Here is a 57,671-nt window from a genome sequence, read left to right as displayed (position 1 = left end):
CTGAACCGCTCCGACTTCGGAGAACTCGACGGCCGTGAAGTCTACATCTGCGGTTCCATGCGCTTCATGGATACGATGATCGAAGAACTGGCTGCTTTGGATATCGACGATTCCCGCATCCACTTCGAACCATTCGGTCCGAAAATGAGTCTCCAGACCGTCTAGAATTTCAATCTGGATCCTCCAACACATTCCATATAGACCTGTACACCCATCCGCCCCCAATCGGATGGGTGTATTTTTGTATGTGTGTTTGTTTATATTATGTTTATATCGTTGTGATAAAATATTTACGGAAGGAGTGGGGAGACGTGCAGAAAGTGATGGTAGTGGAAGACGATCCGCATATCAGGCAACTTGTGTCCATATATCTTAAACAGGATGGCTATGAGGCCATATTGGCAGAATCGGCGGACGACGCACTCGGCCAACTCGAGGATGATGAAGTGGATCTCGCTGTCGTGGATGTCATGATGCCGGGTATGGATGGCTTCAAGCTTACTGAAATACTGAGTGGTGATCTGGATATTCCGGTCATTCTGCTCACGGCCAAGGGCCAGTTGGAAGATAAAGGGCGCGGGTTTACAGCAGGAGCTGAGGACTATATCGTCAAACCATTTGAACCGGAAGAGCTTATCTACAGGGTGCGTGCCGTGCTCAAGCGCACGCAGCCGGACAGCCGTTCAGTGTTGACCTATAACGGTGTTGTGCTTGATCGCATCCACTATGAAATCAGAATCCACGATAAGACGTTCATGCTGCCGGTCAAGGAACTTGAGCTGTTTGCCTGCCTGATGGAGACACCGGAGCGGGTGGTGACCCGTGATTATCTCGCAGAAGCGGTGTGGGGCGACATTGAATCGGGCGCCTACACGATCAATACACATATCAACCGGCTCAGGCATAAGTTTGAGAAGCACGAGGTGCCCTTGGAAATCGTCACCATACGCGGCATCGGCTATAAGCTGGAGGAAGCGTCATGAAACAGTCCCTGAACAGGAAATTCATAATCGGGCTGGTCATCGTCATCGCTTTAAGTGCATTGACTGCATTGCTTGTAGCAAACATCCTCTATATGCTCCATTCGAAACCGAAGATGGACCAGGCACTTGTCGATACCGCTGAAACTTTCGTCGCAGGTCTGGAGAAGGCCGATATGACTGGGGCGGCAATCGACGAGCATCTGGAACTTTTTACAGCCCTCGGTTACCAGGGGGCCCTAATAAAGCGGGAAGATGTAGAGGCGAAAGACTCTGAGGTGGTCGATTTTGACACTGCTGCCGTCACTTCAGCAGGTGATCCATTCGACCGGACGGAACTCTCCTTGGCAATCGTCCGGGATGTCATGGATGGTGGGGTGTACCAAGGTGAAGCGGCGACGCTCGCCAATTGGTTCATGATGGGCCACTTCATGAACGATGTAAGGAATACGGTTGGCGTCCCGCTCGAGATTGAAGGTGATCAGTATGCCCTTTTCATCAAGCAGGACAGCGCCTTGATGTTCAGCGAATTCCATATCATAGGATTGGTTTTCTTCCTGACGGTCTTTATAGTCGGACTCATATCGATCATCATCATGTCCCGGCGTATGACAACGGTGCTCGGGAGGTTGTCTACGGCGGCGGATGAGATCAGAAGAGAGAATTTCGACTACGCCATCGAGCCGGAACACTATGCACCGGATGAAATCGGACAACTGGCCGTCAGTCTCGACGCCATGCAGGGACAGCTGAGTGAGAATCGTTACATGCGCCAGAAGTTCATCAGTGATGTCACCCATGATCTGCAGTCACCGCTGCTCAATATCCAAGGCTATTCCAAGCTGATGATGGACCAGGACTTGCCCGAAGGACTCCGTCAACCGGCAGAAGTGGTCCATCAGGAGGCGAGGCGCCTGTCTGCGCTGGCCAAACAATTGACGGTGCTCAATCACTTTGATGATCAGACATATCAGGTGAAGCATGAAGCCATCAGGCTTGACCGTCAGGTCCAGGAAGTCATCCGGGCATTTTCGTGGCGTCTCGATCAGGAACAGATAGACTTGTCCTATACTCTTGATGAGGTAACGGTCAAATCCGATCCGCATCTGCTCTACAACGTCTGGGATAATCTTGTATCGAATGCCATCAAGTATTCAGAACCCGGTGGTGAAATATTCATCAGGCTCATTGATGCAGGAGACCGGGTGAAAGTGATCTTCAGCGATACCGGTACCGGTATCAGGGCAGAGGATATGGACCAGCTGTTCGAACGCTTCTACCGCGTGGACCAGTCGCGTTCGACGAATGGTTCAGGCCTTGGACTGGCGATCGTCAAGGAGACCCTTGACATGCTTGGCGGCAAGGTGGAAGTCGAGAGTGAGTTTGGTTCAGGCACGACATTCACGATTACATTAAGGAAATAACAGGAGGATTCATAATGGAAAGAAAATGGGGCATTAATTTCATCAGGGTGGCAGCGGCATTCGGGCTGCTCGGCGTATTCATCGGTTCACAGATGGCAGGGGAGATGGATTACGCCATCCGGCCGATTCACACACACGTGCTTCTGGTGGGGTGGCTCTCCATGTTTGCATGGGGCATCTTCTACAGCATCTACACGGTACGGCATAAAGTGCTTGTGCACATCCACGGTGTAACGGGAATTTTAGGGGCGGTGCTGCTGACTGTCGGCATGTATTTCTATATGCTTGATCCATTCAATATGAATGATACGTTTACAACAGTTCTGTTCATCGTCGGCGGCAGTGTGCTGCTGCTTGCATTCCTGATGTTCCTGGCCATCACCTTCTTCGTCGAACCACGTACGGAAAAATAAAATAATTGCTCCCCTTTTTAAGGCAGAGGGGAGTTTTTTATGTTTTAATGCATATTAAGAACATATCTGATCCATGACATGGAAATGAGGTGGCCCACTTGGCCTATATACTACTTATCATCGGGTTCGTCCTTCTGATCAGGGGCGCGGATTACTTTGTGCAGGGCGCTTCTAATATTGCGGTCAAACTCAATGTTTCCCCCCTTCTTGTCGGTTTGACGATCGTCGCGCTTGGGACGAGTTCCCCGGAGGCGACTGTAGCCATCCTCGCGGCATTGGATGGCAGTGCAGGCGTCGTCCTCGGTAACGTCATCGGCAGCAACATCGTAAATATGACTGTTGTGGTCGGCTTGACGGCAGTAATCGCCCCGCTTACGGTACAGAGTGAAACAGTGCGCAAAGAGATTCCTTTCGCTTTGCTCGGGGCGGTCGTGATGTTGGTGCTTATGATGGACACATTCCTCCAAGATAGCCCGAGCAATGCGATTACGCGTGGGGACGGCATCATCATCCTGCTGTTTTTCCTGATATTTCTCTACTATGTATTTGAAATGGCCCGCAAAAACCGGTCCGGTACAGTGGCTGAAGCTCCAACCGACTACGGTGAGCCCTGGTGGAAGAATATCCTATCCACTTTAGGCGGGTTGGCCGCCATCATCATCGGGGGCGAGATGGTCGTGTCGAGCGCGACTGAAATCGCCTTGGCACTCGGCATGAGCGAGGCGCTGGTCGGTCTGACGATTGTGGCGGTCGGCACGTCTCTGCCGGAGATCATGACTTCTGTAACCGCTGCATTGAAGGGTAAGGGGGATATGGCAATCGGCAACGTGGTCGGCAGCAATATCTTCAATATATTCTTCGTCACCGGTACTGCCGCAACCGTCAGCCCGATAGCTGTGGAATCCAAGCTGTTCCTGGATGGCTTCGTCATGGTTGGTTTGACTGTGCTGCTTCTGATATTTTCGCGGACGCACTTCTCCATCGGCAGAAGGGAAGGGGCATTTATGCTTGTGGCATATGCGGCCTATCTGATCTATATCATCATCCGGAATTGAATAATGGACAGTGACGGACTAAACCCCGGCTGGATCTGATTGTCATCAGGTTCAGCCGGGGTTTTTTAAATCATTTGGATTGGTTCTGCCTTTTGGCGGCGATCAGTGTGTTGTTGAGCACCATGGTGATGGTGAGCGGGCCGACGCCGCCCGGCACAGGGGTGATGCAGCTTGCCTTGCCACTGGCCGAATCGAAGTCGACGTCCCCGACGAGTTTGCCATCTACGACGCTGTTGCCGACATCTATGACGACGGCGCCTTCCTTCAGATGCTCGCCCGTAATGAGGCCTGGCTGTCCGACGGCGCTGACTATGACATCGTAATCCTTCAGCTTAGCGGTCATATTACGGGTGCGGGAGTGCATGAGTGTGACCGTGGCATTCTGGTCGGTCAGCAGTTTTGCGACCGGCTGTCCGACGATGTGGGAGCGTCCGATGACGGCGACATCCTTGCCTTCTAGTGGACCGGTATGCTTCAGGAGCTCCATTATGCCGAGCGGTGTACATGGCACGAATGTCTCTTGTCCGGTGTAGAGGCGTCCGATGTTGACCGGATGGAAACCATCAACATCTTTATCCGGTGCAATCGCCTCCAACACCTTTTCTTCGCTGACCTGGCTAGGAAGCGGCACCTGGACAAGGATGCCGTTGACTGTATCATCGTCATTCAGCCGCGTGATGATGTCGAGCACTTCCTGCTCAGTCACCGCTCCGTCGAGCTGCACGATTTCTGAAGTCATGCCGATCTTCTCGGCTGCCTTGTTCTTTGACCGTACATAGCTGAGAGATGCGCCATCGTCGCCTGCAATGACGACGGTCAAGTTTGGCGTCGTACCTGCTTCCTTCAACTTTTCGACTTCGGCGGCAAGGTCAGCGCGGTAGTCCTTCGCTATCTCCCTGCCGTTCAATAGTTCTGCTGTCATGTGAAAGCCCTCCTGGATTCTGTCTATTTCTCCTTCATTATCCAACAACTGAGCATAAATTTCCAGATTGAAGACCATAAAATTCTGAAATCAGAAGAGATTGAACGAGTGAATTGACGTATAATAAATTATAAAAATAAAAATTATTTACTTCATACACAAACTATAACTATTAAAATTAATTTATTGTTCGTTTTTTGAGTTGATTATATAAGCCTCTATTGTTAAACTGAATCTGAGAAATAAACATCCGCATAAAAGAGAGGGTTACGTTCATGACAGTAGGAGTGATTATGGGAAGTGCTTCAGACTGGTCGACGATGAAACATGCGTGCGACATGCTGGATCAGCTATCCGTCCCTTATGAAAAGAAAGTGGTCAGCGCCCACAGGACGCCTGAAATGATGATGGACTATGCCAAAGGTGCTAAGGGCCGGGGCATCAAAGTGATCATCGCAGGTGCGGGAGGTGCTGCCCATCTGCCCGGCATGGTGGCGTCGATGACCCACATACCGGTCATAGGTGTGCCGATCGAGTCGAAGGCGTTGAATGGCCTCGACTCGCTGTTGTCCATCGTCCAGATGCCAGGCGGCATCCCTGTCGCGACGACGGCGATAGGTAAGGCGGGGAGCACGAATGCAGGCATACTTGCGGCAAAGATGTTGGCGATTGGTGATGATGCCCTCTACAGCCGACTGGAAGCCTATACGGAGACTTTGGAAGAGAAAGTGGAGGGAATGCAGAATGAGCTCGATTGAAATGGGCGGTACGATAGGCATAATAGGTGGCGGACAACTCGGGAAGATGCTCGCACAGAGCGCTTTGAGGATGGGGTATAAAGTCGCGGTGCTCGATCCTTCAGAAGATGCGCCGGCGCGAAGTACGTGCCATACGTTCATCCATGCGGAATTCAGCGACTTTGCCTCACTCAAGGAACTATGCGGATTGTCGGACATCGTCACATATGAATTCGAGAATATCGACGCGCATATACTGCGCACATTAGTGGATGACTACCATATCCCCCAGGGCGCTGAGACGGTTCTGACGCTGCAGAACAGGGATTACGAGAAGACGGCGATCGAAGAGGCGGGTGCCGCCATCGTCCCTTATGAGAAAGTAGCGACACGGGACGCGCTCGCGTCATTCGCCGCCACCAATGGCTATCCTGTCATCGTCAAGACCGCAACGGGCGGCTATGACGGCAAGGGTCAGATGGTGATCGAATCACAGGCGCATATGGAAAACATTGACATTCCATTTGACCAGGCAGAGTGGGTCGCCGAAAAGTACCTGCAGTTGGAACGCGAAGTATCGTTGACTGTCGCCAGAAGTACGACAGGCCAGGTTGAATATTTCCCGCTTCAGGAAAATCTGCACAAGGACCAGGTCCTCTACCGCACGATCGCGCCAGCGGGTATCGATGCGCAGTATACCGCCAAAGCGCAGAAAGCGGCACGTAAAATCATGGATAAGCTCCATTTCACCGGCGTGTTCACGATAGAATTCTTCATCGATCAGGACGGTTCGCTGTATGTGAACGAAATCGCCCCAAGGCCCCACAATTCGGCCCACCATACGATCGAATCATGCAACATCAGCCAGTTTGATGCACATATACTGGCGATCCTCGGCCATCCGATGCCTGCCGTCCATCAGCACCAAGATGCAGTCATGATGAATCTGCTCGGTGCCGATCTGGACCGCCTTGAACAGACGCTTTTCACAAATCCGGAGTGGCACGTCCACGTATACGGCAAGACAGCGCGCAAACCGGCAAGGAAGATGGGGCACGTGACGGTGCTTACTGACGATGTCGCAGAAACACTCGATCGGCTGGAAGAGAATTTCATCAAGGGGGAATCATGATGCTCGTCTACGAAGGTAAGGCAAAACGCGTCTACAGGACAGAAGATGCGGCATACCGCATCGAATATAAGGATGAAGTGACGGCCGGTAATGGGGAGAAGCACGACTACATGACAGGCAAAGGGCGGCTCAACAACCTGATCTCCTCAGGCATATTCGAATATATGAAGAAGCACGGCATCGACTCCCATTATATAGAACGCATCAGCGAGACCGAGCAGCTGGTCAAGCCCCTTGACATCATCCCGCTTGAAGTGGTCGTACGGAACTATGCCGCCGGCAGCATCGTCAAACGCCTCGGCCTAAAGACACATCAGGTGATGAGCCCACCTTTGGTCGAGTTCTTCTATAAAGAAGACGCGCTCGGCGATCCGCTACTCACGGATGACCATATCGCCATGCTCAACCTCGCAAGTGTGGCGGAAGTCGCCCACCTTAAAGAGCAGGCCCTTAAGATCAATGAAGTGTTGAAGGAAATGATGGAAGAGATGGGGCTGTCGCTGATCGATTTCAAGATCGAGTTCGGCAAAGATCGTGACGGTGTTATTATGCTCGCAGATGAAATCTCGCCGGATACATGCCGCATCGTGGATATGGAGAGCAAAGAGAATTTCGACAAAGACGTCTACCGCAACAGTACGGGATCACTGATCGATACCTACAGCGCATTTTATAAAAAGATGGAGGCACTCATATAATGAAGAAGATTGAACTGATCGTCACACTGCAGCCGCAAGTATTGGATACACAAGGTGAGGCCCTGAACCGGGCGGTCCATGAACTGGGCCATGAGGAAATCAACGACATCCGTGTCGGCAAGGTGCTCTACTTCGACATCGATGAAACAGACGAGACGAAAATCGATGAAAGCGTCCGCCGGCTATCCGAGAAGCTATTCGCCAATACGGTCATCGAAACATACTCCTACACTATCCTCGACGAGGTGGCTGAATGATGAAATTCGCTGTGATACGCTTTCCAGGATCAAACTGTGACAGGGATATGCTGAACGCCATCCTGAAGTCCGGCGGGGAAGCGGACTATGTCGACTACCGGGAAACGTCGCTTGAAGGTTATGATGGCGTCCTGATTCCAGGCGGCTTCAGTTTCGGGGACTATTTGAGGAGTGGCGCGATGGCTGCTGTGGCGCCGGTGACGAAAGCAATCGTCGAAGCAGCAGAAGCAGGCAAGCCGGTAGCTGGCATATGCAACGGCTTCCAGATACTCACTGAAATCGGCCTGTTGCCGGGTGCACTCATATTCAATGACACCCACACCTTCATCTCAAGGGATGAAACGCTGAAGGTGACGAACAGCCGCACTGCATTCACAACGGGTTATCAGCCTGATGAAACGGTCACTTTCCCAATCGCGCATGGAGAAGGGCACTACTATTGTGATGATGAGACATATGACACACTCAGGCAGAACAATCAGATTGTCTTGGAATACACGGATAACCCGAACGGCTCGCGCGGCGACATTGCGGGCATCATCAATGAAGCGGGCAATGTCCTCGGCATGATGCCGCACCCGGAACGCGCACTCGAAGCGTTGCTCGGCAGTGATGACGGCAAAAAAATCTTTGAAAATATGGCAAACTGGGAGGCCGCTCATAATGAAATTCAATGAACCGACAGAACAGATGATCAAAGACGACAAGCTCTATACAGAGATGGGCTTGACGGATGCGGAATACAAGCATGTAGTGGAGATACTCGGCAGGGAACCGAACTATACGGAAACCGGCATATTCTCGGTCATGTGGAGTGAACATTGCTCGTATAAACATTCGAAGCCTTTCCTGGGCCAATTCCCGACATCAGGGGAACGCGTACTGATGGGACCGGGTGAAGGCGCAGGCGTGGTCGACATCGGCGACAACCAGGCCATCGTCTTCAAAGTCGAATCCCATAACCACCCTTCTGCAGTCGAACCCTACCAAGGGGCAGCAACGGGTGTCGGCGGGATCATCCGCGATATCGTCTCAATGGGCGCGCGTCCAATCGGATTATTGAATTCCCTCCGCTTCGGTGAGCTATCTGAAGCGAACAACCGCTGGCTGCTGAGAGGCGTCGTATCTGGCATCGGCGGCTACGGCAACTGCATCGGCATACCGACCGTCTCCGGAGAAGTCGAATTCGATTCTTCATATGACGGCAACCCGCTCGTCAATGCCATGTGTGTCGGGGTCATCGACCACGACCAGATACAGAAAGGAACCGCAAAAGGTGTCGGCAACAAAGTCATCTATGTCGGTCTGAAGACAGGACGGGACGGCATCCACGGTGCAACCTTCGCGTCTGAAGAGTTGTCTGAGGAATCAGAGTCGAAGCGTCCATCGGTGCAGATTGGAGATCCATTCACCGGCAAAAAGCTGATGGAAGCGACTCTTGACGCCATCAACCAGCCTGAACTCGTCGGCATCCAGGATATGGGGGCGGCAGGTTTGACATCATCCAGTGCCGAAATGGCGGCAAAAGGTGAATCGGGCATCGCGCTCCACCTCGACCAGGTGCCTGTCAGGGAAGACGGCATCTCCCCATATGAAATGATGTTGTCGGAAACACAGGAACGCATGCTGCTTGTCGTAAAGGACGGCACAGAGGATAAATTCCTCAAGATGTTCGACGGATATGAACTCGATTCCGCGGTCATCGGTGAAGTGACGGATTCCGACCGTCTCGAACTCTTCTATGAAGGCGAGAAGTACGCGGATATTCCCGTACAGCCGCTGTCCGATGAGGCACCTGTCTATGTGCTGGAAGGCAAAGATCCAGGGGTCGACGATAAGACATATGACTACAGCAAAGAAGACCTGAACGCGGCATTCGATGCCCTGCTCGGCCATCCGAACCATGGTTCAAAGCGCTATATCTATGAGCAGTACGATAACCAGGTCGGTTCGAACACCGTCCAGAAGTCAGGTTTCGGCTCAGGCATCGTCAGAGTGGAAGGTACGGATAAGGCAATTGCGATGACGGTCGACGGCAAGAGCCGCTATGTCTATGCCGACCCGTTCAATGGCGGTAAAGAAGTCGTCGCGCAGGCGTTCAGGGACATCATATCGACTAGTGCACTCCCGCTTGCCATGACTGACTGCCTGAATTACGGCAGTCCTGAAAACCCTGAAATCTACCATCAGCTCGATGCTTCGACGCGCGGCATGGCAGAAGCGTGCCGGACGCTGTCGACACCGGTCGTATCCGGCAACGTCAGCCTATACAACGAATCCAAAGGCACAATACTGCCAACGCCGGTCATCGGCATGGTCGGTCTGATAGAAGATGTGCGCTTCATGGAAGACCGCCATGTACAGGCGGGGGATTCAATCTATCTGGTGGGTGAGACGCACAAAAGCTTTGCCGGCAGTCAGCTTGAAAAGCTGATTGATGGAGATATTTCGAAGCAGGAACGCCACATCGACCTGGAACTCGAATACAGCCGCGGCATGGATCTCAGGGAGCGTCTGAAGAACGGCAGCATCAAGAAGATCGCGCCAATCGGACGCGGCGGCATCGCCATCAAACTAGCGCAGCTTTCAGCCTTCCATCATCTTGGAGTGGATGCATCACTCGATATGGACGGGGAAGATCTCTTTGCAGAAAATGCCTCCCGTTACATCGTCATCGGAGCAGGTGGACAAGATATTGAAGACGCTGTCGAAATCGGGGTCCTGACAGAAGATGCATTCAAAGTAGCCACTCGTGATATGACGATAGAACGTAGCCTGGACGCCATCTCAAACACATGGGAAGGGGCAATCCCGAAATGTATGACATCCGTGGACTAAATGAAGAGTGTGGCATATTCGGTGTGTACGGCCATCCGAATGCCGCTGAACTGACTTATATCGCACTGCACAGCCTCCAGCACAGGGGACAGGAAGGGGGCGGCATCGTCTGCTCGAATGAAGAGTACCTTTTCGGCGCACGCGGCATGGGGCTTTTGACCGAAGCGCTCTCCAGGGAACAGCTGACATCGCTGCATGGCTTTCCGCACGCCATCGGCCATGTAAGATATGCAACAAGCGGCGGCAGCGAGCTGTCGAACGTCCAGCCATTCCTATTCAAAAGCCATAAGGGGGACCTTGGCCTTGCGCATAACGGCAATCTTGTCAATGCCATGAGCGTCCGTGAGGCTTTAGAAGATGACGGGGCGATTTTCCAGACCTCATCGGACACCGAAACATTGGCGCATCTGATCCGTAAAAATAAAAGCCCAGACAGGAAGACGCGCATCAAGACGGCGCTCAGGCAGATCAAGGGTGCTTTCGCCTTCGTTATATTGGACGAAGAGGCGTTGACCATCGCCCTGGATGATCATGGCGTGCGCCCGCTCATGCTCGGCATGATAGACGGTGCCTATTGCGTCGCCAGCGAAACATGTGCCTTCACCGCAATCGGTGCAGAGTACATACGTGATATTGAACCCGGGGAACTGATTACATTGAGTGAAGCGGGCATCGACTTCGACCGCTATACGGAAGCCTCACACCCGAATATGTGCTCGATGGAGTACATCTACTTCGCGCGGGCCGACTCCGAATTCCGCAATACATCAACATACACCATCAGAAAATCGCTTGGGCAGCAGTTGGCCAGGGAAATGGATGTGGATGCGGATATAGTGATCGGCGTGCCGGACTCGAGCCTTGCCGCTGCAAAAGGATTTTCTGAAGAATCTGGAATCCCACAGGAACAGGGGCTGTTGAAAAACCGCTATGTGGGGCGGACGTTCCTCTCGAAAGGGCAGGAAGCACGCGAGCGGGCAGTGCGCATGAAGCTCTCCCCGGTGCGTGATGTCGTCGAGGGCAAACGCATCATCGTCATCGACGATTCGATCGTGCGTGGGACGACCAGCCGTTATATCGTCAAGGCGTTGAAGAAGGCTGGCGCCAAGGAAGTCCATATGGGCGTCTCATCCCCGCCGCTTAAAAATCCATGCTTCTATGGCATCGATGTTTCAACACATGCTGAAATCATCGCTTCATCGAAATCAACGGAGGAGATCCGCCGTGAGATCGGTGCGGACTCCTTGAGCTATCTGTCGGTGGACGCGATGCATGATGTGTACCATTCATATGGTTCAAAAGGGCAATGCGATGCCTGCTTTACAGGCAACTATCCAATAGAGATTATCGACCGGCTCCTGCCGCAGGAGAAGGATCAGAAGACGAAAGGGGTATGAGCATGTCAGAACAGTATAAGGATGCCGGTGTCGACATCACAGCCGGATATCAGGCAGTCGATAAGATCCAGGCACACGTAAAACGGACGATGCGTCCGGAAGTCATCGGGGGGATCGGAGGATTCGGTGCCGCTTTCGACCTGTCCCAGCTGAATATGAAGGCCCCTGTCCTCGTTTCCGGCACTGATGGCGTCGGCACGAAATTGAAGTTGGCGATCGATTCAAACCGCCACCGTACAATCGGTGTGGACGCCGTGGCAATGTGCGTCAACGACATCATCACAACCGGTGCAGAGCCGCTGTACTTCCTTGATTACATTGCCGTCGATAAAGTCATTCCTGAGCACATCTCAGATATCGTCGAAGGCATTTCAAATGGCTGTACGGACGCAGAATGCGCCCTGATCGGCGGTGAGACTGCCGAGATGGGGGATATGTACGGTGCAGGCGAATATGACATCGCCGGTTTTGCTGTAGGCGCCGTCGAAAAAGATGCCTATATAGATGGGACAGCCGCAAAGCCTGGCGACACCATCATCGGACTGGCTTCAAGCGGCATCCATTCGAACGGCTACAGCCTGGTCAGGAAATGGCTTGCCGACTATTCGGTCGACGTCGAAGGGATGTTGGACGGCAAGCCGATCATCGATCATCTGCTTGAGCCGACGCGCATCTATGTCAAGGCAATCAAAAAGGTCAGGGAAGAGGTCGACATCAAGGCGATGAGCCACATCACAGGCGGTGGCTTCATCGAAAACATACCGCGGGCGTTCCCGGGGCATCTGGGTGCAGATATCGATGTGGCGAATGTCGAAGTGCCGAAAATCATAGAATGGCTGATTGAACTCGGCGGCATGGATATGCGGGAGGCATACAACGTGTTCAATATGGGCATCGGTTTCATGATTGCAGTGAACGACAAAGATGAAGCGCGCACCATGGAGATACTTGAGGACGCAGGGGAGCGGCCGACAGTGCTTGGCCGCGTGACTGCGGACGGCGGGTTGCGTGTCCATGGCTACTAGAGTTGCAGTATTCGCCTCCGGTGGCGGCACGAATTTCAGCAATCTGGCCCGTCACGCACAAGAGATCGGCATCGAGATCGTCCTTTTGATCAGCGACAATCGTGAAGCCTACGCCTTACGGCGTGCAGAGGCCCTCGGCATAGAAAGCCTCGTGTGCACCATCTCCGACTACGGATCGAAGGCGGCGCAGGAAGCGGCGATGATAAGGGCGCTTAAGCGCCTCGATGTAGAATATATACTGCTTGCAGGCTACATGCGCATACTTGGTGCGGCGTTCATCAGCACATATGAAGATAGAATCATCAATCTGCATCCTTCACTGCTGCCAGCCTTCAAAGGCCGCAATGGCATCCGGGACGCCTATGACTACGGGGTTAAAGTGACAGGAGTGACGATCCATCTTGTGGATGCCGGCATCGATACGGGCCGGATCATCGCCCAGGAGCCTGTACGCATCAATCCTGAAGATTCACTTGAAGATCTGGAGAGGAAGATTCATCAGCTCGAGTATAAGCTGTACCCACAGGCACTCAAAAAATTTTTGGAAGGGGAGAGAGGATGAAGAAAGCACTGATCAGCGTATCCGATAAGAGAGGGCTCGAGCCGTTTGTCCGGGGCCTCTCCCGCAATGGCTATGAAATCTATTCAACAGGCGGCACATTGAAGGCGATAGAATCCTTCGGGGTCCCTGTTGAGAATGTCAGCGTTCTGACAGGATTTGTAGAAATATTGGATGGGCGCGTCAAAACGCTGCACCCGGCAGTCCACGCCGGCATACTCGCCAATCGGGATAATGCTGCCCATATGGCGGAACTCGATGAAAAGAATATCGCCCCGATCGATCTGGTGGCGGTCAACCTCTATCCGTTCAAGGAGACGGTCGCAACTGAAGGTGTCACAGAAGCCGAGGCGGTTGAGAACATCGATATCGGCGGACCGACGATGCTGCGGGCGGCAGCCAAGAACTTCAGGCATGTGACGACCATCGTCTCCCCAGAAGACTACGGAGAGGTCATCAGCCGTATCGAATCGGAGACGCTTGACGATACCTACCGGCGTGCGCTCATGATAAAAGTGTTCCGCCATACCAATGATTATGACCAGGCGATCGTCAACCACTTCAGCCAGGCTGAGGAATCCCTGCGATACGGCGAAAACCCGCATCAGACGGCGCGTCTGGTCCGGACGACTGAAGCACGCAACACGATATTGAACGCCGATGTCCTAAACGGCAAGGCGCTGTCCTACAATAACTACCGCGATGCGGATGCAGCATTCCAGCTGGCCAAAAAGTTCTTTATGCCGGCAGCAGTCGCCGTAAAGCATATGAATCCATGCGGTGTGGGCACGGGAGAAACGATTGCGGAAGCGTTCAGAAATGCCTATGAAGCAGACAGCCAGTCGATTTTCGGCGGCATCGTGGCGCTCAACAAGACGGTGGACCGGGAGACGGCCGAACAGCTGCACACCATTTTCCTGGAAGTCGTCATCGCACCGTCCTTCGACGAGGCGGCGCTTGAGGTGCTGACCCAGAAGAAGAACCTCAGATTGCTCGAAGTGGATTTCCATGAGGATGCGCACGCTGAAGAGATGGTCAGTGTCTCGGGTGGATACCTCATCCAGAGCCAGGACACCGGCGCTCTCGACGAGAGGGATATCAAAGTCGTCACAGAGAAGCAGCCGACGAAGGAACAGTTGACGGCGATGGCGCTGGCATGGGAAGTATCGAAACATGTCAAAAGCAACGCGATTGTCCTGTCCAATGAACGCCGGACGGTAGGTATCGGTGCCGGACAGATGAACCGGGTCGGGGCGCTTAAGATCGCCATCGACCGCGCTGTGGGGCTCGGGGACGATGTGGTCATGGCGAGCGATGGGTTCTTCCCGATGCCGGACTCCGTTGAACTGGCCCATGAAAACGGCATACGTGCAGTCATCCAGCCAGGCGGTTCGAAAAGGGATCAGGAATCCATCGACTACTGCAATGCACATGGTATGACGATGGTATTTACAGGCATGCGGCATTTCAAGCATTAGGGCCGGAGTGAGACCGGCTTTTGATTACATGAACAGAGAGGGGCATTTCCATGAATGTAGCAGTGATCGGCGGAGGCGGACGTGAATATGCACTGGCAAAAAAATTGGCCCAATCGACACGGAGCGATATCGTCTACGCCATTCCCGGCAATGATGGCATGAAAGAATTTGCAGTTACGGTGCCGGAATTGAGCGAGACGGATTGCCGGGGCATCGGGGATTTCTGTCTTGACAATGATATCCAGTGGGTGGTCATCGGACCGGAAGCATCTCTTGAAGCGGGGCTAGCGGATCATCTGGAAGAGTTGGGCGTGGATGTATTCGGTCCAAAGAAGCATGAGGCCAAAATCGAATGCTCCAAGGCTTTCGCCAAAGACATCATGAAGCGGTACGGTATTCCGACCGCTTCCCATCGCATGTTCACAGACCAGGACTCGGCACGGGACTATATAAATGAAACAGGTGCACCGGTCGTCCTGAAGAAAGATGGGCTGGCGGCAGGCAAAGGCGTGATTGTGGCCATGGACATGGCAGAAGCATTAGCAGGTATAGAGATATTGAAGCCGGAGCAGGACGCCCCTGTCGTTATCGAGGAATTCCTAGAAGGCGAGGAGTTCTCCCTGATGGTGCTGGTCAATGGCCCCTATACCCACTCCTTTGAAATCATGGCCCAGGACCACAAACGGGCGTATGATGGGGACACGGGACCCAATACAGGCGGGATGGGAGTCTATGCACCCGTCCATCATATTGATGAATCGCTGAGGCAGGAAGCTGTGGATAAAATTGTAGAGCCCATGGCGCAGGCGATGGTCGATGAGGGACTCGATTATTTCGGGGTACTTTATCTGGGGGCGATCGTCACCCGTGATGGCGTCAAAGTCATTGAGTTCAATGCCCGTTTTGGGGATCCTGAAGCCCAAGTCCTTTTGGATCTCATGGAAGATGATTTCATCGATGTGCTGGAGAAGGTGAAGGCCAAGGAGCCGTTCAGCCTGAACTTCAGAGACGGCTATAAGGCAGGTGTCATGCTGGCCTCCGGCGGTTATCCGGCTGCCTATGAAAAGGGCTGCGAAGTGGATTTCAGCACCGTCAGGGCAGACTGCGCTGTGAGCGGCCTCAAACAATCCGGGGATGCCTGGCGGACGGATGGCGGCCGGGTATTGCTCGTAACCGGTGAAGGGCGCACTATTGAAGAGGCGGTCGATGCTGCATATTCAAACGTTGCCCAAATCACGTTCACTGAAGGCGACCTGTTCTACAGACAGGATATCGGTGGCCGGGCACTCAAGGGCTGAGCAGGATCTTTAAAGGTTATGTACATGCAAAAAGAGATTGCCGGCATTGTGCCGGCAATCTCTTTTATTCGAAAGCATCTTGAATATCGTCTTTAGTCTTTTCAGTGTTGGAATCGTCCTTGGTACTTTTATCTTCTCCGCTTTTATCATCTTCATTTTTTTCGCGGTGTTCGTTGGCGTCTTCTCCCCTATAAGCTTCTTCAGCATCCTTCTTTGTTTCTTCCTGTCTATCCTTGTCGCTGAAATCCATTATTATCACTCCTGCTTTATAAGTATTGATATCATATATCATTATTTCTTATCTGCTGTTAGTTGATTTGTACCCATGCATTTCACAGGCTAAACACGACACTCCACAATTTATTGTGATTTATTTCATCCTGTCATATGCCATTCGATGCATTTGATGCTCTTTTCCTCTATAATGGAAAGGGATATAGAGGTGAAACTAAAATGAAATGGTTGAAGCAGCAGGGAGAAGTGATCATCAGCATCCTTCTCGGTACTTTTTTTGTAATTACAGGATTATTCATTCTTTTTAATGTTGGCAGGATAAGAGGCGAGGGTGATGCCGAGACGCCTCAGATAGATACAATATTCGATCTGATGAATGCATTTTTCGTTGAAGTGGTCAACGTACTGGCCATGGTGATCGGGGACTTTCCGATTATAGCCGGCATTCTGATCATCCTGTTTGGTGGCGTGATGTTTTTGGTGGCGAAACTCATCCGCAGGACTACGGAGTTTGACACAGAGTTGTCGTTTTTCTTTCTGGCACTCGCTTTTGTGCTCTTTCTGATGACCACCCTTCTGATGTTCCAGGTCTATGGCTGGCTGTCGCTTTTGTTCATGCTGGCCTTTACCGTCCATATGCTCTACAGCATATTCAACGAGCATCTGGATCCGGAACACCGCAAGGAGCATTATATGGTCATCCTCTTCTTCTATGGATTGGCCTATTTCTTCACCCAAAACGCAGTCTATTCGGATATCGAGCGGACAAAGGCGCCTGAGGATGTTTTGTCGATCAATATGTTTTTTGCCATCATATGGGTACTGTCCCTGATGGCACTATGGGTTGGCGTGTTCCTCTCCAAATCCAAAAACCTGCTGAAGAAGCCGAAAAAAGGGGATGCAGCGACCCTTTCCCGCAGCACCGGGCGCAGGCTCAATCCGAATGATTATTTGAGGTTCTCACAGAAACTCTATAATTTACGCAACGGCATGCTGAACCGGGTGAAAAATTTTATGGAATTCGACTTTCCGAAGTGGCTGCGTCCGAATTACATCGAATTGTTGCTGGGCGCACTTGTCCTGATTTTTGTACTGATTGAATTCAACAACAGGAACGGCGTCTTTACAGAAGGCCATTTCAGAGTATCGGATATGCAGTACATCTATGAGTGGGTCAATTTGTTCCTGGCGCTGTCGCTAGTTGTCATCTACTTGTTTACGACATTCTTCAACATGACCCAGAACAAGTATTACCATACGCAGATGATCGTCATAATCGCTTTATGGCTCAAGGTCACGGTGAGTTTGTATATTACGGTATTCCGCGATGTGGAGTTGTCGCTGTTCATACTGCCGTTCAATGTGCTGCTCGTACTGCTGACTACGCCACTTGCCCTGATCAGCATATTCAAAGAATTCGACAAGGGGAGATAAGTATGAAGGAAATCGAAACACACCAATACACCGGACGTGTAGATGACCCGGATATGAAAGAACGCATCCATCAGCATATGAGCGGATGGACGGAGACCGTCAGAGGCGACGCCCCGGTTTTCATCGGATTTCGTTCCGACGAAGGCGTCAGGCGTAACAAGGGGCGGCCTGGTGCACATCTGGGGCCGGTCAAAGTGCGGGAGAAGTTGGCTTCACTGCCATGGACGGCCCCCATCTACGACTATGGCAGCATCGTCGGGGACACGGACCTTGAAGGTTCCCAAGCCGCATTGGGGCGCGCCGTGTATAGGGTGCTCCATAATAAGCAGTTCCCACTGATAATCGGTGGCGGGCACGAAACGCTCTACGGACACTACTTGGGTGTGCGGGCAGCCTACCCCGACAAAAGAATTGCAGTGCTTAATTTCGATGCCCACTTCGACCTCAGGGATGAGCGGCCGTCTTCCGGTACAATGTTCCATCAGATATTATCTGCCGATCAGGCGATCGACTACTATGTGGTCGGCATCCAACCACCCGGCAATACAAAAAGCCTGTTTGATGCCGCCGATCGTTTTGGAGTGAAATATGCTGAGATGGAAACAGTCAGGAAAACAACCATTTTTGAGGAGATGCTGGCTGAACTTGCAGAATATGATGCTGTCTTTGCAACTTTATGCATGGACTCCGTGCAGCAGGGAGTGGCGCCAGGCACGAGTGCGCCTTCTGCTGACGGATATACGGCTGCAGAAATCCATGATATGGTTGGGAAAATGGCTGAGCTTACGAATCTGGTGAGTTTTGATATAAGTGAAGTATCGCCACCGCTCGATGTCGACGACCGCACAAGCAGTCTCGCTGCAAGCCTGTTCCATAGCTTCATGACCAAGAAGGAGTCGTTCCAATGAATACAGTGCAATTGAAAAAAGGACATGAAAAACCGTATCTGAAAGGGCAGTTGAATCTTGACGGGGAAGATTTGAGTGATGACACTTTTCTTGGTGATGGTGAAATCGTCCGTGTCGAAGATACATACGGCCGACTAATCGGCATCGCCATGCTCAGCTTCGAGCAAAAGACAAAGGGTTGGATATTGACAAACGGTGAAGAAACGATTGATGATGCATTCATCGAATCGCGCATCCTGAGTGCAATCGATAGAAGGGAACCACTCTACAACGAACCGGACACAACAGCCTTCAGGCTGTTCAACGAAATCGGTGATGGCATCGGTGGTTTGGCAATCGATAACTATGATGGCCACCTGCTTGTGACCTTCTATTCGCGCGGCATCCATAAAATAAGGGATCTGATCATCAGGACGCTGATGGTCAGGCTGAAGCCGGCCTCCATCACAGAACAGACCCGCTTCAGCGAACGGGGGCGCATGAACATCGCCAACCGCAGGGTGACGGGTAATGTCGAATTCCCGATTACAGTCAAGGAAGCCGGTTTGTCCTACAGCATCCATCTTGAAGATGGACCCATGACCCGCCTGTTCCTCGATCAGAGGGAGACGCGCAAGGCCCTTGTCCGGAATGAAGCGGATGCGAAAACGTTCCTGAATTTGTTTGCGTACAGCGGCACCTTCTCCATTGCAGCGGCAGAAGGCGGGATGGCGACGACAAGCGTCGACTTGGCGAAGCGGACCAACGAACTGATCACGGATAACTTCAATGCCAATAACCTTTCCACCGATGGGCATACAATCCATATCATGGAAACGTTCGAATACTTGAATTATGCGGCCCGCAACAACAAACGTTTCGACCAGATCCTGATAGATCCACCGAGCTTTTCCCGCTATAAGAAAAAGGTGTTCAAAGTCGAACGCGACTATCCAAAACTCATCGAACAGGCACTTATGGTGCTGAAGCCCAAAGGCCGTCTGGTGTTGAGCCAGAACCTTGAAACCTTCACATTGAACCAGTTCAAGCAACAGATAGGCCGCACAATCGAAAAGGCGGGGCGATCCTACTCACTGACTGACGTCAAAGGGTTACCGAAGGATTTCCCGACGTCCAAAGGATATAAACGGGGCAAGTACCTTAAAGTCGTCACCGTAGATCTGAACGATTAGTCTTGTTTTCATCATCATTAAAGAGGGTATATTCCAATGTGACTTGAAGATGAATAAAAGGAGTTTTGGATATGTCTGAGATGATGACGAACGAAGTGGAAGAAAAGCGCAGGAAAGCACGTAAAATGGTGGATAGAAAAGCGATGTATTCTTCCGTGGCAGCCATTCTGCCCATCCCTTTCCTTGATATCGGTACAGATGTCAAATTGATGCGGGACATCCGCAGTGGGGTCGAGGAAATTTTCGAGCTCGACCACAGACAGGTCAATGAGATGTCGGATGACCTCATGAACCGCGCCGCAGTAATGGCGACCAGCATGGGAAGCGAATTCCTTGGAAGTAAGGCGAGAGGGATCCTATTTAAGACGTTCGGCAAGAAATCCGGGAAAGTCCGCTTTTCATTCCTGACGATCCTGGGTAAAATCATCGGGGCGTCAATCAGCTATATGCTGATGAAGAAGCTCGGCTATGAATATATAGAGCGCTGCGCCAAAATTTCCTGAATTTGACTGGCGTACTTATGATGCCCTTTTGGCAACGATGCCAAAAGGGCATTTTTCATTGCATCGCGGCCGTTCTGTGACCAACTTGTGAAAAGTGGAAGATGGACAGGCAAAGTTTATTTTCCAATGCTTGTGGTATATTAGAATATCATTGCTGTACATGGTACAATAACAGCAAACATGTATGACAATCATGTAAATTCATCACGCAAATAAAAGGAGACTAACGCAATGGAACAAAAATCTTATCTCATTACAGACGAAACAGGTATACATGCAAGACCAGCAACAATACTTGTACAGACTGCATCCAAGTACGACTCTGACATCCAGCTTGAATACAACAGCAAGAAAGTGAATCTGAAGTCCATCATGGGTGTCATGTCACTTGGTGTCGGCAAAGATTCCGAAGTGACTGTCTATGCTGAAGGCAACGATGAAACTGAGGCTATTGAAGCAATTACAGAAACACTTTCAAAAGAAGGATTGACCGATTGATGTCTGAGATACTAAAAGGGATTGGTGCAAGCGACGGCGTGGCCATCGCCCCCGTCTATTCACTGGAGGAGCCTGACCTGTCATTCGATGATAAGTCGATAGAAGTGGGACAGGAAGACGCCGAAGTCGAAAAGTTCAAGGCTGCCTTCAACCAATCAAAAGTCGAGATCACGAAGATCAGGAATCATGCGGAGCAGACGGTGGGGCCGGAGCATGCTGCCATATTCGATGCGCACCTGCTCGTACTCGATGATCCGGAATTCCTGGGTCCGATCGAGTCCCATATCCGCAATGACCAGAAGAGCGCGCCTCAGGCACTTCTGGAAACTCGTGATCAATTTGTGGCGATCTTCGACAGTATGGACGACGAGTATATGAAGGAACGTGCAGCAGACATCAAGGATGTCTCAAAGCGGGCACTCGCAAACATGCTGGGCCGGGAGCTGCCGAGTCCAAGCAAGATTGATACTCCTGTAGTGATAGTGGCAGAAGACTTGACGCCTTCTGATACTGCCCAACTGGATAAGAATTTTGTCAAGGGGTTCGTCACGAATGTTGGCGGCCGCACTTCGCACTCTGCAATAATGTCCCGTTCACTCGAGATTCCTGCAGTAGTCGGTACGAAGAACATTACGGAGCTTGCCCAGGTCGGTGGCGACATCATCGTAGATGGTAGTTCAGGAGAAGTCATCCTGAACCCATCTGAAGAAGAAGTACTAGTCTATAAAGATAAAGAGGCCAGAGTAGCGGAAGAGAAGGTGGAACTCCAAAAACTTGTCGACGAACCTTCTAAGACGATGGACGATGTAACTGTCGAACTCGCAGCGAACATCGGTACGCCGGATGACCTTGAGGGGGTCAAGTCGAACGGTGCTGAAGCAATCGGACTGTACCGTACAGAATTCCTCTATATGGGCCGGAATGAACTGCCGACTGAAGAGGAGCAGTATGAAGCATACAGTCAAGTGTTGAAAGAGATGGATGGCAAACCGGTCGTCGTCAGAACACTTGATATCGGTGGCGATAAGGAATTGCCTTACCTCGATCTGCCGAATGAAATGAATCCGTTCCTCGGTTTCAGGGCGATTCGCATGACCCTCGACAATCAGGAGCTCTTCAGAACACAGCTTCGTGCATTGCTGCGGGCAAGCCAACATGGCAACCTTAAGATCATGTTCCCGATGATCGCGACCATCGATGAGTTCAACCGTGCCAAGGCACTGCTCATCGAAGAGAAGGACAAGCTTGTCGAAGAGGGCGAGAAGGTCAAGGAAGATATCGAAGTGGGTATCATGATTGAGATACCTTCTGCAGCCATCATCGCGGACCAGTTTGCAGAAGTCGTCGATTTCTTCTCGATCGGTACAAATGATCTCATCCAGTATACGATGGCGGCAGACCGCATGAATGAATCTGTGAGCTATCTGTACCAACCGTATCATCCGGCACTCCTGCGCCTCATTAAAATGGTTATCGATGCAGCCCATAAAGAAGGTAAATGGGCAGGCATGTGCGGTGAAATGGCGGGGGATGCACACGCCATACCGCTTCTTCTCGGGCTTGGGCTCGACGAATTTTCCATGAGTGCCTCCTCAGTGCTGAAAGCGCGCAAGCAGATATCGGGTCTCAAGAAGACCGATATGGAGCGCTTGGCGGCAAGGGCGGTTGAATGTAAGGATACAGACGAAGTGCTTGCCCTCGTTGAAGAATATGTAGGCAGAGTATAATGAATATGCGCATGGCCGTGGCCATGCGCATATTTTTATGGGTATAATGGCAGTAAATGATGAGAGGTGTGCTCCGATGAACGGACATACGCGCCGCCCGGTCGAACTGTATCTGTCCCTGCCCATTTTCGCTTTTGCGCTCTTCGATTTTGCCAACACGATATTCAGCGCCAATATAGTCACTCTATTCTTTCCCCAATACATCACGGAAACGGTTGGAACCAATCCAAGACTCGAACAGATAGCATCGACTGTCATCGCCTACGCCAATGCGGTGGCGGCTTTTATGCTGATTGTCTTCGCCCCGCTCTATGGTGTGGTGATGGATCGGACCGGCAGGCGGAAGCGGTATGTCGTGGTTTTCACATTGACATGTGTCGCCGCTTCGATTGGTATGGGAGTCTTCGGTGGGGAAGCGGATGCGCGATGGTTTGGCTTGCCGAATGGCTTCGTTTTGGCAGTAGTGCTCTTTGTCATCGCCAAATTCGCCTTCAATTCAGGGAATGTATTCTACGATGGCATGTTATCGAGTCTTGGCAATAAAAAGGAAATACCGCTCATTTCGGGGTACGGCGTGGCACTTGGATATTTAGGTACATTATTCGGTATATTTTCAGTCCTGCTACTGATTGGCGACCGTCCAGTCCATCATACATTCTGGCTATCCGGGGTGCTGTTTCTGATATTCAGTCTGCCACTCTTTTTTGTCTATAAAGATAAGCCGCAGAAAAAGAAGCCGAAACAGCATTTCCTGACAGGCTATAAAGATATATATGCCACTTTCAGGGAAGCGCGTTCATCTCCTTCCATATTCTATTTTATGATTGCCTATTTCTTCATCAATGATGCATTGGCTACAGCCATCTCCATGATGCAGCCTTATGCGGTGACGGTCGTTGGGTTCTCCCCAGGTGCCTTCCTAATCATCTTTATGACGGCTACGGTGTTCAGCATCATCGGGGCAATCATCTTCAGCTTTTTAACCCGGGGACTTGGTTCAAAACAGACGTTTACAATCATCGCCTCCCTGCTTCTCTTCGCAGTGGCAGTAGCGGCCGTTCCTCTACCGATGTGGACATTCTGGATTGCAGCAGCTCTATTCGGCATCGCCATGGGGTCGACCTGGGTGGTTTCAAGGACATTGATCATTGAACTGTCACCGGAGGGGAAGGAAGGACAGTTCTTCGGCCTATTCGCCTTCAGCGCCAAAATGAGTGCGGTGATCGGCCCATTGGTGTATGGTTCAATCACTTGGCTGATGGCGGACTATGGTGTCATTGCATCGCGCGTCGCCCTCTCAAGCCTGATGCTCATGATCATCATCGGCCTGCTGTTCCACAGCCGTATAGAACATGCGCGTCCTCCGAACTAAATCTTTGAAATCAACGATGTAAAAGCGTACAATTATGACATGAGAATGATAGTTTATTCACAAATTTGTCATTGATCATTGTCAAATCTATCAGGATAAATTGGTTATAAACGTTATAATTAAAGATACGATTATAAAGAGGTGATTGAATGGAAGATGTGGTTTTAGGGCGTGTATTGACGGCGTCTACATTAGGGTTCCATATTATTTTTGCAACAATCGGGGTAGGTATACCGATTGTCTTCATGGTACTTGAGTTCCTGGGGGTGAAGAAGAAAGACGCGGCGTACTTGACGATGGCAAGAAGGATTGCCAAGGGCTATACGGTGACGGTTGCCGTTGGGGTCGTGACCGGTACGATCATCGGTCTTCAGCTGTCTTTGATATGGCCTGATTTCATGCGGCTCGGTGGGCAGATCATTGCGCTGCCGCTCTTCATGGAAACGTTCGCCTTCTTCTTTGAAGCAATATTCCTTGGGATATTCCTATATACCTGGGACCGCTTCAAGAACCCTTGGCATCACTGGCTCCTGAATATTCCGATCGTCGTCGGCTCGTCGCTTTCAGCAGTATTCATCACAACGGTGAACTCATTTATGAATACACCTGCGGGCTTCGATATGGCCGGTGGGGAACTCATCAACGTTGATCCTCTTGCGGCGATGTTCAACCCGTCCACTTGGGTCAGGGTATTCCATGTAGTGGTGACAGCGTATACGACGGCAGTATTCATCATCGCTGCCATCGGTGCATTCAAACTTCTCCGTTCAAAATTCGAGGAAGATAGGGAGTATCACAAGAAAGGCCTTAAAGTCATGATGGTGCTTGGGCTTGTCACAGCATCACTGACCGTTCTGGCCGGAGACCTCTCAGCCAAATTCCTGCATGAGCACCAGCCTGAGAAATTGGCTGCGATGGAATGGCATTTTGAAACGGAGGACAACGCTGACCTGGTCCTTTTCGGCACCATTGATGAGGATACGAATGAAGTGAGCTATGCACTCAGGATTCCAAGTGCACTCAGCTTCCTGGCAGGCAATTCGTTCGATACTGAGGTCACCGGGCTCAATGATATACCGGACGACGAGCAGCCGCCGCTCATCATACACTATTTCTTCGATATCATGGTCTTCTTCGGGATGTACGCACTGATGGTCTCGATCATATACTTCATAGCGAAGTTCTCGAAGTTCGACGAACACCATCCTGCACTGCTCTATGCCTATGTATTGACCGGTCCTCTGACCATGGCTTCAATAGAAGCAGGCTGGTTCCTGGCAGAGATGGGTCGCCAGCCATGGATATTGCGCGGCTACATGCGGGTTTCTGAAGCCGTCACCCAGGCCGATGGGCTCGGTATCACACTGATCGCCTTCGTGTTGCTGTATGCAGTGCTCGGGGTCACCACAATCTATGTGCTGCTTCAGATGTTCAAAAATAAGAGTGCCACAGCAGAACGCATTGAAATCTATGGAGAGGACTATGAAGGAGGTCGGTTGCAATGAATTATGAAATCATCGGGGTAGCAGTCCTATGGACCTTCCTGTACGGCTACATCATAGTATCCGCAATCGATTTCGGTGCCGGCTTCTATAATTTCTATTCGAAGCTGACGGGGGACGACAGCATCATCAGTCCGATCATCAAGCGTTACCTGAATCCGGTTTGGGAAGTGACGAACGTCTTCTTCGTCTTCTTCTTCGTCGGCATCGTAGGATTCTATCCGGATACCGCCTATTACTATGGTACAGCGTTGCTGATTCCGGCGAGCATTGCGCTCATCCTATTGGCGATACGGGGGAGCTACTATGCCTTCAACTCCTACAATAGGGAGCCGAAGTTATCCTGGGCGTTCCTCTATGGTGCCACAGGATTGCTGATTCCCGCTTCACTGTCGATGGCGCTCGTCATTTCTGAAGGCGGTTATATCATCGAAAGCGCAGAAGGTGTACGCCTCCAGCTCGAAGAACTCTTCTTCAGCACCTACGGCTGGTCCGTCGTCTTTTTGGCTGTAGTCATAGTACTCTATGTATCAAGCGGGTTCCTGACGTTCTACGCAGCGCGTGCCAAAGATTCACAAGCGCTCCATCTTGTACGCAGATGGTTCCTGATCTGGACATTGCCGATGCTCTTCATTTCGCAGTTCGTCTTCTTGGGGCTCCGTGAACATAATAGGGAACACTTCCTGCGTGCGCAGGATTACTGGTATATGTTCGGACTAAGCCTTGCAGCGATGGGCATAGCGGTGTACCTGATCTGGAGGAAGCGCCGTTTTGGACTGGCCTTCATAATGATCATGCTGCAGTTTGCCTTCGCATTCTACGGCTATGGCATCAGTAAACTACCGTATATACTATATCCCTATATCGATATCAATACTTCGGTTGTAAACGAGAATATGGCATTCAGTTTGACAGTGGCCTTCATATTAGGTTTACTATTATTGATACCGAGTCTCGGTATGCTGCTCAGACTCTTCCTGTTCGATAAGGATTATGTGCAGGGGAAGGGCGACAACAAGTATTGATATCCTAAACGAATAGGTGATGAAGATGAAAAAGGACTATGCGGTGATCGGCCTCGGCCGTTTCGGTGCCAGCATTGTACGGGAACTGATTGAACTCGAAATGGATGTACTGGCGGTCGACATAGATGAAAACCGTGTTAATGAATATGCTGATATCGCAACCAAATCAGCCATCGGGGATACTACTGATGAGAGGGTCCTGAAGAATCTCGGCCTTGGCAATTTCGATAACGTCATCGTCGCAATCGGTGACAATATCCAGTCGAGTATCCTGACGACACTGCTCCTTAAAGATATGGGCGTCAAGCATGTGAGTGTCAAGGCACAGAACAATTACCATGCCCGTGTCCTTGATAAGATCGGCGCCGATATGGTGATCCACCCTGAGCGCGATATGGGGAAACGCATCGCCCATAAGCTTGCCTCCACTTCCGTACTCGATTACCTTGAACTCTCGGATGAGCATTCGATCGTCGAGATCAAGGCACAGGAGAACCTGGCGGACCAATCCTTACTGGACTTGGACATCCGTGCAGAATACGGAGTCAGTGTAATAGCGATAAAACGGGATGAGGACATCATTGTCAGTCCAGACCCGACGGTCAACATCCAGAGGGATGATATCCTGATTGTAATAGGGGATGATCAGGATTTGACCCGGTTTGAAAAATCACTCATAGACTAGAAGAGCACCTGTGGAAACTTCCACAAGTGCTCTTATTTATGCATTACTTCTTCTTTTCATTGACCCTCATGATGGTAGGCAGGATCATCGGTTTACGGTGGGTCCGCTTGTAGAGGTGGTTGCTGAGTTCTTCTATGATGAGCTGCTTTACGTGATACCATTCCACATGGTCTTTTGAGTTGAGCAGGTTGATGATATCCGCTTTTATCTTCTTCTCTGCACCGCGGATCAGGCCGTAGGACTCCCGCATATAGACGAAACCACGTGAGATGATGTCCGGGCCGCTAAGCAGCCTCTTTGTATTGAAGTCTATTGAAACGACGACGATTGCGAGCCCCTCCTCGGATAAGTCCTTCCTGTCGCGGAGGACGATGTTGCCGATGTCGCCGATACCCGTACCGTCGACGAATACTGTGCCTGCCGGTACGCGGTGGCTGTGCCTTGCACTATCTTTCTTCAATGCCAGAACATCACCGATTTCCATCAGGAAGACATCGTCCGGGTCCATGCCTGTGTTGACTGCCAGCTGCTTGTGAAGATACAGCATGCGGTATTCGCCATGGATCGGCATGAAATATTTCGGACGCATCAGACGGAGCATCAACTTCTGCTCTTCCTGAGAACCATGCCCTGAAGTATGGATGTTGGAGAGCTTGCCATGTATGACGTCTGCACCCGCTTTGTAGAGGGCGTTGATTGTACGGTTGATGCTCAATGTGTTGCCAGGGATCGGAGATGAACTGAAGACGACCGTGTCATCAGGGATTATGCTGATTTGACGGTGCGTGCCGTTGGCTATCCGAGATAGGGCAGCCATCGGCTCACCTTGGGAGCCTGTACACAGCATCATCACTTTATGCTTTTCGATGCTGTTGATCATTTTTGGTTCGATGAATGTTTCAGGCGGTGCTTTGATATAGCCCAGTTCCAGGCCGATTTTGATGTTGTTTTCCATACTGCGGCCGAAGATGGCAATTTTACGGTCGAATTTGATTGCTGCGTCTATCGCCTGCTGGACGCGATAGATGTTGGATGCGAATGTAGCGAAGATGATCCGTCCTGTACATTTACGGAAGATATCCTTTACATTCTGGCCGACTTCCTTCTCACTTGTGGTGAAGTTCGGCACTGTAGCGTTCGTTGAATCGGACAGGAGGCAAAGGACCCCTTCCTTCCCAAGCTGGGCCATTTTCGCAATGTTTGCAGGTTCGCCCACCGGTGTGAAGTCGAACTTGAAGTCACCTGTATGGACAATTGTACCTTCAGGTGTACGCACGATGACCCCATATGCTTCAGGGATGGAGTGCGTGGTCAAGTAGAATTCAACCGTCATGTGCTTGAACTTCAATACAGTGCTCTCTTCCACCGGGTTTAGCTCAGTCGAGCGCAGGAGGTGGTGCTCCTCCAGCTTATTACGGATGAGTCCAAGAGCCAAAGGCCCGGAGTAGATGGGCACATTGAATTCTTTCAGCAGGAAAGGAATGCCGCCGATATGGTCTTCGTGGCCATGGGTGACGATGAGCGCGCTGATTTTCTCCTGGTTCTCTTTAAGATATGTGTAGTCGGGAATGACATAATCGATTCCCAGCTGTTCGTCGTCTGGAAACTTGATGCCTGCGTCGATCATGATGATTTCGTCTTTATATTCAATGCAATACGTGTTTTTGCCTATTTCCCCGAGTCCCCCGAGGGCAAAAACGCCAACTTCACCTTTTTCCAGTGTCATCAGATATCCTCAACCTTAAAATCTGCATTGTTATTCTTTTCGTACTCCAGGTGTGCGGGACTTAATTCCTGGACGAATTCGATGTTGAGGCGGCTTTCCTTCAGTGCTGTGCGCACTTCGCTCTCCGACTCCGCCTCAAAGTAACGTGATATTGTCTCTTCACGGATGATGCGGCTATCTAGTTGTTCTTGAAAAAAAACTTTAAATACTGCCATTATATGATTTCTCCTTTTGATTTGATTGTATGGATGGTCATTAACAAAAAATTTGTGTTGCATAAAGCAACACAATATAACGGACTTAACGCCGTTTGAAATATTCGTTGTTCAGCAACCCTTTCCTACCGAGAATGCGTCCAAGCCTTTGCTTCAGCCTCTTCCTCCACCGTCTGAGCATCATGACCACATCCCTTATCAGCTTAACTTCATTTTACATTATAGACGGGGGACATGCAAAGACTTTATAATGGAAGGGAATGGAGGGAAGCGCATGAAAGAAAAGCGAATATTGGAAGCTGTACTGCTTGAGTGGACGCGTCAGGACCGCAACATGATCATGTTGGAATTCAATACACATCCTGACATGGTGGTGATGAACTACATCTATGATGACCACGAAGAGGCAGATGATGTCCACAGGAAGCGTCATGACCATGACCCTGAAGTCATGGACCATGAAACATTTGCGGCACTGAAGAAGGAGTTGTATGAGCAGAATATTCCATTTAGGGAGAGGCGCGATGACTTCATCTGATTGGATGGGATCCATGTGCAATGAAAAAGCGACCGCTTTGATACGGCCGCTTTTTTATTCTACAGGCTTGGCGCCGGGCTTTGGCTCCATGGGAGCGTCCGGATCGATGTGATCATAGAACATGATGCCGTCAAGGTGGTCGAGTTCATGCTGCAACACGACGGCAAGCATACCTTTTGCTTTCACTTCTACAGGCTTCCCTTCGGGATCGAGGGCTGAAACCTTGACCCGCTGGAAGCGATGCACAAGGCCTGGAACGTCTTCATCGACACTCAGACAGCCTTCGCCACCGGGCAGGTACGTCTCAGTCACCGAGTGGCTTTTGATTTTAGGGTTGATCAGCATATGATCATGGAGCACTTCGCCCTCGTCCCCTTCCATATAGATGGCGAGCATGCGTTTATCAAGTCCGACTTGCGGGGCGGCAAGGCCAACGCCTGGCCTAAGACCTTGTTTTTTTGCAATATCGGGATTTTGGGAGCGCACCAGATAGTCCCGCATGGCAATCAGTTGGTCTACCGTTTCCTCGTCGATCGTGTCGATTTCGGCCACCTTCCTGCGCAGAAATGGATCGGGGTCCCGGATGATATCTTTCATTGTTACCAAAATAAACCCTCCTGTTTATATATGTCGCGATTTATTATACTATAATACTCAGGAGAACCGGAATTCTCAACATATTATTTTTTAATTATACACTATCCAGTCAACAATCGGAGGGAATGGAAATGAAGAAATTATTAGGTGGCGCCATGGTGATGGCGATGGTGCTTGCCGGGTGTTCGTCAGCATCTGATGAACTGCTCGATTTTTATAATGCGTTTCAAGAGACCGTCGAGGTGGAAAAGGAGATAGAGGATGTCAACGCTGAATTCGAAGAGTTGGAGGGCGAGAAGGCGGAACTGCAAGGCTCACTTAAGAACGCTACTAAGAAAGAACTTGGGGAGATAAGCGATTCGCTAGTGGAAAATACGGATAAACGTATCGAACAGTTGGATCAGGAAGTCGCAATCATGGGAGAGAGCAGGAGCCGTATGGAAGCTTCGACCCAATATATAGAAGAGATTTCCGATGAATCCAACCGCAAGCAGGCACAGTCGCTGATCGATGCGATGGAGGAGAGATACATGAGCCACGGGGAAATGATCGGCAGCTATAAGTCTGTATTGAACAGCGAAAAGGATATCTTCGCATATCTTGGTGAAGAAGAAGTGTCACAGGATGAAGTGGATGAACGACTTAACAGCCTGAGCAAGGAATATGAGGAAGTCCAGAAGAATGCAGAAACTTTCAGCAAGCGCACTGAACAGGTGAACGCACTCAAAAAAGAGATAGAGACCATAATCGAAGGAGAATGATGTAAGCGCTGTATTATATAACAGATAAAACTGTATTAGTACAGAAATCGTTGATTTAAAGCGCTTTGTGAGCATCTGTTACAATCCTGTTTATTTTACTGTTGTAACAGGATATGGTAAGATAATATACGATAAATGAAAAATTTGAAAGGTATGGTGAACACTTTATGGCACCAAAGAATAAAAGTTTCGATCCGGTCAAGACACTTGAAGAGATCGAAAATAAATTTGAAATGTTCCAGATTCTCGATCAGGACGGGAAAGTCACCAATAAAGACGCAATGCCTGATCTATCCGATGACGATCTTGTAGAACTGATGAAGCGCATGGTCTGGACACGCGTACTCGATCAGCGTTCAGTTTCATTGAACCGCCAAGGCAGATTGGGCTTCTATGCACCTACAGCCGGCCAGGAAGCATCCCAGCTCGCCAGCCAGTTCGCCCTTGAAGGTGAAGACTACATCCTTCCTGGCTATCGTGATGTGCCGCAGCTGATCTGGCACGGTCTGCCGCTTACGAAAGCCTTCCTTTTCTCAAGAGGCCATTATGAAGGCAACCAGTTCCCTGAAGGCGTGAATGCACTCAGCCCGCAGATCATCATCGGCGCACAGTATGTGCAGACAGCTGGTGTGGCACTCGGCATTAAAATGCGCGGAAAGGACACAGTAGCAATCACCTATACGGGTGATGGTGGTACGTCACAGGGGGACTTCTACGAAGGCATCAACTTTGCAAGTGCGTATAAAGCGCCTGCAATATTCGTCATCCAGAACAACCACTATGCAATTTCGACGCCTCGGGACTTGCAGACTGCGGCGAAGACGCTCGCCCAAAAAGGTGTAGCCTCAGGTGTACCAAGCATTCAAGTGGACGGCATGGACCCGCTTGCTGTATACAAGGTGACTAAAGATGCACGCGACCGTGCAGTTGCAGGAGAAGGACCAACTGTCATCGAGATGCTCTGTTACCGTTATGGACCGCACACAATGGCAGGGGACGACCCGACACGCTACAGGACATCCGATGAAGATTCAGATTGGGAAAAGAAAGACCCGCTCGTCCGTTTCCGCGCTTTCCTTGAAGAGAAGGACCTATGGAGCGAAGATCAGGAAAATGAAGTGATGGAGCAGGCTAAAGAAGATATCAAGAAAGCAATCAAAGAAGCAGACGGTGCAGAAAAACAGACTGTCACCAAACTCATGGAGCTCACTTATGATGAAATGCCGAGCAACCTGAAGGAACAGTATGAAGTCTACAAAGAAAAGGAGTCGAAATAAGCAATGGCACAGATGACAATGATCCAAGCAATCACTGACGCGATGGCCACAGAACTCAGGAACGATGAGAATGTCCTGCTCTTCGGCGAAGACGTCGGCGTAAACGGCGGAGTATTCCGCGCTACAGAGGGCCTGCAGAAAGAATTCGGTGAAGATCGTGTGTTCGATACACCACTTGCAGAAAGTGGGCTCGTATCGATGGGTCTCGGCCTTACACTGGAAGGTTTCCGCCCTGTAGTGGAAATCCAGTTCTTCGGCTTCCTTTTTGAAGCGATGGACGGCGTAGCCGGCCAGATCGCCCGCAACAGACAGCGTTCAGGCGCTTCAAAGGAAACGCCTGTCGTAATCCGTGCGCCATTTGGCGGCGGTGTCCACACGCCTGAACTCCACGCGGATTCGCTGGAAGGCCTGATGGCACAGACGCCAGGCCTTAAAGTGGTCATCCCGTCAAATCCAGTAGATGCAAAAGGACTTCTGATTGAAGCAATCCGCTCGAATGACCCTGTCATCTTCCTTGAACACATGAAACTCTACCGTTCATTCCGTGAAGATGTACCGGAAGAAGAATATACTGTCGAAATCGGCAAGGCAAGCGTCAAACAAGAGGGCGACGACATTACACTGATCGCGTACGGCGCAATGGTTCAAGAAGCCATCAAAGCAGCTGATGCACTTAAAGAAGAGGGCGTCTCTGCAGAAGTGATCGACTTGAGGACCGTCTCGCCAATAGACTATGACACATTGGTCGAATCTGTCGAGAAGACGAACCGTGCAGTGGTCATCCAGGAAGCACAGCGTCAAGCAGGTGTTGCAGCGAACGTTGCAGCAGAACTGTCCGAACGTGCCATCCTTAGTCTGGAAGCACCAATCATGCGCGTCACAGCGCCTGATACGGTCTATCCATTCACACAAGCGGAAGGTGTATGGCTGCCTACCAAAGATGACATCATCGAACGTGCGAAACAGGTTATGGACTTTTAAACAGAAAGTATAAAGGAGGAAATACTGTGGCTTTTGAATTTAAACTGCCGGATATCGGTGAAGGTATCCACGAAGGTGAAATCGTCAAGTGGTTCATCAATGAAGGCGATGAAATCAAAGAAGATGATGTGCTAGCAGAAGTGCAGAATGATAAAGCAGTTGTTGAAATCCCGTCTCCAGTAGACGGGACGGTCAAACAACTCCATGTCGAAGAAGGAACCGTTACAACTGTTGGTGAAACGATTGTGACCATCGATGATGGTTCTGAAGACTCTGGCGGAGAAGAACCTGCTGAAAAAGAAGAAAAGCAAGAAGAGAAGCAAGAAGAGAAGCAAGAAGAAAAAGAAACGGATGATTCCAAGAAAGAAGGACAAGCTTCTGGCAAAGGCGAAGATTCCGGTAAGGAAGACGAGTCAGAAAAAGGCGGCTCTTCCGACAAACGCATCATCGCGATGCCAAGTGTACGTAAATTTGCACGCGATAACGATGTTGACATCACAGAAGTATCGGGCACCGGCAAAAACGGCCGTGTAGTGAAGGCAGATGTGGAAGCATTCATGAATGGCGACCAGAGTTCTGCTGAGGCGACTCAAGAAACTGCCGACACCACTGATGAACAGCCAACATCCAAAGATGCCAAGCCAGCATCTTCTGAAGGCGAGTTCCCGGAGACGCGCGAAAAGATGAGCGGCATGAGAAAAGCGATCGCAAAAGCGATGGTCAACTCCAAACAGACTTCCCCACATGTTACACATCTCGACGAAGTAGAAGTAAAAGCGCTGTGGGACCACAGGAAGAAATTCAAATCAATCGCAGAAGAACAAGGCATCAAATTGACTTTCCTGCCATATGTGGTAAAAGCACTTGTGTCAATGCTCAAGAAATATCCTGAATTCAATGCATCAATCGATTCAGAAACATTTGAAGTCATACAGAAACATTATTATAATGTAGGCATTGCAGCCGATACAGAGCGTGGCCTTGTTGTACCTGTAGTGAAACATGCAGACAAGAAATCCATGTTCGAAATATCCGACGAGATTAACCAGCTTGCCGGCAAAGCACGTGACGGCAAGCTCTCAGGCGATGAAATGAAGGGCGGATCAATGACCATCTCAAACCTCGGTTCTGCAGGAGGACAATGGTTCACACCAGTCATCAACCAGCCTGAAGTGGCAATCCTCGGCATCGGACGCATAGAAGAGAAAGCAATCGTGAGAGATGGGGAGATAGTGGCGGCCCCTATGCTTGCACTGTCACTCAGCTATGACCACAGACAGATTGACGGCATGACGGCACAGAACGCCCTGAACCATGTTAAGCGTCTGCTTAACAATCCAGAATTACTATTAATGGAGGGATAATTACAGATGGTAGTTGGAGATTTTCCTATTGAAACTGATACTATTGTAGTCGGCGCAGGCCCAGGAGGCTACGTTGCAGCAATCCGCGCAGCACAACTTGGACAGAAAGTGACAATCGTAGAAAAAGGTGACATCGGTGGCGTCTGCCTGAATGTCGGCTGTATCCCGTCCAAAGCGATGATTTCATCTTCCCATCGTTTCCAGCAGGCACAAAGCTCTGAAGACATGGGTGTCATCACTGAAGGTGTGAAACTTGATTTCTCCAAAGTGCAGTCATTCAAAGACAGTGTAGTCAAAAAACTCACTGGCGGCGTTGAAAGCCTGCTTAAAGGAAACAAAGTCGAGATCGTCAAAGGCGAAGCTTACTTCGTCGATGGCAACACTATGAAAGTCATGGACGAAAAGCAGTCACAGACTTATGAATTCAAAAATGCAATCGTGGCTACCGGCTCCCGTCCAATAGAAATCCCAGGTTTCAAATTCGGTAAACGCATCCTCGATTCCAGCGGTGCGCTTGCGTTGGAAGAAAAACCTGAGAAATTGGTCGTCATCGGTGGCGGCTACATCGGAACTGAGCTAGGTACTGCCTATGCGAATTTCGGTACAGAAGTGACGATTCTTGAAGGTGCCAAAGATATTCTTGGTGGATTCGAAAAACAGATGACGCAAGTCGTCAAAAAGAACCTCAAGAAAAAAGGTGTAACCATCGAGATGGAAGCAATGGCTAAAGAAGCTGAAGAAACAGACGATGGCGTCAAAGTCACTTATGAAGTTAAAGGCGAGACTAAAGAAATCGAAGCAGACTATGTCCTTGTAACAGTAGGACGTCGTCCGAATACAGATGAGCTCGGTTTGGAAGAGGCCGGCATCAAAATGTCCGATAAAGGCCTCATCGAAGTCGATAAACAATCCCGTACTTCAATTGACAGCATCTTCGCTATAGGCGATATAGTGCCTGGACTGCCACTTGCCCACAAAGCAAGCTACGAAGGTAAAGTTGCTGCTGAAGCAATTGCAGGAGAAAAATCTGAAGTTGATTATCTCAGCATGCCAGCAGTCTGCTTCTCAGAACCTGAGTTGGCTACAGTCGGCTATAATGAAGCAGACGCTAAAGAAGCTGGATTTGAAGTGAAGACAGGTAAATTCCCATTCGCAGCAAACGGTCGTGCGCTTGGATTGAATGAAACTGATGGTTTCGTCAAACTTGTTTCACGTAAAGAAGACGGCCTACTCCTCGGTGCCCAAGTTGCGGGAGCAGGCGCTTCCGACATCATTGCAGAACTTGGCCTTGCAGTTGAGACAGGAATGACTGCTGAGGATATCGCGCTTACCATCCACGCCCACCCGACACTTGGAGAGATTCCAATGGAAGCTGCGGACGTGGTACTGGGTAGACCAATCCACACTATGTAACAGCATATTTTAAGGGCGTCCATAACGGATGCCCTTTTTTTATCTTTGCCGTAAAGGAGGAGACCAGAATGGAAGAATACAGCTATCCGATTGATGAAGACTGGACTACAGATGAAATCATCGACGCCGTCGCTTTTTTTGAAGCCGTAGAGAAAGCATATGATGGCGGTGTGCCTGCAGAAGAATTGAAAAGGAAGTATGAAACCTTCAAAAGAATTGTACCAGGGAAATCGCAGGAAAAGACGAAATTTCGTGAGTTCAAATCAAACAGCGGCCTTGAAGCCTATACAGCAGTCAAAAAGCTTAAGGATGCAGAACCAGACAGCATGATCAGAGTGTAGATCATATACAATCCGGGACCGTATCCTGCAGCCACACTCACGATTAAAGATCAGTCGGCTGCATGCGTACATAAAAAAGCATAGAGAGTGATTAAACTAAATTTTATCTGGTTAAAAAATCGATGTACGGGTAATATTGATTATGAAGACATAAATAACCTAGGAGGTTCCTATGGCTAAAAAAAATTATACCCAAACGGTAAAACCGGTCAGCCGCATTCCTGAAAAGATATTCGGATGGCTGGCTTGGATTGGATTGCTGGCGATAACGGCCCTGCTTCTTTTCTTTTCACTCGTCACAATGAATGACGCACAGGTTACACAGAACATGACACAGCAACTTGAAACAGAATTCCAGAACCTTGCGGAGCAGGGACAGGATATTGGAGCCGCACCCGGAGATCTTGCTGATATGGTAGTCGGGTGGTTGAACAATGTATGGATGATTGCACTATATCTGATGATTCCGCTCATTTTAGGACTGTTCGGCCTTCTGACGATGCGCAGAAGGATTTTGGCAGGCTTCCTGCTGCTGGTGGCAGCCATTCTCACAGCACCGCTCATTGCGCCTGTCGTGACTGGCATCATACCATTATTCTTCATCATTGCAGCAATACTGCTCTTTGTCAGAAAGGATAGAGTCATTCGAAATGATGAACTTGAACCCCTGGATGAAGAACGGCGGCACAGCAGGAACAATAACCGAACATTTGAAGATGGCGGGATGACTGAAGCTGGGACGCCAGATAGGCAACCACGCCGTCGGGACGAAGCGGAATCAGATCAGGCTTTCGACTACAATAGGCCTGCGGCCAGGCGCCGAGATGACGCCCCCCTCGATAGGGATGAAGTCAATGAAGACAGAAACAGCCGGGGACCGCGGAGTCACCATGACGAAGATATCGAGTCAACACGTACTTTCAGCCTCGGTGAATATGATGACGACAACAGGACATCGGCACGTGACACTACGAGACGTTCAGATAAGACAGCAGAAGACGATCGGTTTGTAGATCGCAATATCGACTCCAGTGAGCCCGTCACTCCGGTATCAGAAGAAGAGTATACAAGGCGCGGGGGCACTGCGGGCTCCGGTAGGTCTGATGACCGCGCAGATGCATCACAGCGCCGTACCGGCGATGATTACAGCTATGATGCAACGAAGGAACGCCGTGATAATGTAAACAGACGCAACAACGATTCACTATAAGTACAGAAGACGCTCTGGTTGGAGCGTCTTTTTTTATAAAAATATTCAAGAAAGGTGGATATCGCCGACATCGCCCGTATACAGTCTTTGGCAAATCAGCTGAAAGTGCAGGTGACCTGATCTTCCGCCTATTGGAAAAGCCTCGATACACGGCAGGTATCGAGGCTTTTCCAATGCTCCATTTGAATCAATAGAGCTTTAACAGTTCAGTCATGACCGTCTCCAGCTCTTTTAGGAATATATCATCGTTTTCCAAAACGGGGTTTGAAGGCAGATACATCTTCCCGATCAGGAACTCACCCTTCTTCACATCCTTCAGACGGGTGAGCGCAGATTCAAAGTCATCATAACTCATATCATCGATGGCTGTCTTTTCGGGTTTCATATGATCCAAAGAGATTACGTAATTGTTCGGCATGCTGCGCATCTCCTCGATCATATCAAGCCATTTATCAGCAACCTGCTGTTTTTCAGGAGACTCATATATGACCCCGTACATGCAGAATGCATGATCACCAAAAAGGCCGATCTGGAAATGGGGCATCATTTTATAGCCTCTTGGGTTGGTGCTGAAGCTGACCCATGTATCGTCTGGGGGGTTCACTTTCCGACGTGCGTGCTTGGCAACATGGGCGAAATGCTCATCTCCGGTCAAAGTGGTGAGATATTCACTGAAATATTCACCGAGGTTCTCAAGTTTAGGTCGTATGGTCTCTTTCAGGGCATCCATCCGCGGCTCCAGACCGTCGATGTCGAAAACCCGGAAGTCCTCCTTTGTAAAATGGTACTTAGACATTTGGCTTCTCCTTTCAAATCATTATCTATATGATAGAATAAGTGATAATGTCAATCAATCATTTGGGGTGGATGCAATGGAAATATATGAATTCGGGCAACGTATGATCAGGGAAGCGGGGGACTTCATCAAACTCCGTATGAAGGAGGATTTCAAGGTTGATGCCAAGCTCAACCCTCATGACCTGGTGACGGATGTCGACAAGGAAACAGAGACATATATATATGAACGGATACTTGAACGCTACCCGGACCACCGCATCATTGGTGAGGAAGGACACGGCACAGATATTGAAGATATGTCGGGTGTGCTGTGGATAGTTGATCCGATAGACGGTACCTTGAATTTTGTACACCAGCTCCAGAACTTCGCTGTCTCCATCGGTGTCTATGTGGATGGAGAACCTTACTGTGGGTTGATTTTGGATGTCATGGAAGGCGTGCTGTACCATGCAAGGGTCGGCAGCGGTGCTTTCAAGGATGATATCCGCCTAGATGAAATGCGGGACACGACGCTTGACCGGTCGCTCATCGGCATGAATGCCAATTGGGTCATCAAAGATCAGATAGGACCTGCATTCAAGAAAATAGTGGAACAAACAAGGAGTACACGATCATACGGTTCCGCTGCCCTCGAAATGGCATATGTCGCGACCGGCATCCTCAGCGCCTCTGTGTTCTTCAGACTGCACCCATGGGATTATTCAGCAGGTATGATCATAATCGATGAAGCTGGCGGCAGGACAACCAACCTGCTTGGTGAAGAGATCGATATATTGAAGAAGGATAGCATCCTGACTGGCAATAAAGCGATCCACAAGGAACTTACAGATTACTTTACAAGTGATGCGGCATTTATAGCCGGCCACAGGCGTGTACACGGGGAGAAGCGATAGATGCGGGTATGCCCCTCCAATTTTATAAAGTTCTGCCGGATGATCTTCTGAAGCGTGTATTCCGATAGCTCGAGCTTGAGATGGTCTATGATATCACGGCGTTTGTAGTGTATATCAGGGCTGATCATGTGGAGGCGGTTGAAGTATTCAGCTGTTATCGCCTGTATTCCAACAACTTTGCCACATGCATCACATCGTCCGAAATTGCTGCCTATCGTCTGCCAATCAAAACTGTGGCAGAACGGACATTTGATGCCCCTCTTGAAGTTGAAGTGGACCATTCTGACCGTCACCCGGCCGCCTGTAATCAGTGCGAGGCCGGGTGACGGTTCTTTTTTCTGATTACAGCGGAATGTTCGATGGTCTTCAAATAATGGGGGAGCTCACTTAATTTCAAAAACAGTTCAGAACGGGCCGGTTCAATTTTGAAACTCGGATCCATCATCACATATTTGAGGATGATCGGACGCTGATAGCGCCCTTCATCTATGAGTTGCCCGCGAAACATTTCGAATATCGCGCGACTGCGGTTGAGGTCGATTACAGCTTCATGTCCAGCAGCACATAGTATATTGAACTGATTAATGTAGTGCGGGCCACTAAGATCATGCAGTACGAAAAGATAATAGCAGTAGTCGGTGGCAATCAGGACATTGACGATTTCGAACGCGTTGCCGATGTGCATTTCGGCATGCCAGTGGACGGACATATTCTGTGTGTTAATGTTCATAAGATAACGTTCAAATTCATTCTCAAGGTGTTCCATCTTCTGCATGGAATGATATTCTGCCGTTTCATCATCTGAAAAAGGCACCCTGTTGTACAAAAACTCATAAACTTTCAAGCGATCGTGTTTTTCCCTCATGGCACAACTCCTTAATGGTGGTGCCGTCATTATCTGTGAGATCAAACGATGGGTCAAAATACAGAAAAAGAGTCAATCCATACAAAAAAGGGCAAACGGGGGAGTAGTTCCAGTAAATCCCCGTCTGCCCTTCAACAAGCTATGCAAAATATCAAATTCAGCAGCCTACAGCCAACCGTTTTCACGGTATTTCTTTTTTAGTGTAAAACCGATTCCGAATATCGCGATGAACAGTACGACGGATAATATGGCCATGAGCGGCATCGCTTCAGCGACAAAGGCGGAGAAGGCAAGCATCATCAGGACAGCCAGCACAGCCAGCACCATGAATATGGCTTTTGATTTCTTTTGTTCCATTTTGACGGTCCTTTCGAAGTGGATTTGATGAATATTATAGCATAAGACAACATTTTATTACACCCAATGCTTGTCAAGGAGTGGAAAAGGACACCGATGTCGTGTTATAATAAATAAGTTATGAAATGAAAGCTACAAAACGATTTTAAAAACGAAGGGAAAGACTTGATGAATTTAAGAGAAGATATCCGTAATATCGCAATCATTGCACACGTTGACCACGGAAAAACGACACTAGTAGACGAACTGCTGAAGCAGTCCGGCATATTCCGGGAGAATGAGCATGTCGCCGAGCGCGCGATGGATTCCAATGATATTGAACGGGAACGTGGAATAACAATTCTCGCTAAAAATACAGCAATTGACTATAAAGATAAACGCATCAACATTCTTGATACTCCTGGGCACGCCGATTTCGGTGGCGAAGTTGAGAGGATCATGAAGATGGTGGATGGTGTAATCCTGGTTGTGGATGCCTATGAAGGTACTATGCCACAAACACGTTTCGTATTGAAGAAAGCATTGGACCAAGACCTTAAGCCACTTGTTGTTGTAAACAAGATCGATAAGGAAACGGCCCGCGCAGAAGCAGTCATCGATGAAGTGCTCGAGCTTTTCATCGAACTGGACGCAAATGACGAACAGCTCGAATTTCCAGTGGCATATGCTTCCGCAATAAACGGCACGGCAAGCCTCGAGGTGGATAAGCAGGAAGAGAACATGCAGTCCATATTCGATATGATCCTGGAATATGTGCCAGCTCCTGTAGATAACAGCGACGAACCGCTACAGTTCCAGGTCGCACTCCTCGACTATAACGATTATGTCGGCAGAATCGGCATCGGACGTGTATTCCGGGGGGAAATCAAAGTTGGCCAGCAAGTGTCGCTCATGAAGAATGATGGCACGGTCAAAAATTTCCGCGTGACCAAATTGTTTGGTTTCTTTGGGCTCCAGCGCCTCGAGATCGAGAGCGCCAAAGCAGGCGATCTGATAGCAGTCAGCGGCATGGAGGACATCAACGTCGGAGAGACTGTGACACCGATCGACAACCAGGAGGCATTGCCTCTTCTACACATCGACGAACCGACCCTGCAGATGACATTCTCAGTCAACAGCTCGCCATTCGCCGGCAAAGAAGGCAAGCATGTTACAGCGCGTAAGATAGAGGAAAGATTAGAAGAGCAGCTCGAAACGGACGTATCCCTGAAAGTTGAACCAACCGATCAACCGGATGCATGGACAGTTTCCGGCAGGGGCGAACTCCACTTATCAATCCTTATCGAAAACATGCGTCGTGAAGGGTTCGAACTTCAAGTCTCGAAACCGCAAGTCATCGTCAAAATGGTTGACGGCGTCAAATGTGAACCGTTTGAACGTGTCCAGATCGACGTGCCTGAAGAGTATACCGGAAGCATCATAGAATCACTCGGCCAACGGAAAGGTGAAATGGTGGACATGGTCAATACAGGCAATGGCCAAAGCCGTGTCACTTTCCTTGTACCAGCACGTGGTCTGATCGGATACCGTACGGAATTCATGTCCATGACACGTGGCTACGGCATCCTCAACCATACGTTCGAGGATTACCGTCCACTCATTAAAGGACGCATAGGCGGTAGACGTAATGGTGTTCTCGTATCCATCGATAAAGGAGCGGCTTCGACCTACTCCATCCTACAGCTGGAAAGCCGCGGCACCAACTTTATGGAGCCAGGTACTGAAGTCTACGAAGGCATGATTGTCGGCGAAAACTCACGGGACAACGATTTGACTGTCAACATCACTAAAGTGAAAGCAGCGAACAATATACGTTCTGCTACAAAAGAGCAGACGACGACCATGAAAAAACCTAAAGTGATGACCCTGGAGGAAGCGCTCGAGTACATCAATGATGATGAGCTTGTGGAAGTGACCCCAGAATCCATCCGTCTCAGAAAAAGCATACTTGCCAAGAATGAGCGGGAAAAATCACAAAAACATGAAAAGATTAAACTTGAATCGGAGTGAATTTAATTGTATCTCCCTGATTTGATGAGTGTGAATGTTACAGAGCGCCTGACTTTCTTCGGCAGGTTGTTCGGGTTGGATTCCAACCCTGAAAGTGGAATGTGGTACCTTTTCATCACCATCTTCATACTGTCGATCCTAGTGTATAACCTTGGTTTCGCACGTAAAGTCAAGGTGTGGCAGAATGCCATCATTTACGTTGTCATGTTTTTAGGATGCATCATATTGACTTTTTTCGGTGCATTCCTCCCCGTTGCAGAAAGTCTGATAGTCGCTACGGCCGTTTTGGCTTTATACCGCTTCAGATTGCACCAGGAACGGAAAGCTGGAAACATTAAAACTTCCGGCAAATAAAAATCAGCCTATCCAGATGGATAGGCTGATTTTTATTATTCAAAGGCGATGCCGGTAACATGCACGAGCTTTTCTTCCATATTGCCATCCTTGATGACCAGAACATCGATCATGCCATCATCGTAGATGCGCTTCCCATCCTGACTGAAATGGGCATAATATGTATCGCGTGCATTATAGGGAAGAGTAGTCGTCCCTTCGTCATGTGTGAACACAATCATTGCATCTTCGCCTTGATGGGGCTCGGTATATTCCAGGAAAGGTTTTAGGCAAATGATGAAAGTGCCTTCCAAGAGTTCTTTGTTTTTGAACTTTTTCTCGGTTTTCAAAGTAGGCGGTTTAGTCGTACCTTCAATGATCTGCCTGTTCCATTCTGTGCTGTCCGAAAAATTGATCTGTTCCTCGTCGGGTTCCTGGGCCAACACCTTTTCAAGTTCTTCTTTGCGGTCGTCGAATATCCATGTGGATGGGTCGAGTGTAATCTGGTAACGTACATTACCCAATATTTGTATAATCATCTGCATTCTCTCCTTACTGCTTAATTATAGCAGAAATATATGTATTGTTTAAGCCGTTTCAATCGTATCATACTCTTGTATTTACTTGCTTTTTTGCTGTTTCTGATATAAAATTTTATAGAGAGTTTATAGAAAGGGGTAATTTCGTGTCCACTAAAGATGATTTGAGCAGAAAGGCTTATGAACAGCTGGAAAAAGATGCCGAAAAGATTGTCCAGCTGATCGAAGTGCAGATGGACAACCTGACAATGCCCCAATGCCCGGTCTATGAAGAGGTTCTGGACACACAGATGTTTGGATTATCAAAAGAGGTCCATTTCGCTGCAAGACTTGGCCTGATCGATCCCGAAGACGGACATGCTGTACTGGAGAAACTGGAAAAGGAAGTATCCAAAGTGCACGAAGCATATATGGAAAAGGAAAAATTCGAGTCTAAAGAAATATGATCTTTAGACTTTTTTAAATGAGGCGATAAATTGTCATACATAAAAGACTTCTTCGACTACGTAAAAGTATACTCCAAACACGTTGATTTCGTCATCGTGATCAGCTATATCCTGCTTAGCCTCATCGGTCTCATCATGGTATACAGTGCGAGCATGGTAATTGCATCGAAAAGCGATATTACAGGCGGAAACCCTGAACATTATTATATCAGGCAACTGTTCTCCATAATTCTCGGCTTCATCGTGGTATTCATCATGACCTACTTCATGTCCGGGGAGTTTCTGCGCAACAAATACTTCCAGATCGCAGCAACGGGTGGCATTTTTATCCTTCTGTTGTTTACTGCTTTCTTCGGCACGGAAGTTAATGGGGAAAGGAACTGGATCCGCTTAGCGGGCTTCAACTTCCAGACTTCGGAGTTTTTCAAGATAGTGACCATTTTATATCTGGCGTACATATACGATAGGAAGAAAGACCGCCTCAAGCAACTTGAAGCAGGTCATCTGGTGCCTCTGTTGTTCATAGGTTTCTGTACCATGATGGTCATATCGAATGATTTCGGCACCGGGCTCGTCATCACTGGCATCATTGCAGGGATATTCCTGTACTCCGGCATCTCGATCCGATTTCTCGCCAAGGCGGGTGGGGTGATCGCCAGTGCGGCAGTAGCGATAGGCCTCATCATCTTCATGATCAAGGGAAGTATCCTCTCCCCACACCAGCAGGCCCGAATAGACACGTTCCTCCATCCATTCAATGATCCGACCGGGACGGGGTACCAATTGACGAATGCATTGGTATCCATATCCCATGGTGGCATTTTCGGCACTGGGCTGGGCAATGGTGTAATGAAGCTCGGCTATCTTCCAGAGCCGCATACTGACTTCATATTTGCGGTTGTTGCAGAAGAGCTGGGACTGATCGGCGTAATATTCATCCTACTCCTGTACTTGGTTCTTGTACTGAAGGCATTATGGTATGCAGCAGTCTCAGAAGACATGTTCTACCGCCTCATCTGTGTGGGTGTTGCTATCTACATCACCTTCCAGCTGTTCGTCAATCTCGGCGGCATCTCAAAGCTCATTCCGCTTACCGGTGTGCCGTTGCCGCTGCTCAGCTACGGTGGTTCGTCATTCCTCAGCATATCCATCGCAATCGGCCTGCTCATCATTTCGGCCAAACATGTCAAAAAACAAAAGACGCTGACCCACCTATAGACCAGAATTCATTTTCTGGTCTTTTTGGTTTATGTCCTTTTGCCGTCATTTACCAATTTAGGAGCAAGAATGAATTAGATTGTATATTTTTTGAATATTTATTATAATTAAAATGATAATAAAGGAGGAATGTCATGAATAAGATCAACAAGCTGATGGTTGCCAATAGGGGAGAAATCGCCATCCGTATCTTCCGTGCATGTACGGAGCTCGATATTACGACAGTAGCGATATACAGTAATGAGGATAAAGGGGCATTACATAGATACAAGGCTGACGAAGCATATCTTGTCGGCGAACAGCTGTCGCCTACAGAGAGTTATCTGGATATCGAAGCCATCATAGAAGTGGCGAAAAAAGCAGAAGTGGATGCTATACATCCAGGCTATGGCTTCTTGAGTGAGAATATGACGTTCGCGAAGCGTTGCGAAGAAGAGGGCATCATATTTGTCGGACCAGAACAGCGTCACTTGGATATGTTCGGTGATAAGGTCAAGGCTCGCGCCACAGCCGTAGCTGCCGGACTCCCGATCATCCCGGGTTCAGACGGTGCAGTCCAGTCATTCGAAGAAGTCGAGCAGTTCATTGGAAAGCATGGGTTGCCGATCATCATCAAGGCCATTTCAGGTGGCGGCGGGAAAGGGATGCGTATCGTCGATGAAGGCGATGATGTCAGGGACAGCTACGACCGGGCCAAGAGTGAAGCATCCAAATCCTTCGGCAACAGTGAAGTCTATCTTGAAAAGTATATCGCCACTCCGAAGCATATCGAAGTCCAAATCATTGGAGATGCTGAAGGCAACGTCCTCCACCTCTATGAACGCGACTGTTCAGTCCAGCGCCGCCACCAGAAGGTTGTGGAAGTGGCGCCGTCAGTCGGTCTGAGTGAAGAGATGCGTGCGAGAATCTGCGGGGCGGCAAAGGACATGGCTGAAAAAGTCGGCTACATCAACGCCGGAACCATTGAATTCCTGGTGGCTGGAGACGATTTCCATTTCATTGAAGTGAACCCGCGCGTACAGGTCGAGCATACGATTACAGAAATGGTTACCGGCATCGACATCGTCAAAACACAAATCCAAATAGCCGACGGCAATACGCTTTTCGGGGAAGCAATCAACCTGCCGCGGCAGGAAGACATTCCATTGATGGGATATGCTGTCCAGTGCCGGATCACCACTGAAGATCCATTGAATGATTTTATGCCTGACACAGGGCAGATCATGGCGTACCGTTCAAGCGGCGGGTTCGGCGTACGGTTGGATGCCGGAGATGGTTTCCAAGGGGCGGTCATCTCGCCTTACTACGATTCGCTTCTGGTCAAACTTTCTACACATGGTCTCACATATAAGGATGCAAACGAGAAGATGCTGCGCAGCCTGAAGGAGATGCGGATAAGGGGAATCAAGACCAATCTCCAGTTTTTGGCCAACGTCATCAGCAATGAGGATTTCCGGAAAGGAGATTATTCGACCAAATTCATCGACAACACGCCTTCACTTTTCGAATTCGAGAAGCCAAAGGATAGGGGAACCAAGACGCTTGAGTACATTTCGACAATCACGGTCAATGGATTTCCAGGGGTCGAACAACGCCAAAAGCCACATTTCGATCCTCCACGCATGCCAGACTATGAACCGAAAATAGTGGAGGGAACAAAACAGATACTGGATAATGAAGGGCCGGAGGGCTTGGTCAGATGGCTGAAGGCACAAGAAGATGTGCTTTTGACGGACACCACAATGAGGGATGCGCATCAGTCATTGCTTACGACACGGATCCGCACTTATGACATGAAGAAGATTGCGCCCTATACGGCACATGATCTGAAGGATGCATTTTCCCTTGAAATGTGGGGAGGGGCCACCTTTGATGTTGCATATAACTTCCTTAAGGAAGATCCGTGGAGACGACTTGAGACATTGCGCAGTGAAATACCGAATGTCCTCTTCCAGATGCTTCTCCGTGCTTCCAATGCAGTGGGCTATAAAAACTATCCGGACAATGTCGTGGAGAAATTTATACAGGAAAGTGCAGAGGCAGGCATAGATGTTTTCCGCATATTCGATTCCCTGAACTGGATGGAAGCAATGAAGCATCCGATTGAAGCCGTGCTCAAAAGCGGTAAGGTGGCTGAAGCGGCCATCTGTTATACAGGGGATATCCTGGATCCACAGCGTTCAGCCGTCTATACTCTGGACTACTACAAGAAGATGGCTCAAGAACTTGAGGCAGAAGGTGCGCATATACTTGCGATTAAAGATATGGCAGGACTTCTCAAACCGCAGGCAGCCTACGAGCTCATCGGGGAATTGAAGGCGACGGTGAATCTTCCAATCCACCTGCATACCCACGATACGAGCGGGAATGGCATCCTTATGTACCACAAGGCGATTGAAGCGGGTGTGGATGTGGTCGATACGGCACTCGGATCACTGAGCGGTCTGACATCCCAACCAAGTGCGAACAGCCTATATTATGCACAAAGCAATCAAAACAGGAAAGTCCGTGCCGATATAGAAGGACTTGAACGCTTAAGCGAGTACTGGGAGGATGTCAGGAAGTATTACGTCGATTTTGAAAGTGACATCAAAAGCCCAAATACTGAAATCTACAGGCACGAAATGCCGGGAGGCCAATACTCAAACCTCTACAGCCAGGCTAAGTCACTTGGACTTGGTGACCGCTATGGTGATGTCAAGAAGATGTATCAGAAGGTCAATATGCTGTTTGGCGACATCATCAAAGTGACCCCGTCATCCAAAGTAGTGGGGGATATGGCATTGTTCATGGTACAAAACGAACTCGATGAGGAAAGTGTCATCGAGCGCGGCCAGCACCTCGACTTCCCGGATTCAGTGGTCAGTTTCTTTAAAGGGGAAATCGGCAGACCTGAAACGGGATTCAATGAAGCCTTGCAGAAAGTTGTGCTTAAAGGCAGCGAACCATTGAGTGTACGGGCAGGTGAGGTCATGGAGCCGGTGGACTTCGATCAGCTACGTGAGGAAGTGGCCGAATTCTGCGACTACAAGATCACCGAGAAGGATGTATTGTCCTATGCGCTCTATCCGAAAGTCTTCAAAGACTTCATCATGACCAACAACAAGTGGGGCAATGTTGAAGTGTTGGATACGCCAACCTTCCTGTTCGGCATGCGAAAGAATGAACAGCTTGAGATTGAAATAGATAAGGGCAAGACGTTGATCGTAAACTTATTATCGATCGGACATGTGCATGAAGATGGTTACCGTTGGATGTATTTTGAATTGAACGGTTTCCCGCGCAAGGTCTATATAAATGATGAAAGTGTCGAATCGAAGGAAGCGAAACTCAAAAAAGCCGACCCTGCAAGCATAAGTGATATCGGGGCGCAGATGCCTGGTACCGTGAGTACGGTGAAGTATAAAACGGGGGAGACATTCAAAAAAGGGGAGGTCATCATAATTACAGAAGCAATGAAGATGGAAAGCTCTGTAAAGGCACCCTTCGACGGTAAAGTGACAGATGTATTCGTCGAAGCGGGTGATAAGGTAACCTCGATGGATCTTATGATGACCGTGGAAAAAGCGTAAGGTGAAATTCTGGAACATATAAAAAGCGTGCCCTTCATCTCCTGATCAGGAGATGAAGGGCACGCTTTTTGTTTTATGATTTCTGTTTACAACCACCGTATCACCTGGAGCGGTACAGTAGGAGTATGAAGTAGCAGAGCAGTCCGAACAGCAACGTGATGAACAGGGCATGCAACAGGGCGATGAAAATGTTTACCAGCGTGAATACGCTGAGCATGCCGGTGGTTGCCTGCAGTAGTACAAGTACGAATGCAATAATCCAGCCATATTTCAGGACTCTATATTTGCTGTAGTGCTTAAGGACATGAAGCATGATGATGAAAATCCAGATGATGATGACCCCGGCCAAAACCCGGTGCCCCATCTGCACCCATTCGTAGAATGTGTCAGCCCATAGCTTATCGGGACTACAGTGCGGCCAGCTCAAACAGGCAAGTGATGAGTCGGTATGCCTGACCAGGGCGCCGCTGTATACAACAAGGTAAATGTAGATTGTCAGAAATATGGTGTGATATCTGAGATAAGGTCCAATGACTAGAGTTTGCGCCTCAAACTTCTGATCGACTTCGAACACGAGGAGCGTCAAGAGGAAGACTGATGCAAAACTGATCAGTGAGATCCCGAAATGGGCTGCAAGTACGAAGTCATTCTGGCCCCACATCACAGCTGCAGCGCCAAGGAGCGCCTGGATGATGATGAAGGCGATACTCAGGCCGACAAGGAATTTGGTTTCTTTTTTATGGGCCATCAGCTTAAGGGCCATAAAGCTCAGTACACCAACCAGTATGATCGCGATACCAGATACACCGCGGTGGGCAAGTTCTATAATCGTCTCGATTGGCCAATCGCTCGGGATGATACGCCCGTGGCATAGGGGCCAGGACTGGCCGCAGCCATCCGCGGAGCCTGTTTTGGTTACCAGAGCGCCGCCTATCTGAACGAACACCATCGCAAGTGTGGTGATGACAGCAAGTATTTTTAAGTTTTTATACAATGGTAACACCTCTATAGCTCGTATGCTGTTAGTAGCCACAAGTATTCAATATATATGAAAGAACTTGTCTTCGCAATCATTAATATTTTTAATTGCTCTTAACAATTCTAGAATATATGGTAAAATCGATTATGTACAACAAACAACTATTCCCAGTATAAAACATATTCGGAATAAGAATGTGGCACATTGATGAACAATTTTTGAACAATATAAAATGTAACGATTTTATTTCAAAAATATATAGTAAATGTGTCATGTTTAATTTATCATTATTTGTAATGTATCTGTGGTGAAAGGAGGCGTATGAATGCAAAATGATGTATATGGTAATGATGTGCATCATGGTAATAGGGCGATGACCTATAAGGCGGTCAAAACTCTTGTCAAGGATGGTATAATCAAAGCGAATTTGATTCCGGCCTTTGCTGCAGGTTTTCTGGCTGTCATGTACTACAACCAGTCTTTCTTCTCGAATGTCCCGCTTCTGCTGCTGATGGTTGCAGCGACTGCTCTTGTGATAGGCGGTGTAGCTGCACTGAACAACTATTATGACAGGGACATAGACATGATCATGGAATCGAAGCAGTCCCGTCCGAGTGTAGATGGCACTTTCTCAGGGCGAGACATACTGTACATAGGATTTGGATCATTCATCATTGGAGAAATACTTCTTTTCATGATCAACATGACTGCTGGAACACTTGGATTGATCGCTGCTTTTGGATATGTAGTCGTCTATTCCATTTATGCGAAAAGGCATCTGGTGTCGAACACCGTCATCGGGTCGATACCCGGGGCGATGCCGCCACTCATCGGTTGGGCAGTAGTAGACCCTGGTCTGCATGTGCTCGCCTGGGCGATGTTCGTTGTCATGTTCCTCTGGCAGCCTCCACACTTCTATGCATTGGCTATCCGAAGAAGCGAGGAATACAGTAAAGCCAGTATACCGATGCTTCCATCTGTGAAAGGAAACCGCCGGGCTAAGGCGTCAATCATCTTCTGGGTGGCGCTGCTACTGTTTACTCCGCTCATGATGACGGAACTTGGGCTATGGTTCGTGATTCTTGCGACCGCACTGAACATCACCTGGTTAGTCATAACATTGAACAAGTTCCGCCCGGCCAAAGATGATTACCGCCATGCCGGCAGGGTCTTCATCTTCTCGTTGAATTACATCATCATTTTTTTCGTAATGATCATTGTTGCCGGCCTATTAGGGAATTTTTAAAAGCTCAAGTATGAAAGAGAGGTCTATTTAAATGAAAAATCGTTGGATGAGCGCCAAATGGATTGGTCTTATCGTTTTCCTGGCGGCTTTTGCTTCCGGGTGCGGGAAGAATCATCTCAGTACGCTGAGACCAGCCGGTGAAATTGGACAAGAGCAATTCTATTTGATGGTGTTGTCTATAGCCATCATGCTACTCGTTGTAGTATCAGTCATAATCCTATTCTCTTTCGCAGTGCTGAAAAGCCGCAGAAGTAAATTAGGTGAAGACTACAAACCAAAAGATGTGGCTGGTAACCACGTATATGAAGTGATCTGGACTTCCATCCCAATTTTGCTCATCATCATCCTTGCAGTACCAACAGTCTACCTGGTCTTCAAACAAGGTGATGTCCGCGGCATGGAAAATGAAGATGGAGGAATCAATACAGAAGAGACAATCGTCAATGTCACCGCCAATCAGTACTGGTGGGAATTTGAATATCCCAACGAGGAAGTCGTAACAAGCCAAGAGCTTGTGGTACCTACCGACAGGAGAGTTTACTTCAACCTTAAGGGAGGCGACGTTAAACACTCATTCTGGGTACCGGCTGCCGGTGGTAAGCTGGATACGAACGTAGATGGAATCAACAGCTTCTATCTGGTGTTCGATGATGACAGTGCCGAAGAGTCCAACCGTCTCTTCTACGGAAAATGTGCGGAACTTTGCGGACCATCCCACGCGTTGATGGACTTTAAGGTAAAGGCATTGCCGGAAGAAGAATATGATCAATGGCTCGCTGACATGAAGGCTGTTGAGGAACCGGCCCAAGCATCGACGGACGATGCGGCTGAAGGCCAGGAAATCTTCAACAACTCATGTATCGGCTGTCACGCAGTAACACCGCAGGGCGCGGGTGCTGTAGGGCCTAACTTGGCGAACTTCGGAGACCGCGATCTCATCGCAGGCTTCCTTGAACATAACGAAGAGAACCTTGTCGACTGGATCAAAGATCCGGAATCCTTCAAACCAGGAAACAAGATGACGGATCAGTATGATCTGTCAGATGAAGAAATCGATAAGGTAGCGTCTTATCTGATGGAACTGAAAGTTGAAGAAGGTTCCGGAGATGTTGAATCTCTGAGGGAAAAACCTGAAGAAGATTCAGAAGAGGGAGGTAACTAGTAATGGCAACTACTGCTAAAAAGAAAGGCTTCGGTTCCGTAATCTGGGAATATATGACTACGGTTGACCATAAGAAAATCGCAATACTTTATTTGATTGCTGGTGGCTTCTTCTTCGTACTTGGCGGTATTGAAGCAATGCTGATACGTATTCAGCTCGCAGTACCGAACAACGACTTCCTATCTGGAGGATTGTTCAACGAAGTCATCACAATGCATGGTACCACCATGATATTCCTGGCTGCCATGCCACTTTTATTCGCATTTATGAACGCTACTGTACCTTTGCAGATAGGAGCGCGCGACGTCGCGTTCCCATTCCTTAACTCGCTCGGTGTATGGCTGTTCATATTGGGTGGTATATTCATCAACCTATCATGGTTCCTTGGTGGTGCGCCGGATGCTGGTTGGACAAGCTACGCATCCCTATCCATCGACTCGCCGGGACACGGTATCGATTTCTACGCCGTTGGACTGCAGATTACAGGTGCCGGAACGCTGATATCCGGTATCAACTTCGTAACGACAATCATCAATATGAGGGCACCGGGTATGACATATATGAGGATGCCGTTGATGACATGGACGACATTAGTTGCATCAGTCCTGATCGTCTTTGCATTCCCACCGCTCACAATCGGTTTGTTCCTGCTCATATTTGACCGTATGTTCGGCTCCAGCTTCTTCCTGGTGGAGACGGGTGGTAATACGATAATCTGGGAGCATCTATTCTGGATCTTCGGACACCCTGAAGTTTATATCCTGATTCTTCCTGCGTTCGGGATATTCTCAGAAGTGTTTTCCACATTCTCCCGGAAAAGGCTGTTTGGGTACTCAGCAATGGTGTTCTCTACGGTACTTATCGGATTCTTCGGATTCATGGTATGGGCGCACCACATGTTTACAGTAGGTCTCGGACCGACTGCAAACGCCATATTTGCTCTTGCTACGATGGCGATCGCTGTCCCTACCGGTGTTAAAATATTCAACTGGATACTGACCATTTGGGGCGGTAGCATTGAATTTACGACACCAATGCTCTATGGACTTGCATTCATACCGACTTTCGTCATGGGTGGTGTAACTGGGGTTATGCAGGGTGCTGCACCAGCAGACTACCAATACCATGATTCCTACTTCATCGTTGCGCATTTCCACTACGTCATCGTCGGTGGTGTGGTATTCGGACTGCTTGCAGGCCTCCACTACTATTGGCCTTTGATGTTCAGTACAATGCTCAGTGAGAAGCTTGGAAAAATCACCTTTGTACTTTTCGTGGCTGGATTCCACATTACGTTCCTGATCCAGCACTTCCTGGGTCTTTGGGGAATGCCAAGACGTGTGTTCACATACCTTGACGGGCAAGGATATAACACGGCAAACATGATTTCCACGATAGGTGCTGTAATGATGGCAATAGCAGTTGTAGTACTTGTCATCAACATCATCATCACAGTAGCGAAGAACAAACAAGTTGGACGCGATCCATGGGGCGACGGCCGTTCACTCGAATGGTCACTGCCACTACCTGTGCCGTACTACAACTTTGCACAGATTCCACTTGTCCGCGGAATGGATGCTTTCTGGATTGAAAAGGAAGCGAACGATGGCAAGATGATGCCGGCAGAGTCACTGGATGACTTCCATATGCCTAACAATTCAATCCTGCCATTTATAATGTCACTTGGTCTTTTCATCGCTGGTTTCGGAGCGCTCTACTTCGCTTCCGGTAAAGAATGGGCAATCTCGGCAGTTTCAGATATGCCGCAGCATCCTTGGGCGCTTTGGCTTCTAATTATCGGACTCGCCATCACTGCTGGCGCGATGATTACACGTTCACTTAAGGACGATCTTGGTTATTATGTCACTAAGGAAGAAGTATTAAGAGATCTTGAAGAAGAAGAAAGGGGTGCGAAATAATGGCTCACATGGAATATAATGTACCCAGTGAAAGATGGCCTGTCCATCCGGAAACTGCGACGCTTGAAGGCAAGAACAAGTTTGTCGGATTCTGGATTTTCCTAGCAGGTGAGACTGCGCTGTTCGCATCTCTCTTTGCAACCTATCTCGCATTGAAAGATTCAGTTCCAGGAGACGACCACCTTCTGGCTGCTGAACTCTTCGCTTTGCCGCTTGCTTTCGTCATGACGATGTTCCTCCTGACTTCATCGCTTACAAGCGTGTATGCGGTCTACCATATGAGGAACAACAACTTTAAGCAGATGCAGTTGTGGCTTGCCGTTACTGTGTTGCTTGGACTCGGTTTCCTATCCCTGGAAATTTATGAGTTCGTAGAGTATGTACATCTTGGACATACATTCAGAACCAGTGCATTCGGTAGCGCCTTCTACTTCCTGCTTGGCACGCATGGTTTCCACGTAGCGATCGGTTTGGTCTGGATCACTGGTCTCATCCTCCGCAACGCCAAGCGAGGCCTATCAGTCTATACGGCGGCTAAAGTCAATACAGCTGCACTTTACTGGCACTTTATCGACGTTGTGTGGGTATTCATCTTCACAATAGTTTACTTGCTGGGAGTGATGTAATATGGCAGAAATCAAACAGGAACCGCTGTCCAAGTCGAAGCTTGAGTATTTGCGCACTCAACGTACGAAAGAGATGCGTCAGCAGATGGTCTCTTTCGGTATGATGATCTTCCTGACCTTTGTTGCATTTGGAATGGTGGCAATGGATCTTGATTCAAGATTTGTCATCCCGATCGTGCTGTTCATGGCTGTAGTACAAGTTATTCTTCAGTTCTACTACTTCATGCATATGAAAGATAAAGGTCACGAGTTCGCTAAACTATTCATCATGACAGGTATGTACTTCGGTATTGCGTTCGTTGTAACTTTCCTATATATCACTTGGATTGGAAGCCCAATCTAAATAATAAAGGCCGGCGTATATGCCGGCCTTTATTTTGTCATTATATTGTCATGCACCCACCTTGCCTTAAGGCTAATCGGAATCTATAATTAACAGTAAGTGATATTAAAAAAAGGGATGATCCTAAATGGACAATTTATCATCTATATCTATATTCGGTTTCGTTGCCAACTGGAGTCCGTACTATTTCAGTTTCGTTGTATTTATGACTGTCGTCTATTTTCTGTTGACAAGAAAGTGGTACAGTAATTTTGAAGGCGGACGCCCATCCACCAACAGGGAGGCAACGACGTTTGGCATTGCCATGGTACTGCTCTACACGATGTATGGCTCACCAGTCGATATTCTAAGCCACATCCTATTCAGTTTCCATATGCTGCAGATGGCTTTTGTATTCTTACTGATAGCGCCGCTCCTATATTTCGGTGTGCCTGCTTATCTTTGGACATATTTCGTTAACTTGCCGGGCTTCAGGCAATTTTTCGCGATTGCCAAAAAACCTCTTGTACCGCTGATTCTATTCACCGGGATTTTCTCGGTATACCATCTGCCGATCGTCCTCGATTACCTGAAACAGGAGCCAATCCTACATGGATCATTTAACGTGCTGCTGTTCATGTTGGCACTGCTCATGTTCTATCCGGTCTTCAACAAAGTTGAGCCCGAGGAGAAGCATATGGGGGGATTGTTCAAACTCCTTTATATATTCGGCATCGGGGCGTTGTTGACGCCTGCATGTGGTCTAATCATATTTGCCGAAAATGCAGTGTATTCAACATATACCGATGGTGACGCATGGCTATCTGCCATGGAACTATGTGTACCTTCAGGTGTGTTGGATGGACTGAAGGGGCAAGGACTCATCTCTGGGCCCGAGTACTTCACAAACGCTTCACCACGGATGGACCAGCAGACAGGTGGAGTGATCATGAAAGTGCTTCAGGAAATCTTCTTCGGTTTCATGCTAGGCCACCTATTCTTCAAATGGTATAGGGATGAGCGTAAAGACGAAGACGAAGTAACGCGTCGTTCGATTGAAGAGGCGCGTCTGCAAAAAGAACTTTTCAACCAATACAGATAACAGAGTTAGGAGCGTCTTATTGTGCACATATTACCTACATTAAGCACATTCTTCATCATCTTAAGTGCCATCTTCATGGCTATTGGGATAAGCAGAGTCAAAAAAGGTGAAGTGGAGGCCCACCAGAAGATGATGACATTGGCAGCTACGAGCGCATTGCTGTTTTTCATCATCTACGCTTCAAGGACGGCCTTCATAGGGAATACGGCTTTTGGCGGTCCTGAAGCGCTGGTGCCCTATTATACAGCTTTTCTCATCTTCCATATTACCTTGGCGACAGCTGGTGGTCTGCTAGGTGGAATACAAGTCTACTTAGGTTACAAAAATAAATTATCGAAGCATAGGAAGCTAGCCCCATGGGCGTCGACCATCTGGTTTGCAACAGCCATCACGGGAACCATGGTATACATTATGCTATATATCCTGTATCCGGGTGGAGAAACGACTTCACTGATCAAGGCAATTCTGCAGGGATAAAATAAAAAAGACTGGAAGCATTATGATCTGACCCCCTCCAGGTTTACAGATGAAATAAAACATCTGTAAAACCTGGAGGGGGTTCTTTTATGACTGACAAATATTATTCATTTGAAGAAAAGCTGAGAATGATTCAGGAAGTGAGGGTAGGCATCAGTCCAAGCCATATATCCACAAAGCATCAGGTGTCTGTGGAGACACTTAGAAAGTGGCGGATAAAGTATGAGAAGCATGGTGCTGAGGGATTAAAGAAACGGGACAGAAATAGAACATATACCCGCGGCTTTAAAGAAATGGTCGCAAAAGAATATATGAATGGAATGCTCTCCACTCACGAACTCGCACACAAATATGACATACCGTCGAAAACAACTGTTCGGAATTGGATTATACGTTACAATAGTGGTGAAGAAATAAGAACGACGAGAGCGGGGGCTTCACCAATGACCAAGGGACGGAAAACAACGTACGCAGAACGGGTTGAGATTGCGCAGTATCATGCACAGGGGGATATCAGTTATCGCGAACTTGCCGAAAGATTCGAGGTGAGCTACCAGCAGGCCCGGAACATTGTTGTGAAGTATCAGGAATATGGTGAAGCCGGTCTTGAGGACTGACGCGGAAAAGGAAAATCAGAAGACCAGCTCACTGAGACGGACCGCTTGAACAGAGAGATTTCCATGCTCAAAGCAGATAAACGAAAGCTTGAGGTGGAGAACGCCCTGCTAAAAAAGTTGGAGGCACTCGAGAGGGATTAAAATACAGCCGGGTTCCCAGTCAAACGCTCCACACTGCCATCACTACGTTGCATAATGAAGGCTATTGCCATCTCTGAATTATGCCATACGGCAGGCATCTCAAGACAAGCGTATTATCAATATCAGAAACGCCCCGTGCCACACGCTGAAGCAGAGAATGACACAGTGGCCAGTGCGATTGCCGAAATCTATGTCGAAACGGACGGCATCTATGGCGATCGTCAGATGTGCCATGCGGTCAACAAAGCCTTGAGGACGGGGTATAACAGGAAACGCATCTATCGGCTGATGACACGGATGGGCTTGAAATCGGTGACCCGGATCAAAAAGAAACAATACGTCCCCCACACACC

At 49.0% G+C, this 57,671-nt stretch carries 60 protein-coding genes (1 of these 60 cut by a window edge); 49 read left to right on the top strand and 11 right to left on the bottom strand.

All coding sequences use genetic code 11. The features are described 5' to 3' along the window. From ACFFLE_RS10590 to ACFFLE_RS10570, 5 genes are all read left to right on the top strand, one after another. Positions 1–165, top strand: partial view of a globin domain-containing protein gene (locus tag ACFFLE_RS10590; RefSeq protein WP_380571857.1) — the final stretch only. Its footprint begins 972 nt before the window's first position; 165 of the gene's 1,137 nt are visible here — the last part of the coding sequence; the start codon falls outside the window, past its left edge; the stop codon is at positions 163–165. Positions 166–311: 146 nt separating this feature from the next. Beyond that, a complete protein-coding gene (locus ACFFLE_RS10585) occupies positions 312–983 on the top strand; it encodes a response regulator transcription factor (RefSeq protein WP_380571855.1) in 672 nt (223 codons plus the stop codon). Continuing rightward, positions 980–2,404 carry a sensor histidine kinase gene (locus ACFFLE_RS10580; RefSeq protein ID WP_380571853.1) on the top strand — a complete coding sequence of 475 codons (1,425 nt, stop codon included), beginning with the start codon at positions 980–982 and terminating at the stop codon, positions 2,402–2,404. The genes ACFFLE_RS10585 and ACFFLE_RS10580 overlap by 4 nt, the downstream gene beginning before the upstream one ends. A gap of 14 nt (positions 2,405–2,418) precedes the next feature. Continuing rightward, positions 2,419–2,817 carry a hypothetical protein gene (locus tag ACFFLE_RS10575; RefSeq protein WP_380571851.1) on the top strand — a complete coding sequence of 133 codons (399 nt, stop codon included), beginning with the start codon at positions 2,419–2,421 and terminating at the stop codon, positions 2,815–2,817. Positions 2,818–2,915: 98 nt separating this feature from the next. Then, positions 2,916–3,872, top strand: coding sequence for a calcium/sodium antiporter (locus tag ACFFLE_RS10570; protein WP_380571849.1), 957 nt, complete (start codon positions 2,916–2,918; stop codon positions 3,870–3,872). Between the two features lie 70 nt (positions 3,873–3,942). Here ACFFLE_RS10570 and ACFFLE_RS10565 read toward each other — a convergent pair whose 3' ends face one another. Further along, complete coding sequence (locus ACFFLE_RS10565) at positions 3,943–4,794, bottom strand: bifunctional 5,10-methylenetetrahydrofolate dehydrogenase/5,10-methenyltetrahydrofolate cyclohydrolase (RefSeq protein WP_380571847.1); 852 nt, start codon at positions 4,792–4,794, stop codon at positions 3,943–3,945. Between the two features lie 275 nt (positions 4,795–5,069). Between ACFFLE_RS10565 and purE the strand changes: the two genes are divergently transcribed. The 11 genes from purE to purD are packed head-to-tail and all read left to right on the top strand — an operon-like array spanning position 5,070 to position 16,213. Further along, positions 5,070–5,552 carry a 5-(carboxyamino)imidazole ribonucleotide mutase gene (purE, locus tag ACFFLE_RS10560; protein ID WP_380571845.1) on the top strand — a complete coding sequence of 161 codons (483 nt, stop codon included), beginning with the start codon at positions 5,070–5,072 and terminating at the stop codon, positions 5,550–5,552. Beyond that, complete coding sequence (purK, locus tag ACFFLE_RS10555; protein WP_380571843.1) at positions 5,539–6,663, top strand: 5-(carboxyamino)imidazole ribonucleotide synthase; 1,125 nt, start codon at positions 5,539–5,541, stop codon at positions 6,661–6,663. Before purE ends, purK begins: the two co-directional genes overlap by 14 nt. Next, positions 6,660–7,361 (top strand): phosphoribosylaminoimidazolesuccinocarboxamide synthase, encoded by a 702-nt coding sequence (purC, locus tag ACFFLE_RS10550; protein WP_380571841.1) that lies wholly within the window; start codon positions 6,660–6,662, stop codon positions 7,359–7,361. Before purK ends, purC begins: the two co-directional genes overlap by 4 nt. Further along, positions 7,361–7,618 carry a phosphoribosylformylglycinamidine synthase subunit PurS gene (gene purS / locus ACFFLE_RS10545; protein ID WP_380571839.1) on the top strand — a complete coding sequence of 86 codons (258 nt, stop codon included), beginning with the start codon at positions 7,361–7,363 and terminating at the stop codon, positions 7,616–7,618. Before purC ends, purS begins: the two co-directional genes overlap by 1 nt. Continuing rightward, positions 7,618–8,295, top strand: coding sequence for a phosphoribosylformylglycinamidine synthase subunit PurQ (gene purQ / locus ACFFLE_RS10540; RefSeq protein WP_380572137.1), 678 nt, complete (start codon positions 7,618–7,620; stop codon positions 8,293–8,295). Before purS ends, purQ begins: the two co-directional genes overlap by 1 nt. Beyond that, positions 8,279–10,456 carry a phosphoribosylformylglycinamidine synthase subunit PurL gene (purL, locus tag ACFFLE_RS10535; RefSeq protein WP_380572135.1) on the top strand — a complete coding sequence of 726 codons (2,178 nt, stop codon included), beginning with the start codon at positions 8,279–8,281 and terminating at the stop codon, positions 10,454–10,456. The genes purQ and purL overlap by 17 nt, the downstream gene beginning before the upstream one ends. After that, positions 10,435–11,853, top strand: coding sequence for an amidophosphoribosyltransferase (gene purF / locus ACFFLE_RS10530; protein ID WP_380571837.1), 1,419 nt, complete (start codon positions 10,435–10,437; stop codon positions 11,851–11,853). Before purL ends, purF begins: the two co-directional genes overlap by 22 nt. A gap of 2 nt (positions 11,854–11,855) precedes the next feature. Beyond that, positions 11,856–12,878: a phosphoribosylformylglycinamidine cyclo-ligase gene (gene purM / locus ACFFLE_RS10525; RefSeq protein WP_380571834.1), complete on the top strand. Its 1,023-nt coding sequence runs from the start codon at positions 11,856–11,858 to the stop codon at positions 12,876–12,878. Continuing rightward, positions 12,868–13,440, top strand: coding sequence for a phosphoribosylglycinamide formyltransferase (gene purN / locus ACFFLE_RS10520; protein ID WP_380571832.1), 573 nt, complete (start codon positions 12,868–12,870; stop codon positions 13,438–13,440). The genes purM and purN overlap by 11 nt, the downstream gene beginning before the upstream one ends. Continuing rightward, positions 13,437–14,915: a bifunctional phosphoribosylaminoimidazolecarboxamide formyltransferase/IMP cyclohydrolase gene (gene purH / locus ACFFLE_RS10515; protein WP_380571830.1), complete on the top strand. Its 1,479-nt coding sequence runs from the start codon at positions 13,437–13,439 to the stop codon at positions 14,913–14,915. The genes purN and purH overlap by 4 nt, the downstream gene beginning before the upstream one ends. Before the next feature lie 50 nt (positions 14,916–14,965). Continuing rightward, complete coding sequence (gene purD, locus ACFFLE_RS10510; RefSeq protein ID WP_380571828.1) at positions 14,966–16,213, top strand: phosphoribosylamine--glycine ligase; 1,248 nt, start codon at positions 14,966–14,968, stop codon at positions 16,211–16,213. A 64-nt stretch (positions 16,214–16,277) separates the two neighbouring features. On the opposite strand, the gene ACFFLE_RS10505 is transcribed toward purD, so the two are convergent. Next, a complete protein-coding gene (locus ACFFLE_RS10505) occupies positions 16,278–16,463 on the bottom strand; it encodes a hypothetical protein (protein WP_380571826.1) in 186 nt (61 codons plus the stop codon). Between the two features lie 203 nt (positions 16,464–16,666). Between ACFFLE_RS10505 and auxA the strand changes: the two genes are divergently transcribed. From auxA to ACFFLE_RS10455, 10 genes are all read left to right on the top strand, one after another. Beyond that, positions 16,667–17,881 (top strand): lipoteichoic acid stability factor AuxA, encoded by a 1,215-nt coding sequence (gene auxA, locus ACFFLE_RS10500; protein ID WP_380571824.1) that lies wholly within the window; start codon positions 16,667–16,669, stop codon positions 17,879–17,881. A 2-nt stretch (positions 17,882–17,883) separates the two neighbouring features. Beyond that, entirely contained in the window at positions 17,884–18,789 is a 906-nt protein-coding gene (locus ACFFLE_RS10495) for a formimidoylglutamase (RefSeq protein WP_380571822.1), read from the top strand. Then, complete coding sequence (locus ACFFLE_RS10490) at positions 18,786–19,961, top strand: class I SAM-dependent rRNA methyltransferase (protein ID WP_380571820.1); 1,176 nt, start codon at positions 18,786–18,788, stop codon at positions 19,959–19,961. Before ACFFLE_RS10495 ends, ACFFLE_RS10490 begins: the two co-directional genes overlap by 4 nt. A 71-nt stretch (positions 19,962–20,032) precedes the next feature. Further along, entirely contained in the window at positions 20,033–20,464 is a 432-nt protein-coding gene (locus tag ACFFLE_RS10485) for a hypothetical protein (RefSeq protein ID WP_380571818.1), read from the top strand. Positions 20,465–20,695: 231 nt separating this feature from the next. Then, on the top strand, positions 20,696–20,962 hold the full coding sequence (locus ACFFLE_RS10480) for a phosphocarrier protein HPr (protein WP_344701147.1): 267 nt from the start codon (positions 20,696–20,698) through the stop codon (positions 20,960–20,962). Beyond that, positions 20,962–22,689 carry a phosphoenolpyruvate--protein phosphotransferase gene (gene ptsP, locus ACFFLE_RS10475; protein ID WP_380571816.1) on the top strand — a complete coding sequence of 576 codons (1,728 nt, stop codon included), beginning with the start codon at positions 20,962–20,964 and terminating at the stop codon, positions 22,687–22,689. The genes ACFFLE_RS10480 and ptsP overlap by 1 nt, the downstream gene beginning before the upstream one ends. Before the next feature lie 76 nt (positions 22,690–22,765). Further along, entirely contained in the window at positions 22,766–24,061 is a 1,296-nt protein-coding gene (locus ACFFLE_RS10470; protein ID WP_380571814.1) for an MFS transporter, read from the top strand. A 149-nt stretch (positions 24,062–24,210) separates the two neighbouring features. Next, positions 24,211–25,566, top strand: coding sequence for a cytochrome ubiquinol oxidase subunit I (locus ACFFLE_RS10465; protein WP_380571812.1), 1,356 nt, complete (start codon positions 24,211–24,213; stop codon positions 25,564–25,566). Beyond that, entirely contained in the window at positions 25,563–26,588 is a 1,026-nt protein-coding gene (locus ACFFLE_RS10460; RefSeq protein ID WP_380571810.1) for a cytochrome d ubiquinol oxidase subunit II, read from the top strand. Before ACFFLE_RS10465 ends, ACFFLE_RS10460 begins: the two co-directional genes overlap by 4 nt. A 25-nt stretch (positions 26,589–26,613) precedes the next feature. Next, positions 26,614–27,273 (top strand): potassium channel family protein, encoded by a 660-nt coding sequence (locus ACFFLE_RS10455; RefSeq protein ID WP_380571808.1) that lies wholly within the window; start codon positions 26,614–26,616, stop codon positions 27,271–27,273. A 43-nt stretch (positions 27,274–27,316) separates the two neighbouring features. Here ACFFLE_RS10455 and rnjA read toward each other — a convergent pair whose 3' ends face one another. After that, a complete protein-coding gene (gene rnjA / locus ACFFLE_RS10450; protein WP_380572133.1) occupies positions 27,317–29,002 on the bottom strand; it encodes a ribonuclease J1 in 1,686 nt (561 codons plus the stop codon). Further along, a complete protein-coding gene (gene rpoY / locus ACFFLE_RS10445) occupies positions 28,999–29,214 on the bottom strand; it encodes a DNA-directed RNA polymerase subunit epsilon (RefSeq protein WP_380571806.1) in 216 nt (71 codons plus the stop codon). The genes rnjA and rpoY overlap by 4 nt, the downstream gene beginning before the upstream one ends. Positions 29,215–29,488: 274 nt before the next feature. Here rpoY and ACFFLE_RS10440 point away from each other — a divergent pair, with 274 nt between their 5' ends. Next, positions 29,489–29,752, top strand: a complete 264-nt coding sequence (locus tag ACFFLE_RS10440; protein ID WP_380571804.1) for a hypothetical protein — start codon at positions 29,489–29,491, stop codon at positions 29,750–29,752. Positions 29,753–29,806: 54 nt separating this feature from the next. Here ACFFLE_RS10440 and def read toward each other — a convergent pair whose 3' ends face one another. Then, a complete protein-coding gene (gene def / locus ACFFLE_RS10435) occupies positions 29,807–30,358 on the bottom strand; it encodes a peptide deformylase (RefSeq protein ID WP_380571802.1) in 552 nt (183 codons plus the stop codon). 122 nt (positions 30,359–30,480) lie between these two features. Here def and ACFFLE_RS10430 point away from each other — a divergent pair, with 122 nt between their 5' ends. The 7 genes from ACFFLE_RS10430 to ACFFLE_RS10400 all read left to right on the top strand — a co-directional run bounded on the left by ACFFLE_RS10430 (position 30,481) and on the right by ACFFLE_RS10400 (position 37,696). Further along, entirely contained in the window at positions 30,481–31,110 is a 630-nt protein-coding gene (locus tag ACFFLE_RS10430) for a YkyA family protein (protein WP_380571800.1), read from the top strand. Between the two features lie 167 nt (positions 31,111–31,277). Beyond that, the gene (gene pdhA / locus ACFFLE_RS10425) at positions 31,278–32,387 is read left to right on the top strand and encodes a pyruvate dehydrogenase (acetyl-transferring) E1 component subunit alpha (RefSeq protein WP_380571798.1); all 1,110 of its coding nucleotides are present in this window, start codon (positions 31,278–31,280) and stop codon (positions 32,385–32,387) included. Positions 32,388–32,390: 3 nt separating this feature from the next. Continuing rightward, positions 32,391–33,368 carry an alpha-ketoacid dehydrogenase subunit beta gene (locus ACFFLE_RS10420; RefSeq protein ID WP_380571796.1) on the top strand — a complete coding sequence of 326 codons (978 nt, stop codon included), beginning with the start codon at positions 32,391–32,393 and terminating at the stop codon, positions 33,366–33,368. A gap of 26 nt (positions 33,369–33,394) precedes the next feature. After that, entirely contained in the window at positions 33,395–34,732 is a 1,338-nt protein-coding gene (locus ACFFLE_RS10415; RefSeq protein ID WP_380571794.1) for a dihydrolipoamide acetyltransferase family protein, read from the top strand. 6 nt (positions 34,733–34,738) lie between these two features. Further along, the gene (gene lpdA, locus ACFFLE_RS10410) at positions 34,739–36,145 is read left to right on the top strand and encodes a dihydrolipoyl dehydrogenase (protein WP_380571792.1); all 1,407 of its coding nucleotides are present in this window, start codon (positions 34,739–34,741) and stop codon (positions 36,143–36,145) included. A gap of 68 nt (positions 36,146–36,213) precedes the next feature. Further along, the gene (locus tag ACFFLE_RS10405) at positions 36,214–36,486 is read left to right on the top strand and encodes a UPF0223 family protein (protein ID WP_380571790.1); all 273 of its coding nucleotides are present in this window, start codon (positions 36,214–36,216) and stop codon (positions 36,484–36,486) included. Between the two features lie 172 nt (positions 36,487–36,658). Continuing rightward, positions 36,659–37,696, top strand: a complete 1,038-nt coding sequence (locus tag ACFFLE_RS10400) for a DUF4064 domain-containing protein (RefSeq protein ID WP_380571788.1) — start codon at positions 36,659–36,661, stop codon at positions 37,694–37,696. Positions 37,697–37,883: 187 nt separating this feature from the next. Here the strand turns inward: ACFFLE_RS10400 and ACFFLE_RS10395 are convergent, their stop codons facing one another. Beyond that, a complete protein-coding gene (locus tag ACFFLE_RS10395) occupies positions 37,884–38,492 on the bottom strand; it encodes a YktB family protein (RefSeq protein WP_380571786.1) in 609 nt (202 codons plus the stop codon). 76 nt (positions 38,493–38,568) lie between these two features. On the opposite strand from ACFFLE_RS10395, the gene ACFFLE_RS10390 reads away from it, so the two are divergent. Then, positions 38,569–39,387: an inositol monophosphatase family protein gene (locus ACFFLE_RS10390; protein WP_380571784.1), complete on the top strand. Its 819-nt coding sequence runs from the start codon at positions 38,569–38,571 to the stop codon at positions 39,385–39,387. On the opposite strand, the gene ACFFLE_RS10385 is transcribed toward ACFFLE_RS10390, so the two are convergent. The 3 genes from ACFFLE_RS10385 to ACFFLE_RS10375 form a co-directional block, all read right to left on the bottom strand. After that, positions 39,324–39,680 (bottom strand): hypothetical protein, encoded by a 357-nt coding sequence (locus ACFFLE_RS10385; RefSeq protein WP_380571782.1) that lies wholly within the window; start codon positions 39,678–39,680, stop codon positions 39,324–39,326. The genes ACFFLE_RS10390 and ACFFLE_RS10385 overlap by 64 nt on opposite strands. A 14-nt stretch (positions 39,681–39,694) precedes the next feature. Beyond that, on the bottom strand, positions 39,695–40,252 hold the full coding sequence (locus tag ACFFLE_RS10380; protein ID WP_380571780.1) for a hypothetical protein: 558 nt from the start codon (positions 40,250–40,252) through the stop codon (positions 39,695–39,697). 165 nt (positions 40,253–40,417) lie between these two features. After that, positions 40,418–40,609 (bottom strand): DUF5325 family protein, encoded by a 192-nt coding sequence (locus ACFFLE_RS10375; RefSeq protein ID WP_380571778.1) that lies wholly within the window; start codon positions 40,607–40,609, stop codon positions 40,418–40,420. 165 nt (positions 40,610–40,774) lie between these two features. Between ACFFLE_RS10375 and typA the strand changes: the two genes are divergently transcribed. Together typA and ACFFLE_RS10365 are read left to right on the top strand one after the other, a co-directional pair. Beyond that, positions 40,775–42,619, top strand: coding sequence for a translational GTPase TypA (gene typA / locus ACFFLE_RS10370; protein ID WP_380571776.1), 1,845 nt, complete (start codon positions 40,775–40,777; stop codon positions 42,617–42,619). A 24-nt stretch (positions 42,620–42,643) separates the two neighbouring features. Next, entirely contained in the window at positions 42,644–42,973 is a 330-nt protein-coding gene (locus ACFFLE_RS10365; RefSeq protein ID WP_380572131.1) for a YlaH-like family protein, read from the top strand. A 35-nt stretch (positions 42,974–43,008) separates the two neighbouring features. On the opposite strand, the gene ACFFLE_RS10360 is transcribed toward ACFFLE_RS10365, so the two are convergent. Next, positions 43,009–43,491, bottom strand: a complete 483-nt coding sequence (locus ACFFLE_RS10360; protein WP_380571774.1) for a hypothetical protein — start codon at positions 43,489–43,491, stop codon at positions 43,009–43,011. Between the two features lie 146 nt (positions 43,492–43,637). Here ACFFLE_RS10360 and ACFFLE_RS10355 point away from each other — a divergent pair, with 146 nt between their 5' ends. The 3 genes from ACFFLE_RS10355 to ACFFLE_RS10345 all read left to right on the top strand — a co-directional run bounded on the left by ACFFLE_RS10355 (position 43,638) and on the right by ACFFLE_RS10345 (position 48,727). Next, positions 43,638–43,937, top strand: coding sequence for an Fpa/YlaN family protein (locus ACFFLE_RS10355; protein ID WP_380571772.1), 300 nt, complete (start codon positions 43,638–43,640; stop codon positions 43,935–43,937). A gap of 30 nt (positions 43,938–43,967) precedes the next feature. Then, a complete protein-coding gene (locus tag ACFFLE_RS10350; RefSeq protein ID WP_380571770.1) occupies positions 43,968–45,155 on the top strand; it encodes an FtsW/RodA/SpoVE family cell cycle protein in 1,188 nt (395 codons plus the stop codon). Positions 45,156–45,289: 134 nt separating this feature from the next. Next, complete coding sequence (locus ACFFLE_RS10345; protein ID WP_380571768.1) at positions 45,290–48,727, top strand: pyruvate carboxylase; 3,438 nt, start codon at positions 45,290–45,292, stop codon at positions 48,725–48,727. Between the two features lie 100 nt (positions 48,728–48,827). Here the strand turns inward: ACFFLE_RS10345 and ACFFLE_RS10340 are convergent, their stop codons facing one another. Then, positions 48,828–49,721 (bottom strand): COX15/CtaA family protein, encoded by an 894-nt coding sequence (locus tag ACFFLE_RS10340; protein ID WP_380571766.1) that lies wholly within the window; start codon positions 49,719–49,721, stop codon positions 48,828–48,830. 310 nt (positions 49,722–50,031) lie between these two features. On the opposite strand from ACFFLE_RS10340, the gene cyoE reads away from it, so the two are divergent. The 9 genes from cyoE to ACFFLE_RS10295 form a co-directional block, all read left to right on the top strand. Continuing rightward, a complete protein-coding gene (cyoE, locus tag ACFFLE_RS10335) occupies positions 50,032–50,952 on the top strand; it encodes a heme o synthase (RefSeq protein WP_380571764.1) in 921 nt (306 codons plus the stop codon). 31 nt (positions 50,953–50,983) lie between these two features. Further along, the gene (coxB, locus tag ACFFLE_RS10330; RefSeq protein WP_380571762.1) at positions 50,984–52,114 is read left to right on the top strand and encodes a cytochrome c oxidase subunit II; all 1,131 of its coding nucleotides are present in this window, start codon (positions 50,984–50,986) and stop codon (positions 52,112–52,114) included. A 2-nt stretch (positions 52,115–52,116) separates the two neighbouring features. Beyond that, on the top strand, positions 52,117–54,033 hold the full coding sequence (locus ACFFLE_RS10325) for a cytochrome c oxidase subunit I (RefSeq protein ID WP_380571760.1): 1,917 nt from the start codon (positions 52,117–52,119) through the stop codon (positions 54,031–54,033). Then, entirely contained in the window at positions 54,033–54,659 is a 627-nt protein-coding gene (locus ACFFLE_RS10320; protein ID WP_380571758.1) for a cytochrome (ubi)quinol oxidase subunit III, read from the top strand. Before ACFFLE_RS10325 ends, ACFFLE_RS10320 begins: the two co-directional genes overlap by 1 nt. A 1-nt stretch (position 54,660) precedes the next feature. Beyond that, positions 54,661–55,002 carry a cytochrome C oxidase subunit IV family protein gene (locus tag ACFFLE_RS10315; protein ID WP_380571755.1) on the top strand — a complete coding sequence of 114 codons (342 nt, stop codon included), beginning with the start codon at positions 54,661–54,663 and terminating at the stop codon, positions 55,000–55,002. 127 nt (positions 55,003–55,129) lie between these two features. Further along, the gene (gene ctaG, locus ACFFLE_RS10310; protein ID WP_380571752.1) at positions 55,130–56,083 is read left to right on the top strand and encodes a cytochrome c oxidase assembly factor CtaG; all 954 of its coding nucleotides are present in this window, start codon (positions 55,130–55,132) and stop codon (positions 56,081–56,083) included. 21 nt (positions 56,084–56,104) lie between these two features. Next, complete coding sequence (locus tag ACFFLE_RS10305) at positions 56,105–56,560, top strand: DUF420 domain-containing protein (protein WP_380571750.1); 456 nt, start codon at positions 56,105–56,107, stop codon at positions 56,558–56,560. Positions 56,561–56,649: 89 nt separating this feature from the next. Beyond that, complete coding sequence (locus ACFFLE_RS10300; protein WP_380571749.1) at positions 56,650–57,177, top strand: helix-turn-helix domain-containing protein; 528 nt, start codon at positions 56,650–56,652, stop codon at positions 57,175–57,177. A gap of 195 nt (positions 57,178–57,372) precedes the next feature. Then, on the top strand, positions 57,373–57,671 hold a 299-nt coding region (locus ACFFLE_RS10295; protein WP_380571748.1), incomplete at its 3' end, for an IS3 family transposase.

It is taken from the genome of Salinicoccus siamensis (genome assembly GCF_042429615.1).
Lineage (GTDB): Bacteria > Bacillota > Bacilli > Staphylococcales > Salinicoccaceae > Salinicoccus > Salinicoccus siamensis.
The sequence above is the reverse complement of the archived record's forward strand: the minus strand, read 5'-3'. Positions and strand labels throughout refer to the sequence as shown.

Bases quoted from the DNA above. Each gene is read 5' to 3' on its own strand.
- ACFFLE_RS10490 (WP_380571820.1), top strand. From the start codon at position 18,786: ATGAATACAGTGCAATTGAAAAAAGGACATGAAAAACCGTATCTGAAA.
- ACFFLE_RS10565 (WP_380571847.1), bottom strand. From the start codon at position 4,794: ATGACAGCAGAACTATTGAACGGCAGGGAGATAGCGAAGGACTACCGC.
- ctaG (WP_380571752.1), top strand. From the start codon at position 55,130: ATGGACAATTTATCATCTATATCTATATTCGGTTTCGTTGCCAACTGG.
- cyoE (WP_380571764.1), top strand. From the start codon at position 50,032: ATGCAAAATGATGTATATGGTAATGATGTGCATCATGGTAATAGGGCG.
- purQ (WP_380572137.1), top strand. From the start codon at position 7,618: ATGAAATTCGCTGTGATACGCTTTCCAGGATCAAACTGTGACAGGGAT.
- auxA (WP_380571824.1), top strand. From the start codon at position 16,667: ATGAAATGGTTGAAGCAGCAGGGAGAAGTGATCATCAGCATCCTTCTC.
- ptsP (WP_380571816.1), top strand. From the start codon at position 20,962: ATGTCTGAGATACTAAAAGGGATTGGTGCAAGCGACGGCGTGGCCATC.
- ACFFLE_RS10485 (WP_380571818.1), top strand. From the start codon at position 20,033: ATGTCTGAGATGATGACGAACGAAGTGGAAGAAAAGCGCAGGAAAGCA.
- ACFFLE_RS10380 (WP_380571780.1), bottom strand. From the start codon at position 40,252: ATGAGGGAAAAACACGATCGCTTGAAAGTTTATGAGTTTTTGTACAAC.
- ACFFLE_RS10440 (WP_380571804.1), top strand. From the start codon at position 29,489: ATGAAAGAAAAGCGAATATTGGAAGCTGTACTGCTTGAGTGGACGCGT.
- lpdA (WP_380571792.1), top strand. From the start codon at position 34,739: ATGGTAGTTGGAGATTTTCCTATTGAAACTGATACTATTGTAGTCGGC.
- ACFFLE_RS10375 (WP_380571778.1), bottom strand. From the start codon at position 40,609: ATGGAACAAAAGAAATCAAAAGCCATATTCATGGTGCTGGCTGTGCTG.
- ACFFLE_RS10495 (WP_380571822.1), top strand. From the start codon at position 17,884: ATGAAGGAAATCGAAACACACCAATACACCGGACGTGTAGATGACCCG.
- ACFFLE_RS10480 (WP_344701147.1), top strand. From the start codon at position 20,696: ATGGAACAAAAATCTTATCTCATTACAGACGAAACAGGTATACATGCA.
- coxB (WP_380571762.1), top strand. From the start codon at position 50,984: ATGAAAAATCGTTGGATGAGCGCCAAATGGATTGGTCTTATCGTTTTC.
- ACFFLE_RS10400 (WP_380571788.1), top strand. From the start codon at position 36,659: ATGGCTAAAAAAAATTATACCCAAACGGTAAAACCGGTCAGCCGCATT.
- ACFFLE_RS10320 (WP_380571758.1), top strand. From the start codon at position 54,033: ATGGCTCACATGGAATATAATGTACCCAGTGAAAGATGGCCTGTCCAT.
- purF (WP_380571837.1), top strand. From the start codon at position 10,435: ATGTATGACATCCGTGGACTAAATGAAGAGTGTGGCATATTCGGTGTG.
- ACFFLE_RS10465 (WP_380571812.1), top strand. From the start codon at position 24,211: ATGGAAGATGTGGTTTTAGGGCGTGTATTGACGGCGTCTACATTAGGG.
- ACFFLE_RS10365 (WP_380572131.1), top strand. From the start codon at position 42,644: ATGAGTGTGAATGTTACAGAGCGCCTGACTTTCTTCGGCAGGTTGTTC.
- purH (WP_380571830.1), top strand. From the start codon at position 13,437: ATGAAGAAAGCACTGATCAGCGTATCCGATAAGAGAGGGCTCGAGCCG.
- ACFFLE_RS10315 (WP_380571755.1), top strand. From the start codon at position 54,661: ATGGCAGAAATCAAACAGGAACCGCTGTCCAAGTCGAAGCTTGAGTAT.
- purS (WP_380571839.1), top strand. From the start codon at position 7,361: ATGAAGAAGATTGAACTGATCGTCACACTGCAGCCGCAAGTATTGGAT.
- ACFFLE_RS10345 (WP_380571768.1), top strand. From the start codon at position 45,290: ATGAATAAGATCAACAAGCTGATGGTTGCCAATAGGGGAGAAATCGCC.
- ACFFLE_RS10405 (WP_380571790.1), top strand. From the start codon at position 36,214: ATGGAAGAATACAGCTATCCGATTGATGAAGACTGGACTACAGATGAA.
- ACFFLE_RS10325 (WP_380571760.1), top strand. From the start codon at position 52,117: ATGGCAACTACTGCTAAAAAGAAAGGCTTCGGTTCCGTAATCTGGGAA.
- ACFFLE_RS10430 (WP_380571800.1), top strand. From the start codon at position 30,481: ATGAAGAAATTATTAGGTGGCGCCATGGTGATGGCGATGGTGCTTGCC.
- ACFFLE_RS10575 (WP_380571851.1), top strand. From the start codon at position 2,419: ATGGAAAGAAAATGGGGCATTAATTTCATCAGGGTGGCAGCGGCATTC.
- purD (WP_380571828.1), top strand. From the start codon at position 14,966: ATGAATGTAGCAGTGATCGGCGGAGGCGGACGTGAATATGCACTGGCA.
- purM (WP_380571834.1), top strand. From the start codon at position 11,856: ATGTCAGAACAGTATAAGGATGCCGGTGTCGACATCACAGCCGGATAT.
- ACFFLE_RS10360 (WP_380571774.1), bottom strand. From the start codon at position 43,491: ATGATTATACAAATATTGGGTAATGTACGTTACCAGATTACACTCGAC.
- pdhA (WP_380571798.1), top strand. From the start codon at position 31,278: ATGGCACCAAAGAATAAAAGTTTCGATCCGGTCAAGACACTTGAAGAG.
- ACFFLE_RS10300 (WP_380571749.1), top strand. From the start codon at position 56,650: ATGACTGACAAATATTATTCATTTGAAGAAAAGCTGAGAATGATTCAG.
- purK (WP_380571843.1), top strand. From the start codon at position 5,539: ATGAGCTCGATTGAAATGGGCGGTACGATAGGCATAATAGGTGGCGGA.
- purC (WP_380571841.1), top strand. From the start codon at position 6,660: ATGATGCTCGTCTACGAAGGTAAGGCAAAACGCGTCTACAGGACAGAA.
- purN (WP_380571832.1), top strand. From the start codon at position 12,868: ATGGCTACTAGAGTTGCAGTATTCGCCTCCGGTGGCGGCACGAATTTC.
- purE (WP_380571845.1), top strand. From the start codon at position 5,070: ATGACAGTAGGAGTGATTATGGGAAGTGCTTCAGACTGGTCGACGATG.
- ACFFLE_RS10460 (WP_380571810.1), top strand. From the start codon at position 25,563: ATGAATTATGAAATCATCGGGGTAGCAGTCCTATGGACCTTCCTGTAC.
- ACFFLE_RS10420 (WP_380571796.1), top strand. From the start codon at position 32,391: ATGGCACAGATGACAATGATCCAAGCAATCACTGACGCGATGGCCACA.
- ACFFLE_RS10455 (WP_380571808.1), top strand. From the start codon at position 26,614: ATGAAAAAGGACTATGCGGTGATCGGCCTCGGCCGTTTCGGTGCCAGC.
- ACFFLE_RS10470 (WP_380571814.1), top strand. From the start codon at position 22,766: ATGAACGGACATACGCGCCGCCCGGTCGAACTGTATCTGTCCCTGCCC.
- ACFFLE_RS10505 (WP_380571826.1), bottom strand. From the start codon at position 16,463: ATGGATTTCAGCGACAAGGATAGACAGGAAGAAACAAAGAAGGATGCT.
- ACFFLE_RS10395 (WP_380571786.1), bottom strand. From the start codon at position 38,492: ATGTCTAAGTACCATTTTACAAAGGAGGACTTCCGGGTTTTCGACATC.
- ACFFLE_RS10390 (WP_380571784.1), top strand. From the start codon at position 38,569: ATGGAAATATATGAATTCGGGCAACGTATGATCAGGGAAGCGGGGGAC.
- rpoY (WP_380571806.1), bottom strand. From the start codon at position 29,214: ATGGCAGTATTTAAAGTTTTTTTTCAAGAACAACTAGATAGCCGCATC.
- ACFFLE_RS10580 (WP_380571853.1), top strand. From the start codon at position 980: ATGAAACAGTCCCTGAACAGGAAATTCATAATCGGGCTGGTCATCGTC.